This window comes from Desulfitobacterium sp. THU1 (assembly GCF_038181555.1).
Taxonomy (GTDB): domain Bacteria; phylum Bacillota; class Desulfitobacteriia; order Desulfitobacteriales; family Desulfitobacteriaceae; genus Desulfitobacterium.
Map to the genome: position 1 here is coordinate 230,687 of NZ_JBBWUA010000001.1, position 57,671 is coordinate 288,357.

The 57,671-nt window shown below is 46.8% G+C and carries 47 protein-coding genes (2 of these 47 running past the window's edge); 40 read left to right on the forward strand and 7 right to left on the reverse strand.

The genetic code is table 11. The features are described 5' to 3' along the window. The 6 genes from yqeB to AAC978_RS01105 all read left to right on the forward strand — a co-directional run. A protein-coding gene (gene yqeB, locus AAC978_RS01080; RefSeq protein ID WP_341546111.1) for a selenium-dependent molybdenum cofactor biosynthesis protein YqeB crosses the window boundary here: on the forward strand, positions 1-117 show its 3' portion. It extends 735 nt beyond the left edge of the window; 117 of the gene's 852 nt are visible here — the last part of the coding sequence; the start codon falls outside the window, past its left edge; its stop codon occupies positions 115-117. Position 118: 1 nt separating this feature from the next. Then, positions 119-967 carry an FAD binding domain-containing protein gene (locus AAC978_RS01085; RefSeq protein ID WP_341546112.1) on the forward strand — a complete coding sequence of 283 codons (849 nt, stop codon included), beginning with the start codon at positions 119-121 and terminating at the stop codon, positions 965-967. After that, complete coding sequence (locus AAC978_RS01090; RefSeq protein ID WP_341546113.1) at positions 952-1,401, forward strand: (2Fe-2S)-binding protein; 450 nt, start codon at positions 952-954, stop codon at positions 1,399-1,401. Before AAC978_RS01085 ends, AAC978_RS01090 begins: the two co-directional genes overlap by 16 nt. Further along, positions 1,402-3,678: a xanthine dehydrogenase family protein molybdopterin-binding subunit gene (locus tag AAC978_RS01095; protein ID WP_341546114.1), complete on the forward strand. Its 2,277-nt coding sequence runs from the start codon at positions 1,402-1,404 to the stop codon at positions 3,676-3,678. A 383-nt stretch (positions 3,679-4,061) separates the two neighbouring features. Continuing rightward, complete coding sequence (gene hcp, locus AAC978_RS01100; protein ID WP_341546115.1) at positions 4,062-5,711, forward strand: hydroxylamine reductase; 1,650 nt, start codon at positions 4,062-4,064, stop codon at positions 5,709-5,711. A 186-nt stretch (positions 5,712-5,897) separates the two neighbouring features. Beyond that, entirely contained in the window at positions 5,898-6,656 is a 759-nt protein-coding gene (locus AAC978_RS01105) for a transposase (protein WP_341546116.1), read from the forward strand. A 48-nt stretch (positions 6,657-6,704) separates the two neighbouring features. Here the strand turns inward: AAC978_RS01105 and AAC978_RS01110 are convergent, their stop codons facing one another. Both AAC978_RS01110 and AAC978_RS01115 read right to left on the reverse strand, forming a co-directional pair. Then, positions 6,705-7,490, reverse strand: coding sequence for an enoyl-CoA hydratase/isomerase family protein (locus AAC978_RS01110; protein ID WP_341546117.1), 786 nt, complete (start codon positions 7,488-7,490; stop codon positions 6,705-6,707). Between the two features lie 109 nt (positions 7,491-7,599). After that, positions 7,600-9,636 carry an oxidoreductase gene (locus tag AAC978_RS01115; protein WP_341546118.1) on the reverse strand — a complete coding sequence of 679 codons (2,037 nt, stop codon included), beginning with the start codon at positions 9,634-9,636 and terminating at the stop codon, positions 7,600-7,602. A gap of 215 nt (positions 9,637-9,851) precedes the next feature. On the opposite strand from AAC978_RS01115, the gene AAC978_RS01120 reads away from it, so the two are divergent. The 5 genes from AAC978_RS01120 (at position 9,852) to AAC978_RS01140 (ending at position 16,233) form a co-directional block, all read left to right on the forward strand. Next, positions 9,852-10,634 (forward strand): electron transfer flavoprotein subunit beta/FixA family protein, encoded by a 783-nt coding sequence (locus AAC978_RS01120; protein ID WP_341546119.1) that lies wholly within the window; start codon positions 9,852-9,854, stop codon positions 10,632-10,634. A 36-nt stretch (positions 10,635-10,670) separates the two neighbouring features. Continuing rightward, on the forward strand, positions 10,671-11,657 hold the full coding sequence (locus tag AAC978_RS01125) for an electron transfer flavoprotein subunit alpha/FixB family protein (protein ID WP_341546120.1): 987 nt from the start codon (positions 10,671-10,673) through the stop codon (positions 11,655-11,657). A gap of 75 nt (positions 11,658-11,732) precedes the next feature. Continuing rightward, the gene (locus AAC978_RS01130) at positions 11,733-12,338 is read left to right on the forward strand and encodes a TetR/AcrR family transcriptional regulator (RefSeq protein ID WP_341546121.1); all 606 of its coding nucleotides are present in this window, start codon (positions 11,733-11,735) and stop codon (positions 12,336-12,338) included. Positions 12,339-12,677: 339 nt separating this feature from the next. Continuing rightward, positions 12,678-15,065: a 3-hydroxyacyl-CoA dehydrogenase/enoyl-CoA hydratase family protein gene (locus tag AAC978_RS01135; protein ID WP_341546122.1), complete on the forward strand. Its 2,388-nt coding sequence runs from the start codon at positions 12,678-12,680 to the stop codon at positions 15,063-15,065. A 13-nt stretch (positions 15,066-15,078) separates the two neighbouring features. Continuing rightward, positions 15,079-16,233 (forward strand): thiolase family protein, encoded by a 1,155-nt coding sequence (locus AAC978_RS01140; RefSeq protein ID WP_341546123.1) that lies wholly within the window; start codon positions 15,079-15,081, stop codon positions 16,231-16,233. Between the two features lie 55 nt (positions 16,234-16,288). Here the strand turns inward: AAC978_RS01140 and AAC978_RS01145 are convergent, their stop codons facing one another. Then, the gene (locus AAC978_RS01145) at positions 16,289-16,450 is read right to left on the reverse strand and encodes a hypothetical protein (protein ID WP_341546124.1); all 162 of its coding nucleotides are present in this window, start codon (positions 16,448-16,450) and stop codon (positions 16,289-16,291) included. Between the two features lie 473 nt (positions 16,451-16,923). Here AAC978_RS01145 and AAC978_RS01150 point away from each other — a divergent pair, with 473 nt between their 5' ends. The 3 genes from AAC978_RS01150 to AAC978_RS01160 all read left to right on the forward strand — a co-directional run bounded on the left by AAC978_RS01150 (position 16,924) and on the right by AAC978_RS01160 (position 22,401). Then, positions 16,924-18,699, forward strand: coding sequence for an acyl-CoA dehydrogenase family protein (locus tag AAC978_RS01150; RefSeq protein WP_341546125.1), 1,776 nt, complete (start codon positions 16,924-16,926; stop codon positions 18,697-18,699). Positions 18,700-18,899: 200 nt separating this feature from the next. Beyond that, entirely contained in the window at positions 18,900-20,240 is a 1,341-nt protein-coding gene (locus tag AAC978_RS01155; RefSeq protein WP_341546126.1) for an acetyl-CoA hydrolase/transferase family protein, read from the forward strand. 52 nt (positions 20,241-20,292) lie between these two features. Further along, complete coding sequence (locus AAC978_RS01160; protein WP_341546127.1) at positions 20,293-22,401, forward strand: heterodisulfide reductase-related iron-sulfur binding cluster; 2,109 nt, start codon at positions 20,293-20,295, stop codon at positions 22,399-22,401. 72 nt (positions 22,402-22,473) lie between these two features. On the opposite strand, the gene AAC978_RS01165 is transcribed toward AAC978_RS01160, so the two are convergent. Then, on the reverse strand, positions 22,474-22,650 hold the full coding sequence (locus AAC978_RS01165) for a hypothetical protein (RefSeq protein ID WP_341546128.1): 177 nt from the start codon (positions 22,648-22,650) through the stop codon (positions 22,474-22,476). 244 nt (positions 22,651-22,894) lie between these two features. Here AAC978_RS01165 and AAC978_RS01170 point away from each other — a divergent pair, with 244 nt between their 5' ends. From AAC978_RS01170 to AAC978_RS01205, 8 genes are all read left to right on the forward strand, one after another. Then, complete coding sequence (locus tag AAC978_RS01170; protein ID WP_341546129.1) at positions 22,895-23,818, forward strand: MBL fold metallo-hydrolase; 924 nt, start codon at positions 22,895-22,897, stop codon at positions 23,816-23,818. 323 nt (positions 23,819-24,141) lie between these two features. Continuing rightward, a complete protein-coding gene (locus tag AAC978_RS01175; RefSeq protein ID WP_341546130.1) occupies positions 24,142-25,104 on the forward strand; it encodes an AAA family ATPase in 963 nt (320 codons plus the stop codon). A gap of 8 nt (positions 25,105-25,112) precedes the next feature. Continuing rightward, positions 25,113-27,602 (forward strand): S8 family peptidase, encoded by a 2,490-nt coding sequence (locus tag AAC978_RS01180; protein WP_341546131.1) that lies wholly within the window; start codon positions 25,113-25,115, stop codon positions 27,600-27,602. Positions 27,603-27,728: 126 nt separating this feature from the next. After that, positions 27,729-29,009, forward strand: coding sequence for a DUF445 domain-containing protein (locus AAC978_RS01185; RefSeq protein ID WP_341546132.1), 1,281 nt, complete (start codon positions 27,729-27,731; stop codon positions 29,007-29,009). A gap of 22 nt (positions 29,010-29,031) precedes the next feature. Continuing rightward, positions 29,032-30,324: a DUF445 domain-containing protein gene (locus AAC978_RS01190; RefSeq protein ID WP_341546133.1), complete on the forward strand. Its 1,293-nt coding sequence runs from the start codon at positions 29,032-29,034 to the stop codon at positions 30,322-30,324. A 363-nt stretch (positions 30,325-30,687) separates the two neighbouring features. After that, on the forward strand, positions 30,688-31,263 hold the full coding sequence (locus tag AAC978_RS01195; RefSeq protein ID WP_341546134.1) for a TetR/AcrR family transcriptional regulator: 576 nt from the start codon (positions 30,688-30,690) through the stop codon (positions 31,261-31,263). Between the two features lie 72 nt (positions 31,264-31,335). Then, positions 31,336-32,475: an efflux RND transporter periplasmic adaptor subunit gene (locus AAC978_RS01200; RefSeq protein WP_341546135.1), complete on the forward strand. Its 1,140-nt coding sequence runs from the start codon at positions 31,336-31,338 to the stop codon at positions 32,473-32,475. Then, positions 32,472-35,609: an efflux RND transporter permease subunit gene (locus tag AAC978_RS01205; RefSeq protein WP_341546136.1), complete on the forward strand. Its 3,138-nt coding sequence runs from the start codon at positions 32,472-32,474 to the stop codon at positions 35,607-35,609. Before AAC978_RS01200 ends, AAC978_RS01205 begins: the two co-directional genes overlap by 4 nt. A gap of 71 nt (positions 35,610-35,680) precedes the next feature. Here the strand turns inward: AAC978_RS01205 and AAC978_RS01210 are convergent, their stop codons facing one another. Then, positions 35,681-36,406, reverse strand: coding sequence for a FadR/GntR family transcriptional regulator (locus tag AAC978_RS01210; RefSeq protein ID WP_341546137.1), 726 nt, complete (start codon positions 36,404-36,406; stop codon positions 35,681-35,683). 339 nt (positions 36,407-36,745) lie between these two features. Here AAC978_RS01210 and AAC978_RS01215 point away from each other — a divergent pair, with 339 nt between their 5' ends. The 18 genes from AAC978_RS01215 to AAC978_RS01300 all read left to right on the forward strand — a co-directional run bounded on the left by AAC978_RS01215 (position 36,746) and on the right by AAC978_RS01300 (position 55,983). Further along, positions 36,746-38,134 (forward strand): FAD-binding oxidoreductase, encoded by a 1,389-nt coding sequence (locus tag AAC978_RS01215; RefSeq protein ID WP_341546138.1) that lies wholly within the window; start codon positions 36,746-36,748, stop codon positions 38,132-38,134. A gap of 1 nt (position 38,135) precedes the next feature. Continuing rightward, a complete protein-coding gene (locus AAC978_RS01220; protein ID WP_341546139.1) occupies positions 38,136-39,419 on the forward strand; it encodes a (Fe-S)-binding protein in 1,284 nt (427 codons plus the stop codon). A 3-nt stretch (positions 39,420-39,422) separates the two neighbouring features. Next, positions 39,423-39,590, forward strand: coding sequence for a hypothetical protein (locus tag AAC978_RS01225; RefSeq protein WP_341546140.1), 168 nt, complete (start codon positions 39,423-39,425; stop codon positions 39,588-39,590). A 100-nt stretch (positions 39,591-39,690) separates the two neighbouring features. After that, positions 39,691-40,548 (forward strand): sugar diacid recognition domain-containing protein, encoded by an 858-nt coding sequence (locus AAC978_RS01230; RefSeq protein ID WP_341546141.1) that lies wholly within the window; start codon positions 39,691-39,693, stop codon positions 40,546-40,548. A gap of 130 nt (positions 40,549-40,678) precedes the next feature. Next, positions 40,679-41,287, forward strand: coding sequence for an ATP-dependent Clp endopeptidase proteolytic subunit ClpP (gene clpP / locus AAC978_RS01235; protein WP_341546142.1), 609 nt, complete (start codon positions 40,679-40,681; stop codon positions 41,285-41,287). Between the two features lie 96 nt (positions 41,288-41,383). Continuing rightward, entirely contained in the window at positions 41,384-42,253 is an 870-nt protein-coding gene (gene galU / locus AAC978_RS01240) for a UTP--glucose-1-phosphate uridylyltransferase GalU (protein ID WP_341546143.1), read from the forward strand. Between the two features lie 344 nt (positions 42,254-42,597). After that, a complete protein-coding gene (locus AAC978_RS01245) occupies positions 42,598-43,323 on the forward strand; it encodes a hypothetical protein (RefSeq protein WP_341546144.1) in 726 nt (241 codons plus the stop codon). Between the two features lie 691 nt (positions 43,324-44,014). After that, a complete protein-coding gene (locus tag AAC978_RS01250) occupies positions 44,015-44,356 on the forward strand; it encodes an autorepressor SdpR family transcription factor (RefSeq protein ID WP_341546145.1) in 342 nt (113 codons plus the stop codon). Positions 44,357-44,431: 75 nt separating this feature from the next. Continuing rightward, a complete protein-coding gene (locus AAC978_RS01255; protein WP_341546343.1) occupies positions 44,432-45,100 on the forward strand; it encodes an SdpI family protein in 669 nt (222 codons plus the stop codon). A gap of 84 nt (positions 45,101-45,184) precedes the next feature. Then, positions 45,185-45,940 carry a hypothetical protein gene (locus tag AAC978_RS01260; protein WP_341546146.1) on the forward strand — a complete coding sequence of 252 codons (756 nt, stop codon included), beginning with the start codon at positions 45,185-45,187 and terminating at the stop codon, positions 45,938-45,940. Positions 45,941-46,075: 135 nt separating this feature from the next. Beyond that, positions 46,076-46,378 carry a nucleotidyltransferase family protein gene (locus AAC978_RS01265; RefSeq protein WP_341546147.1) on the forward strand — a complete coding sequence of 101 codons (303 nt, stop codon included), beginning with the start codon at positions 46,076-46,078 and terminating at the stop codon, positions 46,376-46,378. Next, positions 46,368-46,562 carry a hypothetical protein gene (locus AAC978_RS01270; protein ID WP_341546148.1) on the forward strand — a complete coding sequence of 65 codons (195 nt, stop codon included), beginning with the start codon at positions 46,368-46,370 and terminating at the stop codon, positions 46,560-46,562. Before AAC978_RS01265 ends, AAC978_RS01270 begins: the two co-directional genes overlap by 11 nt. Before the next feature lie 103 nt (positions 46,563-46,665). Then, on the forward strand, positions 46,666-48,453 hold the full coding sequence (locus AAC978_RS01275; protein WP_341546149.1) for a cell wall-binding repeat-containing protein: 1,788 nt from the start codon (positions 46,666-46,668) through the stop codon (positions 48,451-48,453). A 168-nt stretch (positions 48,454-48,621) separates the two neighbouring features. Continuing rightward, positions 48,622-50,484, forward strand: coding sequence for a polysaccharide biosynthesis protein (locus tag AAC978_RS01280; RefSeq protein ID WP_341546150.1), 1,863 nt, complete (start codon positions 48,622-48,624; stop codon positions 50,482-50,484). Positions 50,485-50,498: 14 nt separating this feature from the next. Next, positions 50,499-51,854 (forward strand): nucleotide sugar dehydrogenase, encoded by a 1,356-nt coding sequence (locus tag AAC978_RS01285; RefSeq protein WP_341546151.1) that lies wholly within the window; start codon positions 50,499-50,501, stop codon positions 51,852-51,854. 154 nt (positions 51,855-52,008) lie between these two features. Then, positions 52,009-53,052, forward strand: coding sequence for a Gfo/Idh/MocA family protein (locus AAC978_RS01290; RefSeq protein WP_341546152.1), 1,044 nt, complete (start codon positions 52,009-52,011; stop codon positions 53,050-53,052). Positions 53,053-53,364: 312 nt separating this feature from the next. After that, positions 53,365-54,285 (forward strand): N-acetyltransferase, encoded by a 921-nt coding sequence (locus AAC978_RS01295; protein WP_341546153.1) that lies wholly within the window; start codon positions 53,365-53,367, stop codon positions 54,283-54,285. A gap of 258 nt (positions 54,286-54,543) precedes the next feature. Continuing rightward, positions 54,544-55,983: an ATP-binding protein gene (locus AAC978_RS01300; protein WP_341546154.1), complete on the forward strand. Its 1,440-nt coding sequence runs from the start codon at positions 54,544-54,546 to the stop codon at positions 55,981-55,983. 52 nt (positions 55,984-56,035) lie between these two features. Here AAC978_RS01300 and AAC978_RS01305 read toward each other — a convergent pair whose 3' ends face one another. Both AAC978_RS01305 and AAC978_RS01310 read right to left on the reverse strand, forming a co-directional pair. After that, positions 56,036-57,445 (reverse strand): flippase, encoded by a 1,410-nt coding sequence (locus AAC978_RS01305; protein ID WP_341546155.1) that lies wholly within the window; start codon positions 57,443-57,445, stop codon positions 56,036-56,038. Next, positions 57,445-57,671, reverse strand: the end of a protein-coding gene (locus AAC978_RS01310) for a glycosyltransferase (RefSeq protein WP_341546156.1). 1,036 nt of this gene lie beyond the right edge of the window; the window shows 227 of its 1,263 coding nt (coding positions 1,037-1,263); its start codon lies beyond the right edge, outside the window; its stop codon occupies positions 57,445-57,447. Before AAC978_RS01310 ends, AAC978_RS01305 begins: the two co-directional genes overlap by 1 nt.

Below are 57,671 nucleotides of genomic sequence, written 5' to 3' on the forward strand. Positions count from 1 at the left end.
GGGGATATAGATCCCCGTTTTAAAGAAGAATATTGTTGGACAGTTTCTGATAAAGCTCGAACCCTAGGAACTTCTGTTTTACTGGGCATTATAGAGTGGATGAATGGGGGCAGATAAAGTGTTAACTATACGAGATATCGTTCAACCAGAGACCTTGACAGAAGCGTATCAAATACTTACTAAGCAAAGGACCAACACAGTCCTGGGTGGTTGCGCTTTTTTACGTCTGGGTTCCAAACGAATCGGGATCGGCATTGATTTAGCCAAATTAAACCTCGACCAAATCACGGAAGAAGATGACACTATTAAGCTAGGGGCCATGACGACCCTGCGTCAAATTGAAACCCATCCTTTATTGAATGAATCTTTCGGTGGTGTTTTGCCCAAAGCCGTGAGCAATATCATCGGCGTTCAGTTCCGCAATGGCGTGACCATCGGCGGCTCCGTGTATTCCAAGTATGGTTTTTCCGATCCGATCACTGCACTTTTAGCCTTGAATGCTAAAGTGGACTTAGTCAAAGCGGGACGATTGCCCCTAGGTGAATTTTTAGCCCGACCCCGCGAAAAGGATGTTTTAACTCATGTAATTATTCCTAAGGAAGAGCAAATCGCCTCTTATCAGAGCCTGCGTATTTCAGCCAGTGATTATCCAATACTCACGGCGGCCGTAGCTAAGAACGGCGAAGATTGGCGTATCGTCGTCGGCGCACGCCCCCAAGTGGCAGAGCTGGCGGGCAAAGCCTCCGAGCAGCTTGCTCAAGCCTATGCCCACGCAAAACTCGATTCCTTTATGGTTGCCGGAGAGAAGAATGAAGTTAACGAAGTTGTTGAGGGTATCCTTGAACAAATGAGCCAAGAATTAAGCTTTGGCTCCAATGCCCGTGGATCAGCAACCTACCGTCAAGGGATAGCCAAAGTACTAGTTAGACGCGGGATTCAGGAGGTGTTAGCATGGATATCGAAGTAACCCTTAATGGCAAGAAAACAACCCTGCAAGGAAAAAAGGACGAATTTCTCGCCGATACCCTGCGCGCCCATGGCCAACTGAGCATTCGCAAAGGCTGTAATACCACCTGTTGCGGATTATGCACGGTTTGGATTGACGGGAAACCTACGCTCTCTTGTGCTTACCTCACCTTCAGGGCCGAAGGAAAGAATATTACCACCATCGAGGGAGTAAAGGAAGAGGCGGAAGCTTTCGCTAAGGTCTTAGTGGCAGAAGGAGCGGAGCAATGTGGCTTCTGTAGCCCGGGCTTCATTATGACCGTCTTGGCTATGAAAAATGAACTTCAAAACCCCACCGAGGATGAAATTATCCACTACTTAACCGGGAATCTCTGCCGATGTACCGGCTATATGGGCCAATTGCGTGCCATCAAAAAATACTTGGGGGTGGCCTAAATGAAGATAGTAGGAAAGGATAGTCCCAAAATTGATGGTATGGCCATCGCCACAGGACGTCCCGTATATACAGAGGATTTGGCGCCTAAGGATGCCCTCGTGATTAAGATTCTCCGCAGCCCCCATGCCTTTGCCCGCATTAAGTCCATCGATACCAGCCGGGCGGTGGCCCTTGAAGGAGTGGAATGCGTTTTTACCTATCAAGATGTGCCCGGGATTCGTTTTACCTTAGCCGGTCAATCTTATCCGGAGCCCTCTCCTTATGATCGCTTGATTTTGGATGAAATCGTTCGTTACGTGGGGGATGAAGTGGCGATTGTGGCCGCTGTCGATGAAAGAACGGCCCTCAACGCCCTGAAGCGCATCAAGGTACAGTATGAAGTCTTGGAACCTGTGTTAGATTTGGAAACAGCCATCGATCATCCTTCGATTGTCCATCCCGAGGATAACCTGCACTTAAATTTTGATATCGGTATGGAAAAGGAACGCAACATTATCTCCTATCAAAAGGTTGAAGCAGGGGAAGAGATTGAAGAAGCCCTAAGGCAATGTGACGTGGTCGTTGAGGAAACGGTCTATACTCAGGCCCAATCTCAAGCCATGATGGAAACCTTTCGTGCCTTCAGTTACCTAGATCATGCCAATCGCCTAGTGATCACCTCCTCGACCCAAGTACCCTTTCATGTCCGCCGACAAATAGCACGGGCCTTTAACATTCCAGCCAGTCGCGTGCGGGTGATCAAACCCCGGATTGGCGGAGGCTTCGGAGCGAAACAAACCGGTTGTTGTGAAGTATTTTCAGCCCTTGTCACCCTGAAAACCGGCAAGCCCTCCATCATCATCTATGATCGCACCGAGACTTTTAACTCATCGACCAGTCGCCACGCCATGAAAATGAAAGTGCGCCTGGGTGCGGACAAGGAGGGTATGATTCGTGCTTATGATCTGGAGGTTCTCTCCGATGGCGGAGCTTATGGAGAGCACTCCTCAACCACCCTAGGGTGTGTGGGCGAAAAAACCATGTCTATGTACAACAAGACCAAGGCTGTTCGTTTCACCGGAACCGCGGTCTATACGAATAAACAACCGGGAGGAGCCTTCCGTGGCTATGGAGCAACCCAAGGGACCATGGCCTTGGAAACTGCGGTCAATAAGCTGGCCGCCGAGCTGCAGATGGATCCTACCGAAATCCGTTTAAAGAACTTGATAGAAGAGGGAGAAACCTCTCTCGTCTATAATGGCAAGGTTATCAAGAGCACGACCCTCAAGGATTGTATTCGTAAAGGGAAGGAACTTATCGGCTGGGATGAAAAATACCCGCGTCAAGTACTTAGCAATGGTAAAATCCGAGCTGTCGGTATGGCTGTAACTCAGCAAGGCTCCGGAATTGCGGGAATCGATACCGCTTCAGCAGAAATACGCCTAAATGACGAGGGAAGCTATAACCTACTTTTGGGTTCGACGGATATGGGAACAGGCAGCGATACTATCCTCAGTCAAATGGCAGCCGAGATCATGGAAACAACTGTGGATCAAATCGCTGTCTATGCCGGGGATACGGATACATCCCCCTATGACCCCGGTTCCTATGCTTCCAGTACCACCTATGTGACCGGCATGGCAGTGGTGCAAGCCGCCGAAGAATTAAAGGAAAAGATCCTCATCCAGGGTGCCCGGTATATGGATAGAAACCCCGACGAAGTGGAATTTAACGGTCAGTCAGTGGTCACCTTGGATGGCAAGACAAGCATTACCCTTGAGAAGATTGCCGAGCTCAATGTACTAGGCTCAGGCCGTCATCAGTTGGTGGGTAACACGACTTATGGCAGCCCCGTCTCGCCACCCCCCTATATGGTAGGGTTTGCGGAGGTAGAAGTGGATCCCCAGACAGGTAAAGTAGAACCCATTGATTTTGTCGCCGTCATTGACTGCGGTACGGTTATCAATCCTAAACTGGCTCGCATCCAAGCCGAAGGGGGCTTAGTTCAAGGTATCGGCATGGCCCTCTATGAAGAAGTCCGCTACGATGGCAAGGGAAGAATGCACACGAATGATTTTATGCAATATAAAATTCCCACCCGCAAAGACGTCGGTAATATTCGTGTTCACTTTATCGAAAGCTACGAACCCACCGGACCCTTCGGAGCCAAATCCATCGGTGAAGTCGTCGCCAACACCCCCGCCCCAGCCATCGCCCACGCTGTCTTTAATGCAACCGGCTTCAGAGTTACAGAACTACCCATCACCCCCGAAAAAGTATTTCTCGGACAGGGATAAAAAGCGCGAAATAGTGGCTTCTTTGTTGTTTGTGACGTCATCAGCTGTTAATAGCGCATGGCTACAAAGTTGCAACTAGCTTTATATTTTTAAGCTTGCGCAGCTCTATAGATACTTTATAGCTAATAAAAGCAACGATTTTAACGTATAAAAAGTACATCTCAATAGTTTGGAAAGCCAGACTTGAGATGTACTTTTATTTCTTTACGCGAAGCTTTTAGTGTGAGTTTTATCACAGTAAGAACTAGCTGAGGTCACAGCATAAGGGTTGTCTTTGCGATAAGATAATTTCAGATGGTGCACGGACAACAATCGCCGACACCAGACACTGATCGTCAACAACATAAATTTATTAAAAAATATGATAGGGAGGATTTCAAAGAATGAGTATGTTCTGTTTTCAATGTCAAGAAACCGCTAAAGGTACGGGCTGTACAATCAAAGGGGTATGTGGCAAGACTGCTGATGTTTCCAATTTACAAGACCTTTTAATTTATGTCTTAAGGGGAATTGCTATCCACAGCCTGCAAGCTCGTGAATTAGGAATTGTTCGTCAGGATGTAGACAAATTTGTTATGGAAAGCTTATTTGCTACGATCACCAATGCTAACTTTGATAACGCCAGTTTCGTAGCTCGGGTACGTGAAGGCCTAGCCCTTAGAGAAAGCCTAAAGCAAGATATTCTCCAAGCAGGTGGCGTACTGCCAAACAACCTTCATGATTCCGCTACTTGGACCGCTGATACTGCAGAAGAATTCGATCAAAAAGCTGCTCAAGTCGGGATTTTAGCCACTGAAAATGAAGATGTTCGTTCCCTCCGTGAATTGATCATCTACGGACTCAAAGGAATGGCAGCCTATGCTGAGCACGCTTTTGCTCTCGGTTATGATGATAACAGCATTTTTGCCTTTATGATGAAAGGCTTAGCAGCAACTACTGACGATACACTCTCAGCAGATCAATTGGTCGCTCTGGTCCTCGAAACAGGGAAATATGGGGTGGATGTCATGGCTCTTCTCGACAAAGCCAACACCACGACCTACGGTAACCCTGAACTTACCAAAGTCAATATCGGTGTCCGTAACAACCCGGCCATCCTCATCAGTGGTCACGATCTGAAAGACTTAGAAGATCTCTTAAAACAAACGGTCGGAACTGGCGTAGATGTTTACACTCACGGTGAAATGCTTCCAGCTCACTACTATCCCGCTTTCAAAAAGTACGATCACTTTGTAGGTAACTATGGTAACGCTTGGTGGAAACAAGATAAAGAATTCGATTCCTTCAACGGCGCTATCTTGCTCACCACTAACTGCTTAGTACCGCCTAAGGATTCCTATAAAAACCGTCTCTTCACCACCAGCGTTGTAGGTTACGAAGGTGTACAACACATCCCGGCTCGTGAAAAAGGAAAAGCTAAGGATTTCTCTGCTATCATCGAATTAGCAAAAACCTTACCAGCTCCTACAGAGATCGAAACTGGAGAAATCGTCGGTGGATTTGCTCATAACCAAGTCTTCGCAGTAGCAGACAAAGTAGTCGAAGCTGTTAAATCCGGAGCCATCAAACGCTTCTTCGTCATGGCAGGTTGTGACGGACGGATGAAGAGCCGTGATTATTACACAGAATTCGCTCAAGCTATTCCTAAAGACACTGTCATTATGACCGCAGGCTGCGCGAAATACAAATACAACAAACTCGACCTGGGAGACATCGGCGGTATTCCAAGAGTCTTGGATGCTGGACAATGTAACGACTCCTACTCCCTAGCAGTCATTGCTCTTAAGCTTAAGGAAGTCTTTGGTCTTGACGATGTTAACAAACTTCCTATCTCCTACAACATTGCTTGGTATGAGCAAAAGGCAGTTATCGTGCTCCTTGCTCTTCTCTACCTGGGTGTGAAAAACATCCACTTAGGACCTACATTGCCTGCATTCCTCTCTCCTAATGTAGCAAAAGTACTTGTGGAGAACTTTGGAATCGCTGGAATCAACACCGTAGAAGACGATATCAAACTCTTCATGGGTGCCTAATTTCCCTATCGTAACCTACCCTCACCCCATAAAAAAAGCAGGAAGCCTTGGCTTCCTGCTTTTTTGGGACAAGGGGACAGGTTCCCTGTCCCACTTTTCCACTCATCTCACTCATCTCACTCATCTCATATAATAGTATTGTCCGAGATTCGCCACAATGCTATAATTTTCCTGAGGTGACTACTTATGGCAAGAAGGCCGAGGGAACAAAGCCCAACGGGTATTTATCATGTCATAATGCGAGGCGTGAATCGTCAAAATGTTTTTAATGACAAAGAAGACCGCTGCAAATTTATTGAGAAACTTGCTCAATTCAGAGGGGTAAGTGGTTATAGAGTTTTTGCCTATTGTCTTATGAATAATCATATTCATATTTTAATACAAGAGCTCAACGAACCCCTAAGTGCTGCAATCAAACGTATCAGTTCAAGTTATGTTTTCTGGTTCAACAAGAAATATGAGCGGTGTGGGCACCTGTTTCAAGAGAGGTTCAGAAGTGAGGCGGTGGATTCAGATCGATACTTCTTAACTGTATTACGATATATTCATCAAAATCCGGTCAAGGCTAAAATTGTTGATGATATATCGGAGTTCCCTTGGAGTAGCTATAAAGAATTTTTTGCAACAGATCATTTGGTCGATAAAGAGTATGTTCTTAATATGTTTGGCGACACCCCAGAAAAGGCACTGAAGGTATTTGCTGAATTTCAAAAGAAACAAAATGAGGACATTTGCCTTGAAGTTGAGGAATTGAAAACGACAAGTGATGAGAGAATTAAAGAAATGGTTAGGAAGCAGTTTGGAATCGAATCGATAAGGATAGGGGAGGCCGAGAAGGCCTTACAAGACAGTATCCTAAAAACATTAAAGTCGCTAGAAGGCGTAAGTGTTCGGCAGATTTCGCGGGTAACGGGGTTATCTAAAACAAAAGTTTGGCGGCTATAAAATTAAATCATTGGGGAAGGGTGGGACAAAGGACCTGTCCCCCTGTCCCTATCGCCCGTGGAATTCGGGTTCGCGCTTTTCGAGAATTGAGGCTACGGCCTCTTTTTTGTCTTCAGTACCCATGCAGAAGATGGAGCCAGCTTCTTCGTACATCAGACCCACTTCTAGAGGGGCATCGACGGCTAGGTTAATAGCTTTTTTAGCAAAACGAATAGCATAGGGTGGCATGCCGGCGATTATTTCAGCCATCTTCATGGCTTCAGCCATTAAGTCCTCGGGAGTGGTGACGATATCTACAAGTCCAATGCGAGCAGCCTCTTGAGCATTGATTTTTTCAGCAGTAAAAATGAGACGTTTAGCCTGACTGGGTCCGACAGTCCGTGTCAAACGCTGAGTTCCCCCCATATCAGGGTTGAGGCCAATCCGCACTTCATTGATAGAAAAACTCGAGGAACTTGAAGCAATACGAATATCACCACATAAGGCGAGCTCTAGACCGCTACCCACAGTGATACCATTGAGAGCCATAATTACGGGTTTAATAAAACGATCCCAACGCGTGTTAATTCCTTGGTAACGGTAGATATCTCGAGAGATAAAGTAGGAGTCGAGTTTGGCAAGTAGAGCTAGGTCTGCACCGGCGCAGAAAAATTTATCCCCTGCTCCGGTAAAGATGACCACCCGCACATCCTCATCATAGTGCAGCTCTTCTTGGATTTTCTCCATCTCCTGATAAGTTGCCAAGGTCCAGGAGTTCCCCTTGTCCGGACGGTTTAAGGTGACTATGGCGATAGCCCCCTGTTTCTCGACTATAAAATCACTGTATGAACCCATATTAAACTACCCCCCATCTTATAATGACTCAAAATGCAAACTGGGGACAGGTCCCAATTTTCAATATTTTTGCAAACTGGGACCTGTCCCCAGTTTGCACAGTTTGCACTCATAGCTGCCGGGCGGCATCATAGGCAGATTGAACAGCATCCAGTACTTTAGCCGGCCTGATTGTATCGCCGATTGAATGCAATGCCACTTGGATAGGGAGCTTAGCTTGGAGCTCCTTCATAAGCTCTTGATTAGCGACCGACCCAATAGCGGGGACCACCGTATCCGCGGGGATCAGGCTTTCTCCTTCCGGTCCCTCGACCCGAACACCATCAGGACCAACGGCTTTTACCATCGTATGGGTCAATACCTTAACCTGATGCCGTTTCAGATCGGCCAGCATCGCCCAGCGGGTGCTCGAGCCTAGGTCGCGGCCGACGCCCTTGGTCATTTCCACTAAAGTGACCCGCTTTTTTCCTTGCCAAAGAAGCTTAGCCAGAGTATCTATGCTTTCCGCTTGGTTAACGATGAGAAAACGGAGGGTTTCCGCATCCAGGGTCCCTTGGTTGGCCAAGTAGAGAGCAGTTTCCACCCCTACCGAGCCACCGCCGACGATAACGATGTTGTGACCCGTCTCTTTTCCGGCCAGTACATCCCAAGCTTGAGTGATGACTACACCTTCCTCTACAGGGAAGGGAGGTTCCATAGGCAGAGCGCCGGTAGCGACAACAATGTCGGTCCAGCCTTCCTTCTCAAAACTCGCCAAAAGGTTCTCCGCAGTTGCTTCTTGGCCCGTAGAGATTTTGACATCTTGCATCTCGCAGACTTGAACCAGATAATCGGTAAAGCGATTGAAGTCCTGGCGATCTGGTGGTGCTGCGGCAAGATTGATCTGGCCTCCGGGCTGACTGGATTTTTCCCAAACAGTTACATCATGACCGCGTAGGCTGGCCACCCGAGCAAACTCTAATCCTGCAGGGCCACCCCCCACCACAAGGATTTTCTTAAGCACAGCACTGTCGGCCTGGGTTTTATTGTTTAGCCCAAGCTCCGCCTCTCGCCCGGCTTCTGCATTCACTAAGCAAGCCACCGGTGCTCCTCGGAACACATGATCCAAACAACCCTGATTGCAACCTACACAGGGGCGAATTGGGGAGGAATCTAACCCTTGGGCTTTTAAGGGTAAAAAGGGATCCGCTAACAGGGGCCTTGCCATTCCAACCAGATCCGCATCCCCTGAAGTAAGAATATCTCGAGCCAACTCAGGAGAGGTTATGCGATTGGAGGCAATAACCGGCACAGAAACAGCCTCTTTTATGCCCCGAGCCAAATAGCGGAAGGCCGCGGGAGGGACATTCATCGTGATCTGAGGAACCAATGTCTCATGCCAGCCCCCCGTCACGTTGATAGCGTTCACCCCAGCCTCTTCTAAGGCCTTAGCAAAAATTCGTGCCTCTGCGTTGGTGTGTCCACCCGGCACAAAGTCATGACCGGCGATCCGAGCGAGCAAAGGGAAGTCGGGTCCTACGGCCTTTCGAATTTCTGCCACAACTTCTAAGGCAAATCGCATGCGGTTCGGTAGATCACCACCGTATTCATCCGTTCTTTTGTTCGTCACGGGAGAGAGGAATTCAGAGATTAAGTAGCCAGTCCCAGCAAGAATCTCCACTCCATCAAAACCTGCTTGCTGGGTGCGGGCAGCAGCTTGGGCAAATTTTTGAATCATTTTTTTAATTTCTTCCCCGGTCAGTTCGTGAGGAATCTCTTGCGTTAATTTAGAAGGTAGAGGGGAAGGAGCAACGGGCTGGTTCCCGGTCAATTGTGAGGAGGCATATCTTCCTGCCTGATAGAGCTGGGTGATGGTCTTTGCTCCTTCACTATGGATGGCTGCCACAAGCTGTTGTAGCCTAGGAAGATAGCGATCCTCATCCAACTGAACCATACCAATGGTGTTGCCGACTCGATCAATTCCGCATCCACCAACGATAATTAAGCCTACCCCACCTCGAGCTCGCTTACGGTAGAACTCAATAAGCTGATCAGTAACTTCTCCAGTCGGACAGTAATTTAGATGCATGGCTGGCATCACTATGCGGTTTTTTAGCTCCATTGTTCCGATCCTGATCGGAGAGAAAAGCGGATCATCATTAAACATACTTAGCACCTCCGAGAAATGAATGACCATTCATTATGGAACAGCATATCATGAAACCAGCACCGGGGGAACAGATTTTAGTAAATAAATCAGATAATTTTTAATTTACAAAATATTTGTAAAAGGGTATTCCGTTTTGCCCGGCCATCTGATATCATAATAGAAAATGAAATGAATGAATATTCATTCAGAAAGATATAGAAAGGGGAATCGAGTTGAACATATTGGTTTGTCTAAAACAAACATTTGACACCGAAGCGAAGATTGTGATCAATTCGCAAGGAAAAATCGACTCTACAGGAGTGAATCTCATCATGAATCCCTATGATGAATTTGCGGTGGAAGAGGGGATTCGCCTTAAAGAAAAGTTCGGTGGAGAAGTCACGGTATTGAGCATGGGTGGTGCGAAGGTCAATGAAGTCTTGCGTACAGCTCTGGCTATGGGGGCAGACAAAGCGGTTGCTATTCAAGATCCTGCTTTAGAAGGTAGCGATGAATGGGTTACAGCCGCGGTACTCGCCAAAGCAGTTCAAGCTATTCCCTTTGATATTATCCTCTCTGGACGGATTGCCATCGATGATGGATCGAGTCAAGTACCCACTCGTCTTGCTGAGATATTGAGTATTCCATCCGTATCATCGGTTACCGAATTAAAGATTGAAGATAAAAATGCTACGGTTACTCGCGATATAGATGGAGGCAGTGAGATTATCGAAGTACCGCTTCCCGCGGTGATTACTGCTCAAAAAGGTTTAAATGAACCACGCTATCCATCGGTAGCAGGGATCATGAAAGCTAAGAAAAAAGAACTGAAAACCCTAAACCTCGCCGATCTTGGACTTTCCGCAGCCGACTCGGTGACTCAGGGAGCGAAGATGAAGGTCCTTCAGGTTAGTTTACCTCCGGCTCGTCAAGGGGGCCGCCTGATCCAAGGGGAGCCTGCCCAAGCCGTCGCTGATTTGGTCATGGCCTTAATGAAGGAAGCAAAAGTTATCTAATTATCAAGAAAGTAAGAAAAGAGAGGATTGGGAAGGATGCCTAAGGGAATTTTAGTTGTTCTTGAGCAGTATAATGGGGAGCTTCGCAAGGTTTCCTTGGAGCTTTTAAGCGAAGGAAGACGGTTAGCCGACGCGGCGGGGCTCACCCTCACGGGAGTCTTACTGGGCCAAGAAATTAAAAATTTAGCAGCTGTCGCAGCTTCCCAGGGAGCTGATCGAGTGATTGTGGTAGAAGATGCAGCCCTGAAGGATTATACCACGGGTGCTTACACCTCAGTACTCAACCGAATCATCCGCCAGGAGGATCCTGAAGTGGTCTTCATGGGCAATACAGGAATGGGGAGAGATTTAGCCCCACGCCTTGCCCAACGTTTAGGAGTTGGGAGTGCCTCAGATTGCGTTGCCGTCACAGTAGATTCAACATACAAGCTGCGCTTTAGACGTCCTATCTATGCCGGCAAAGCTTATGCAGAAGTTGCCACAGAGGCCCGCCCTATTCTAGCCACCATACGTCCTAATAGCTTCAGCATTACCCCACCAAACCCAGATCGTCAAGCAGAAGTGGTCGAGGCGACCGCAACCATTGATGCCAATGATCTTCAAGCCATTGTCAAAGAAGTGGTTCGTCAAGCTTCCAGCCGTCCGGAATTGACTGATGCCAACATTATTGTTTCTGGCGGACGTGCCATGAAGAATGCTGAGAATTTCCGACTGCTTGAAGAACTTGCTGATACCATCGGTGCCGCTATAGGAGCTTCTCGGGCTGCTGTAGACTCCGGATATCGTGAGTATAAATATCAAGTGGGTCAAACCGGCAAGACTGTCGCCCCAACTCTTTATATTGCTTGCGGCATTTCAGGGGCCATTCAACATTTAGCTGGAATGGGATCCTCCAAATTTATCGTAGCGATCAATAAGGATCCAGAAGCCAATATCTTTACCGTCGCCGATTATGGCATTGTCGGCGATCTTTACGAGATTGTCCCCTTGCTTACAGAAGAGTTTAAAAAGCAACTGGCCTAGGGCGGCGGAGCTAGCATTGACAACCTTGAGAAAAGGAGGTCTAATAGATTAAAAACTTGCAAAGGATGACGTAATATGGCTATTTCCCAAGAAGATAAATATGAAAAGATTTTAGATGCGGCAATCGAGGCATTTGCTGAGGTGGGCTATCATTCATGCCAAGTAGCGAAGATAGCTCGCATGGCGGGAGTAGCTGACGGGACGATCTACCTCTACTTTAAAAATAAAGAGGACATTCTAGTACGCCTGTTTACGGAAAGAATGGGGAGGTTTATTGAGCTCATTCGGAGCGAAATGGATTCCTGCCAGAATACACGCAGTCGCCTTAGAGCTATTGTGCATACGCATTTGACCTATATGGAGAATAACCGTGCTCTAGCGACTGTATCACAAATCGAGTTAAGACAGCCTAACTCAAGCTTATATAGTGCCATTGCCTTCCCGCTGAGAGATTATTTTCGTTTGATTGAAGAGGTGATCGAAGAAGGAATAAAACAAAAGGAAATCATTCCTTCACTCAATGTTCACGTAGCACGGCAGATGATCTTTGGCACCATCGATCGAGCGACTACCGATTGGTTTTTTGCAAGATCAGAACGATCCTTAAGCAAGGACACAGACTGCATGATAGAACTATTCGCAGGTGCCCTGGGATTGCCGAAGGAAGAAAATATAAAGTAATAAGACCGTAGGATTAGTAGTAAGCATAACTGTAGTAAGAATAGGAGTAGTAAGAATAGGAGTAGTAGGAATAACAGCAGCAGTAGGTGAAGCAGGAACGGTAAAAGCAGTAAAAGCAGATTACGGGTAGACAACGCAGATAAAAGAGTGAGACTTGACGAGTGATGATTGATTTGAAAGCCTGAGAGAAAGGGTTTTCTCCGCCTCTAAAAGACTGAATATTCTAAATATAAACAATAGACAGAAATAGACCTCCGTTATGAGATGAATTTTTGAGAGAAGGCTTAAGTTAAAAAAGTATAGAGAAAAACAGTACCTAATGAGAGAAGGAGGATGAATATGCCCATATACAAGGTGGCGGTTTTAGGCTCAGGAGTAATGGGAAGCACCATCGCAGCCCACCTCGCCAATGCCGGAATTCCCAGTCTACTACTGGACATCGTGCCTTCCAGTATACTGCCCGAGGAAGAGATAGCCGGGCTGACCTTAGAATCCCCCAAAGTAAGAAATCGTATTGCCGCAGCCAATAAAGCCAAGCTACTTAAGATGAGTCCTGCTCCTCTGTTTGTTCCGGAATTTGCTGATCGCATCGAGGTCGGGAACTTTGCGGATGATCTATCCCGCTTAAAGGAAGTGGACTGGGTTATCGAAGTCGTTGTGGAACGCTTAGACATTAAGATCGACCTCTTTAAGAAGGTAGCTCAAGCTGTCCGTCCCGGAACTATTGTAACCTCCAACACCTCCGGTATTTCCTTAAAAGCAATGGCGGAGGGACTTCCTGAAGAATTTACGAAGAATTTTTTAGGAACACACTTCTTTAACCCCCCGCGCTACATGAAGCTCTTCGAATTGATTCCGGGGCCCAACACCGATCCTGCAGTCATTGAGGAGATGGCTGAGTTTGCCGAGCGAGTACTGGGCAAAGGGGTCGTCTATGCCAAGGATACTCCTAACTTCATTGCCAACCGCATCGGCGTCTTCGGATTATCCGCAACCCTGAAAGAAATGCTACGCTCCGGCTTAACCATCGATGAAGTCGATGCCTTAACCGGTCCGGTCATGGGGCGACCGAAGTCCGCCTCCTTCCGCACCGTAGATATGGTGGGCTTAGATACCTTCGTCCATGTAGCCAATAACGTCGGGGATAATGTTCCCGAAGAGAAAGAATTCTTCGTCATGCCGGAATTCATTCACACTATGCTTAAGAACGGCTGGCTCGGCGATAAGACTAGGCAAGGCTTCTATAAGAAGGCCAAAACAACAGAAGGCAAAGAGATCTTGGTTCTTGACCCCCATACCATGGAGTATGTCCCTAAGAAAAGGGTTCAATTTGCTTGCTTGGATAAAGCCAAGAATGCAGGCAGTCTTAAAGATAAGCTGAGGACCATAGTCAACGGCAAAGATCCCGGTGCAGTTTTCGCCTGGCAAGTCCTAAAAGAAGTTCTCCTTTATGCGGCCCGCTTAGCTCCCCAAATTGCCGAGGATATCACCGCCATCGATGAGGGCATGAAGCTGGGCTTCAACTGGGAAATGGGTCCCTTTGAGACTTGGGATGCCTTAGGGGTAAAAGCAACGGCGGAGCGCATCCGTGCTGAAGGGGGCATCTTACCTGAGATTGTAGAAAAACTCCTGGCCGAAGGTAAAGATAGCTTCTATCAAAAGACCGAGAGCGGCGACACCCTCTACTATGCTGAGGGAGAGTATGCAGAGAGAGTGGCTAGCCCTTACGCCTTTTCTCTCAAACAAGCCCATAAGCAAGGCAAGAAAATCTTCGGCAACTCCGGTGCCAGCTTAGTTGATATGGGTGACGGAGTGGCCTGTCTAGAATTCCATTCCCCCAACAACTCCATCGGCGGCGATATCATGAATATGATCCACAAATCCCTAGCGGAAGTGGAGAAAAATTATTTGGGTATGGTGATCGGTAGCCAAGGCAAAAATTTTGCTGTCGGTGCTAATCTCATGCTGATTATGATGGAAGCAGAAGAAGGCAATTGGGATGACTTAGATCTTATGGTTGGCGAATTCCAAAGAGGCACTATGGCTCTGAAATACGCAAAAAAGCCTGTAGTTGCTGCACCCTATGGTATGACCCTCGGCGGTGGTGCTGAGGTTTGTCTCCATTCTCATGCCATCCAACCGGCTGCCGAAACCTACATGGGTCTCGTCGAGCTTGGCGTAGGGCTGATCCCCGGTGGCGGTGGAACTAAGGAAATGGCCCTGCGCGCTATGGAAGGAATTCTCCCCGGTGTTGTCGTGGCCCCCGACTATTTCTTCGCCAAACGCTTTGAAGTCGTAGCAATGGCCCAAGTGTCCACCAGTGCAGAAATGGCTAGAAAACTAGGCTTCTTAAGAGATAGCGATCGCTATAGTATGAATGCTGATCATGTCCTGCTTGATGCCAAAGCTCGTGTCATCGATTTAGCAAGAAACTTCCGCCCCAACCTTCCCCAGAAGGCCAAGGCAGCAGGGCCCGGAGTTCGCGCTTTCCTAGAGATGGCGCTGTACGGTATGCAGGAAGGACGTTTCATCTCTGAGTATGATGCACACTTAGGAAAGAAGCTCGCTTATGCCATGACCGGTGGCGATGTCCTTGCCGGAACCTTAGTGGATGAGCAATACCTCCTCGATCTCGAAAGAGAAACCTTCTTAAGCCTAGCCGGAGAACCCAAGACGCTGGATCGCATTCGGCATATGCTCACCAAAAACAAGCCATTAAGGAATTAGGAGGTGAAGGACAATGAAAGAAGCTTTGATTATTGAAGCCAAACGTACAGCCATCGGCAAATCCGGCAAGGGTTCCTTAGCCCATATGCGACCTGATGATCTAGGAGCGTTTGTCATCCAAGCTGTTTTAAAAAGTGCTCCCAACTTAAATCCTGTTAATATTGATGATTGTGTCATCGGCTGTTCCTTTCCTGAAGGAGAGCAAGGGATGAACATGGCTCGGGTTATGGCCCTGCGCGCAGGACTCCCCATTGATGTCTCAGGGCTCACCATCAATCGCTTTTGCTCCTCAGGACTCCAGGCCATCTCTTTAGCTGCAGACAGAATCCGTTTGGGAGAAGCCGAGGCAATGTTGGCCGGAGGTGCAGAAAGCATGTCGGCAGTACCCTTGGGTGGTAGCAAGCCTGCTCCCAATCCCTACATGATGCAGTATCATCCGGAAGTCTACCTTTCTATGGGACTAACCGCTGAAAATGTAGCCAAAAAATATGAGATCACCCGAGAGCAACAAGATGAGTTTGCTGTAGCCAGCCATCAAAAAGCTCACGCTGCTCAGGTTAGTGGACGTTTTGACGAAGAGATCGTTCCCGTCCTCATCTCCAGCGGTAAAAAAGGGGAGGTATGGTTCAGTAAAGACGAGGGAATCCGCCCAGAGGGCACTGTAGAATCCCTCGGCAAGCTGAAACCCGTCTTTAAAAACGGTGGCTGTGTCACGGCGGGGAACTCTTCCCAAACCAGTGACGGCGCTGCGATAACCCTGCTTATGTCCGAAAACAAAGTGAAGGAACTTGAACTCAAACCCCTAGCTCTCTGGCGAGGCTTCGCCGTCGCCGGTGTCGAGCCGGAACTCATGGGCATCGGACCGATCAAGGCCATCCCCAAAGTCCTCAAGCAGGTGGGTTTAACCCTCGACCAAATCGACCTCTTCGAGCTTAACGAAGCCTTCGCCGCCCAATCCCTCGCCATCATCAAGACACTTGGCATTGACCCCGCCAAAGTCAACCCCAACGGTGGAGCCATTGCCTTCGGCCACCCCCTCGGCTGCACTGGCGCCAAACTAACCGCCACCCTACTCCATGAAATGAAACGTCGCGGACTCAAATACGGCATGGTTACCATGTGTATCGGAGGCGGTATGGGTGCCGCTGGGGTCTTTGAGCTACTGTAACAGTTCTCCAGGATTTTGCTTGCCGCGTTCACTCTATAAGCTGCGCGTACCCGTTCTAATCGCTCAAGCTCTCCGCTCCATCGGGTTCCCCGCTAAATCGCCATCCATGGCTCTCTAGCGGGTTGGAAACGTCCTGTTTCCAACCCGACTCCGCTGAAAGCTTTTCGCGAAGAACGGGTAACTGCTCGCTTAGAAGCCGTTCTCTGCTGTCAAGCAAAATCCTTGGGCTTTCTTATAAGCTACGGATGGGAACATGTTACAGATTTCATGTCTAGCGTTCATGTAACGCACAGAATTCAAGATGTCATGATTTTTGCTGAGACAGGTGACTTGTCTCTTTGTCCCAACCCTCAAAGAAAAGCAATCATATAAAGTGCAGAATAAGCGTAGCTTTTCGCACAATAGTGAACGATTTTAGCGGAGGGGCGGTACATCGCATGAGGCTTCTTTGGGGATTGCGAAGCCACTGGTTCACTTGCAGTAAGCAGCGGGGTTTGGCGTAGCTCCCATAGAAGCGAATGGGATAGCCCTGGAGCTACTGAGTGAATGATGTGCGAAAAGCTACCTGACCCCAGTAAAGAAGTAGCGACCCAAGCAAAAAACTGCTACCCAGACAAAGAACACCTCAAACGCAAACCCAAAAGATAGAGCGACCCCAAATAATCTTAGATTGAGAGAGGAGAAATAACGATGGACTTAGACTTAGCCCTTAAAGGCGGCGGCTTCCTACTCGCCGAAATAACCCCTGACCAAGTATTCACTCCCGAGGAATTAAACGAGGATCATCTACAGCTCAAAAAAATGACCCGCAGCTTCGTGGAAAAAGAAATTGCCCCTAAGATCGAAGCCCTCGAGGAGCAAGAAGACGGACTTATCCGCAGTTTTATGGCCCAAGCGGGTGAGCTGGGACTTCTCGGCTTAGAGGTTCCTGAGGAATTTGGCGGCATGAGCATGGATAAATACTCCACTGTGGTGGTGGGTGAAGAAGTTCCCCGAGGAGCTTCCTTCGCCGTAGCCTTCGCTGCTCATACTGGAATCGGTACCCTTCCGATCGTTTACTTTGGCACACCGGAACAAAAGGCTAAATATCTTCCCGGCCTCGCCTCCGGAGAGACCATCGCAGCGTACTGCCTCACTGAGCCCGGCTCCGGTTCGGATGCTCTGGGTGCTAAGGCCACAGCCGTTCTTAATGCCGAAGGTACTCATTATATCCTCAATGGAACCAAGCAATTCATTACCAACGCAGGCTTTGCAGACATCTTTCTCGTCTATGCAAAAGTCGATGGCAAGCTCACCAATTTTATCGTAGAGCGGACTATGCCCGGTGTTTCCTTCGGTCCGGAAGAAAAGAAAATGGGCATTAAAGGTTCCTCCACCCGTCAAGTCATCCTTGAAGATGTGGCAGTGCCGGTTGAGAATGTCGTCGGAGAATTAGGACGCGGGCATGTGGTTGCCTTTAATATCTTGAATGTTGGACGCTTCAAACTGGCTGCCGCTGCTATCGGTAGTGCTCAGCTCGCTTTAGAAGTCACCCTTAAATACGCGGAAGAGCGTAAGCAATTTGGCGTTCCCCTAAACTCCTTCGGGGCGATTCAAACGAAATTTGCCGAAATTGCGACCCGAACCTATCTCGCTGAGAGTGTGGTCTACCGTACTGCCGGCCTAATGGAAGAAGCTTGCAAAGATTTGGATGTGACCGGAGATTGTCGTAAAGAAGCCGGTAAAGCTCTTGAAGAGCATGCTGTTGAGTGCTCCTTAAACAAAGTCATCGCTTCAGAGGTCTTAGATCTAGCTGTGGATGAAGGGGTGCAAGTTCATGGAGGATATGGCTTTATCGCCGAATATCCCATAGAGCGCATGTATCGGGATTCCCGCATCAACCGTCTCTTTGAGGGAACTAACGAGATCAATCGCTTACTGGTTCCGGGGACCTTGCTCAAACGAGCGATGAGTGGTGAACTGCCTCTCCTGGCTGCGGCAAAGAATGTCAGCAAAGACTTGATGTCTTCCGGCCTAGGATCAGAGGAAGAGGGATTAGCCGCCCTTCTGGATATGACCCAAAAAGCAAAGAAACTATGCTTGATGGCCTCGGGAATTGCTGCCCAAAACCTTGGGATGGAACTCAAAGACAACCAATATGTTCTTCTTGGTTTAGCTGAGATGGTTCTCCAAGTTTATGCTATGGAAAGTGGCGTTCTCCGCGCCTTGAAGGTTCAAGAGATGGATGTCACCGATGACCACAAGCTCTTTGTGGAAAAGGCGGCTACCCTAGGAGCCTATAGTGCAATGAACATGATCGAACAACATGCTAAAGAAGTCATTTGCGCCGCAGAACAAGGAGATTCTTTAAGCACTGTTTTGGCAGGAATTCGCAAGCTTGTTCGTCGCCCTAATGTTGATATGATTGGGCTTCGTCAAGAGATTGCCAAGCTTGTGGTCGAAAAGGGCAAGTACCCTATACGTTAAGCTTTTGAAAGCAGTTGAAAAGGAATATCTTGATTAGATAGCTATGCTCATGAATAAATGTAGGAATAGTCAAGACTTCCTTTACAAAATGTTTTCCTAAGTATATTTTCCTAAGTATAATTTATTTTTAGATAAAAATGAGTTCGGATGGAATAAGGATTCATAGTGGGGAGGATAAAAAATAGTGGGGAGGACTTATTATGTCCACATGGGTTAAAGAATACGGTAAAAAGCTGTGCACTCCGGATCAAGCTGTCAGAGCAATCAAGAGTGGGGATTGGATCATTTACTCCTATGCTGCTAATACCTTACCTGTACTCGATATGGCATTAGCCAAGCGGACACCTGAACTCAAAGATATTCAACTCTTAGCCGGAGTGAGCATGCGGCCTCATGCCGTGGTTAAAGCAGATCCTCGCGGCGAGCATTTTACCTGGGATTGTGTGCACTTTAGCGCCATTGACCGCAAATACTATGAAATGGGTCGAGCTTTCTATGTTCCCTTAAGGTACTCAGAAGTACCACGCTATATTTTAGAAAATCTCAGCCACGTCGACGTTCTTATGGTTCAAGTAAGCCCTATGGATCAGCATGGGAACTTTAACCTGGGCCCCACGATTTCCCACTATCGGGCATCCGCAGATCGAGCTAAGACAGTGATCGTCGAAATCAACGAAGATATGCCCATTGCCCATGGCGGGTATGGCAACTACCTTCATGTTTCCGAAGTCGATTACATCGTCGAAGGTGGCCATACTGGGATGCCACAAATCCCCTCAACTCCCGTTTCAAGTGTCGATCGTAAAATAGCCCAATATGTTCTCGAGGATCTTCGCGATGGGGATTGCATCCAATTAGGAATCGGGGCTATGCCCAATGCGCTGGGTCAGATGATTGCTGAGTCCGACTTAAAGGATCTTGGGGTGCACACGGAAATGCTGGTCGATAGCTATGTAGATATGTGGAATGCCGGGCGTATCTCCTGTCGCAAAAAACAAATCGACCGGGGGAGAATGGTTTATACCTTCGCCGGCGGGACCCAAAAGCTCTATGATTTCATCGATAACAACCCTCAAGTAGCAGGCTATCCCGTGGACTATACCAACGACCGCTATATTGCCAGCCGTAACGACAATTTAGTCTCGATTAATAATGCTTTAGAAATCGACCTCTCCGGGCAAGTGTGCTCAGAAACCATCGGACCGCGCATGATCAGCGGCGCCGGGGGACAATTAGATTTTGTCGATGCAGCCTATAACTCCAAAGGTGGGCGCAGCTTTATTTGTATGGAATCCACCTTTACTTGTGCAGAAGGGAAACAACACTCGCGGATCCGTCCTCTCTTGACGGAAGGTGCAGTCGTCACCGATACCCGCCCCATGGTGCAATATGTGGCGACCGAATACGGTAAAGCTAACTTAAAAGGGGCCACCACCTGGCAACGAGCAGAGCGACTCATCAACCTGGCTCACCCCGATTTCCGGGAGGAGCTCATTAAAGAAGCTGAAAAGCTACAGATTTGGAGAAGATCCAATAAATAATTAGCGAGATAAAAAAGTATCAAGTTAAGCTGGCAAAAGGAGGAAGGGAAAGATGACCCCTACTCGGGAGATTTATTGGAATATTGATGGACATCTCATCATGTATTTCTTTGCAGCAATCATGCTAGGGATTTTTGCTTTTGGGATTGTCCGACGGTACCGCCTTTGGAAAGTCGGGCAGCCTGAGAACCGCTGGAGTGCTGGCTGGCAAGGGGTAAAAGACATTTTTATATATGGCTTTGGCCACAAGCGGATTCTGAAGGATTTTACCCCGGGGGTTATGCATCTGGCGCTCCTCGTAGGGTTTATTTTCCTCTTCTTTGCCACAGCGATGATTACCTTACAAGCAGATTTCGGGATTAATATTTTCCAAGGAGCTTTGTATATCTTTATAAAGATAACCACCAACCTCTTTGGGCTGCTGGCCATGATCGGGGTCCTCTATCTCTTCTACCGACGTTATAGCAAACGTCCCGCTAAACTCGATAACCAAAAAGACGATCTCCTAGCCTTGACCTTGATTTTAATGATCTTAGTCACAGGTTTCTTTCTCCAAGGATTCCGAATGGCCAGTGAGCACGATCCTTGGGCCACCTATGGATTTGCAGGCTACTGGATGATTGAACCCCTCCAAGCCATATTTAGCCAAGAGCAGTTGCTGGCTATGCATAAATACACCTGGTGGTTTCACATGCTAATAGCCTTTGCCTTCATCGCCTATCTGCCCTACTCCAAACTTTTTCACATCGTCTTGGGGCCGATCAACCAATTTCTCCGTCAGCGGGGCCCCGTCGGTGTTCCGGAGCTTATCGATTTTGAAGATGAATCCCAAGAGACCTTCGGCTTAAGTGAATTCAAGCAACTCTCTTGGAAAGCCATCTTCAACTCAGATGTCTGTATTCGTTGCGGACGTTGTCAAGAAGACTGTCCTGCCTATGTCAGTGGTAAGCATCTCAACCCGAAGCAGACCATCCAAGATATCAAAGGTCGAGCGGCAGAAGAGTATCACGCGGTTTGCCAAGCGAAAAAGGAAGCCAAACACTCTGCCAAGCAAGAAGGAGTAGTGGCTTCCGGTGAAGCAGCAGCTACTGTTGATGGAACAGCTGCCTTGGAAATTCCACCTGGACGCGCATTGATAGGTGACGTCATCGCCGAACAAGATATTTGGGATTGCACTACCTGCCGCTCTTGCGAACAGCAATGTCCCGTTTTTGTCGAGCATGTCGATAAAACCGTGGAAATGAGAAGAAATCTTGTGCTTATGGAATCCCGTTTCCCCAGTGAAGCCCAGCTTGCCTTCCGCAACATGGAGAACAATGGCAACCCTTGGGGTATCGGTTGGAATAAACGGGAAGAATTCCTGAAGGGATTGGAGGTCCCGACACTTGTGGAGAACCCTGAGGCGGAAATTCTCTACTGGCCAGGTTGCTCCGGGGCCTTCGATGCTCGCAATCAAAAGGTTTCGGCTGCTTTGGTCAAATTGCTTCGAGCAGCTAAGGTGAACTTTGCTATTCTAGGCAATGAGGAAAAATGCTGCGGAGACTCTGCCCGCAAGCTAGGTAACGAATTTCTCTACCAGACCTTAGCCGCTGAAAACATAGAAGTCATGAAGGGATACGGCGTGAAAAAAGTCATTACGCAATGTCCTCACTGCTTTCAAACTCTCAGCCATGATTACCCACAATTAGGTGGAAAGTTTGAGGTTGTTCATCATACAACCTACCTCAAAGAACTTATAGATAGCGGCAGACTTAGGCTTAGTGACGGGGAGAATCTTAATGACGGGGAAAGTAGGGGAGAAGAACTCCAGCTCCGGATGACCTATCATGACTCTTGCTACTTAGGACGCTATAATAAGATCTACAGCGAACCGCGGGAAATCCTTAAAAAGGCCGGCTTAAAGGTCATCGAAATGAAAAGAACTAAGGAGAAGAGCTTCTGCTGCGGTGCCGGTGGCGGTCGCATGTGGCTGGAAGAGCATGAAGGCGAGCGCATCAATGAGCTACGCACGGAGGAAGCATTAGCTACGGGAGCTGAGATCGTCGGCACGGCCTGCCCCTTCTGTCTAACCATGTTCAATGACGGCCTCAATGCCAAGGAAGAAGCCGCCGCAAAGACCAAAGCCTTGGATATAGCCGAAATCCTTGCCCAAAAGATCTAGGTAAGTGAATGTAAGGAATGGTCATGTGTAGTAAGAAAAAAGAGACGGTCATGGATTCATGACCGTCTCCTCTTAAAGTCCTTCGCACTGATCACAGGTTATAAAGTGAACTTCCCCGCCCTTGCCAGAAAAGATGATGGTTCTGTGGCACTCAGAGCAGACCACTTGAAAAGAATGGTTTACTTTTAGATCATCCTTAAGCTGATCTTCTTTAAGCTGGTCAGATTGGTGTAAAGCGTCCAAAGTCATTGAAGAAAGGCCTCCTTAGAAAATTAGGATATATATTTTTATAGGTTGATAGGTTGATTTTACTACAGGTTGGAAGTTGGCACAAATAGACAGATTACTGAAGAAAGTTTATGATATAGATAGTTTGGAATATTGCCAGTAAGATAGCTCGCAAAGATAGTTAGTAGATGGCTCCTAAAGTAGTGGTAAGATGGTCCATCTTTGTTTGAAGAGATATTAAGTAGTGAAATTAGAGGGGATAGACATGGTATTAAGAGAAATTGCTCCTGAAATCTTTTGCCTCGAGGTTTCAGTGAAGCTAAATATCAACAAGGTGAATCTCTATATTTTCCGTGGTAAGGTGCCCACCATGATTGATACGGGTACTAATGATCCCGAGGTATACCAAGCGATTCAAGAAGCGCTTAAGGAATTAGGCATCCCACGCCTCGAACAAGTTCTCCTGACCCATTGGCATGTGGACCATGCCGGGGGAGCAGAAAGCTTAAGAAAAGATGGGACGCGCATTCTCATCGGTAAACGGGATTATGAAGAATGGGTCGACTTTAGTAGCGGTAAGAGCTTTAAGATCTATGAAAATTACGCTGCAAAGGCCTGGGGGGTGCCCCAAGAGCAGTTGACGATGATCTTAAAATCCAATAAGAGGCTAAGCTTTTTTTCAACCCTGCCAGAGGGAGTGGAAAAGATCGACGTCGGTGCTGTCATTCAGGCCGGTAATTACACCCTGAAAACTATACTGACACCGGGTCATACCGCAGGCCATCTTTCCTACTATGAAGAAGACCTGGGATTGCTCTTTTCCGGAGATTCACTACTGCCCGATGTGGTCCCCTATCCGGGAACCTGGCTGGAGAATGGTGAATTAGTCAGTGGCTTGCCCAGTTATCTTCGCGCTTTGGAACGGATAGAAGCTCTCGGGGCAAAAGCCTACTTGCCAGCCCATGGCCTGACTCGGAGATCCCCGGAATCCCGTTGCCAAGAGATTCGCAACCAAATCCTCAGACAGGTCGAAGCTTATATCCCCGATGAATCCATCTTTGCAAAAGCCGTCAGCTTAAGCAAAGGTAAGTTTGACCCCATGGTTGCCTTTATCCATATGCATTATATGTATGGCTGGGAAACCTTAAAGAACAAGGGAAACCCCAATCCATTATACTCTATCAGGTAATCTTTCATAAATGAAAAATGAAATGTTATGGAGTAAGCCCTCGGAGCCCTTGATTGTGAAAAAGAAGGGATTTGGGGGCTCATTCATCTTTAAAGATACTTAAAAAAGGAAAAGCTACAAGGGAAAGTACTTTTAGTGTATCTCGGCAGTTTGTTTTGACATATATATTAATATGCTTTCTATAAAAATTTTAAAGGATTTTCCAAATGAATAGTAGAATATTCTATGCAAACATGCGTTCTGACGATTCTTATAAGGTGATTATTGTTGTTTATATAGTTCAGTTATAAAATACGACTGACTATTGCAAAGGGGTGAACAGTATGGCAACGATCGAGCAAGTGAAGGCCTTGTTACGAGCGAACTTTGAAAATGATCAAGAAAAGTTTAAAACGATTGCGCTTCAAATAGGTGCCCACGAGGCGAAAATAGGACATACTGCCAGTGCAAGAGAGATTAGGGAAATTGTACAAAATCCCAAATATAGTTCTAAGAATAAAATAGCTAAACTTAATAATAAGAATAGTATCTTGGAACCAAAATCCAGTGAAGCTGTTTTTAGCGATCTGGTTTTGACGGAAGATTTGCAAGCTAAGATAAAGAGGATCATTCATGAGTATAAGAAGAAGGAACTACTTCGAAAAAATGGCCTTAAAAACCGCAGCAAGTTGTTGATTACTGGAGAGCCCGGAACAGGAAAGACGATGACAGCATCCGTATTGGCGACGGAGTTAGATTTACCGTTGTATGTTATACAAATAGACAAACTTGTTACAAAATATATGGGTGAAACAAGCATAAGATTAAGGCAGGTTTTTGATCAGATTTATGAAGTTCAAGGAATATATTTATTTGACGAATTTGATGCTATTGGTTCTGACAGAAGCCTAGATAATGATGTGGGGGAAATGAGAAGAATCCTTAATTCTTTTTTGCAGTATCTGGAAAATGATGATTCATACAGCATCATTATTGCAGCCACGAATAACCCTACAATATTAGATAAGGCCTTGTTTAGAAGATTTGATGATATTCTAGAGTATAGCTTACCGGATATAGCACAGATAGAAAAATTATTTAAGATGAAGTTAAAAGGATTCGCCTCAAATGATACTTTCATAGATGAGGTTTACCTTGCAGCTAGTGGATTGAATCATGCGGATATCGTAAAGATTTGTGAAGATGCTATTAAGTTTTCTATCCTCGATGTAAAAGATATTTCCAAAGAGCTTGTACTAACTTATATTCAAGATAGGAAAAACCTATACAGATATAAGGGGGCCTAATTGATTAAATGGCGAGAAATTTAAGAAATATTTATATTGAAGAGAAGGGGCAGGGGTTGAAATATACACCTGCTTCTGTGGGTCGCGGTGGGGGAAATTATCCCATTAGAAAGAGCAGAATCAGCCATGGAGAATTCATTCAGGAACAGTTTAATGCGGCGTGGGAAAGAGCTGAGCGCGAATATGCAGATAGAACTGTTGTTTCTGCTACTGGAAGGGAAGGCGTGTATCTAGAGATAAGAGGTAAAGAGGGATATGATTTACTGACGAAAAGTCTGGAAGATGTTAGACAAAAGGTAAGGTTGCTAAACGTCCGGACTGAAGAAACCGGTACAGTATGTGCAACTGTTTTTGTTCCAAATGCCAAGAAAAGTTTTTTCCTTGATAAGGTTAATAAGTATAAAGAGACGGAAAAAGAGGCTCAAGTAATTGGGACAATAGAAAGTATAAATAATGCGTTTGTGGAAGCTTTGTGGGTAGGAAATAAAAACTCTATCCCAACAGATGAAGCCGTATGGTGTGAAGTCTGGTTACGGTGTGGAGTAGAAGAAAATCCTGATACGATTGTAGAGGATTTTTTTAATATATGCGGTGAAAATGGAATACCGCACAAAGAACAAAGAATTGTATTTCCGGAAAGAGTTGTTGTCGGAATATATGTCAATACCAGTCATCTGTCTTTATTACTGCTGGCCAGTCCGAGAATTGCAGAGATACGGAAGATGCAATCTCCGGTTAGTTTTTTTGTAGATTTACATGCAAGTGAACAGAGAGAATGGATTCAAGAATTTGTCAACAGAATAGACCTTTCCGGTCAGTCAGATACATCAGTTTGTATATTAGATACGGGTGTTAATAATGGGCATCCGCTTTTATCGTCAGTCCTTAGTGATAATGACATGCATACAGTCGAACCAGAGCGAGGAAAAGATGATAGAGACGGACATGGGACGAATATAGCCGGAATCGCTGCCTACTTTAATTTGGAAAAGCTGCTGGATGGTAGTGATACAATTAATATTCACCATTTCCTTGAGTCTGTAAAAATTATGAACAAACCTACAGATAATGATAAAGAGTTATATGGCGATATTACTGCCAGAGCAATTAATCTTGCAGAAATAGAAAAACCAAATACGAATCGATCCATATGTATGGCTATAACCTCAGATTCAGATTTGCTGAAAGATGGTAGACCTACTTCTTGGTCAGGAGCACTCGATTCAATAATCTCTGGGGCCACCGAGAAAAATATTAGTAGATTGATGTATGTTTCAGCAGGTAATACTGAAATTGGAGAAATTGCTGAGGCAGGAGACTTTGAAGTTGCCGTTATGAACCACTCGGTTGAAGATCCGGGACAAGCATGGAACGCGATTACTGTGGGGGCGTACACGGAAAAGATATCGATTGACGATCCTCTGTATGAGGGATTTTCTCCATTAGCTAATTGCGGTGATTTTTCTCCATTCACTTCATCATCGATTACATGGGATAAGAAATGGCCAATTAAGCCAGATATAGTACTGGAAGGCGGGAATCTAGCCTTTCATGAACAAGAAGGTCTGAGCGAGGCAGCAGATTTTCAACTACTAACGACAAATCGTAATTTCTTGTTAGGCAAACCTCTCGATACAATCAGTATGACCAGTTCGGCGACAGCCCAAGCGGCTTGGATGTCCGCTCAGATCCAGCATTATTATCCGGATCTTTGGCCAGAGACGATACGGGCTTTGATGATTCATTCAGCAGATTGGACTCCAGCAATGAAGAAGAGGATTTTGAGAAAAGATAAGCCAACCAAGAATGATTACCGCAATCTACTGCGAATATGTGGATATGGGGTTCCTAGTCTGGAAAAAGCGGTTTGGAGTGCTAGCAACAGTGTGAATCTGATAATCGAAGATGAGCTGCAGCCATTTATCAAAAAACAAACAGGCATTACATCCAATGAAATGCACATCCATGAATTACCATGGCCGAACGATTTATTGCTTGATCTAGGGAATATCCCTGTGCGAATGAGAGTAACATTGTCTTATTTTATTGAACCGGGACCTGGGGAGATAGGCTGGAAGGATAAATATCGATATCCATCGTGTGGCTTACTATTTGATGTAAATAACCCCACAGAGAATCGTGAAGATTTTCTTAAAAGAATTAGCAAAGCTATGCGAGAGGATGAAAATGATAAAGGTGATGTAAAAAATGATAGTAGCCGTTGGACGCTAGGAGTAAACAATAGGAACGTGGGATCTATTCATTCTGATATTTGGGAAGGGGATGCAGGTCAACTTAGTCAAAGCAACCTTATTATTATCTATCCTATTGGTGGTTGGTGGAAAACAAGAACTAATTTAAGAAAGTATCATACAAAAATAAGGTATTCTTTAGTTGTAACTGTTGAAACGCCGAGGAATGAAACTGACTTATATACGGCTATCGCTACAAAGGTTAAGAATAAGGTTATGATTAAGACGGAAATTTCTGCTTTATAATAATACCACTTTAGGACCTTTTCCGGTGGAAAGGGTCTTTTTTATACTCTTAAAAAAACATGGTATACTAAAGAATGCTCACTAGATAAGGTAGAGTCTACAAATATAATAAGGTGAAAACAAAGTATGAATGAAGTGCCAACAACCATTACCCAGACAAAGAAAATCCGTGGCAAAACTTATCGCAAAGCCAATATCACCCTTGGCCTCTCCGCCTTGGGCTTAGCTATTGTGTACCCTTTTCAAGGCTCCTTTTGGGGAGGACTTCTCACCAGTGGCTGCACGGCAGCTTTAGTGGGAGGACTTGCGGATTGGTTTGCCGTCAAAGCTCTCTTTCGGCGCCCCTTAGGAATCCGACCGGGAAAAGTTTTCCGAACCGAGATTATCCCTAGGAATCGGGAGCGGATCTTTCAAGCCTTGACTGATATGGTGGAAAATGAACTTCTTTCGCGAGAAGCCCTACAGAAGAAGCTGGAAACCTATGATTTTGCAGCACCGTCCTTAAAAGCCTGGGATGCCTTGGGGCGGGACCGTGTAAGACCCATTTTGAATCAGTTTTTATTGCAGCTTCAGGGGCCACTCTGGCAAAGCTTAGAAGACTTAAAACTAGAGAATGAAGCGTTTTTTCAGCAAGAAACCTTAAAGGAAAAGCTTAATCCCATTGTGGGACATGTCCTTTTTCACCTATGGGAAAGCGCAGAGGGCAAGAAGCTAATTGCAACGGGGGCCATATCTCTTGGTCAGTGGGTACAAGAAGCAGAGGTACATCTTTGGTTAACTCATTGGTTGGAGCATGCCATCGAACGCTACATCAGTGAGAACCCCTCTCGGCGCTTCCTCGTCATGTTTCTGCCCAAGTCCTCGGACTTAGCCCAAAAGCTCCAGAAGCAAATCTCAGATTATCTTGGCGAAGAAACAACCCAAGCAGAAGTTTGCCAATGGCTCAAGCAACAGACGCAGAACCAAGCATACCGTTTAACCGCAGGAGAGGAACCCGACGCCCCCAGCCAAGAGACAAGCTACTGGGCCACGACTACCGTGATGAAGTTATTGCAAGAGCTCACCAAGGGTTCACTGGAAAAGCTCGACCCCACGGCAACGACTGCAAAACTGGAGGAACGTCTTTTCGATGGCCTAGAGAGTAGGATGGCTTCCCTCAAGGGAAATCCCGAAAAACAGGGTGCTTTTAATACCTATATCCAAGCGAAAATCATCCCCCTCATTAATTCGAAGCACCAGAAAATTGGTCAACTGGTCCACGAAGGCTTAGAGAAATACTCTAACGAAATGCTTGTAGAGCTGATCGAATCAAAAGCCGGAGACGACCTCCAAATGATCAGAATCAACGGCTCGGTGGTCGGCGGCCTCGCTGGCATGCTCATCTATATAATAAGCAGCTTTCTTTAAGTGAAACACACGGAGGACAAGTATGAATTACCAACGCAAAGCTAATCTAGTTTTAGGCAGCGTTTTTTTGATATTTCTATTGGCCCTATGGCTAAGATACCAATGGCCGACTGCTCAAGGGGTGCGCTTTTTTCTCTTTATCAGTGAAGCCGCTCTGGTAGGCGGACTTGCCGACTGGTTTGCTGTGACTGCTCTCTTTCGCAAACCCTTAGGCTGGTCCTATCACACGGCGCTTATCCCTCGTAATCGGGAGAAGATGACAGAAGCCATCGTGGCTATGGTCCAAAATGAACTGCTCAGTGAAAACCTCATGCGTCAAAAAATCCAAGGCTTCCAGCTAAGCACTTGGTTTATGAATACCATCGAGAAGTCAGGCGGAGCACCGTGGCTAGCTGAACGGTTGAGCCAAGAGCTTGTTCATTGGTGCAAAAAGGCTGATATCCCTCAACTAAGTAACAAAATCGAAGCTCTGCTTAAGGAAAAGATGCTGACGGCAGGTCTAGCCAAACCCATGCTCGCCCAAGGGAGACTCTTGCTGGAGAAGCAAGAGTTTGACCAGCTGCTGGATCAAGGAATCGAAAAAGTTCTCGATATGGCCACCCAGCCCCAAGCCCGAGAAATTCTCGTCCAAGTTCTTGGGCAAATCCAAGAGCAGCAAGTGGGCAACGGTGGAAAGCTGCAGAAAACCATTCTGGGTCTTTTCCAGGTAACAGATGGTATCAACCTAGAAGAAGCGGCCGAGGCCCTGCAAATAGAATTAATTCTTCATTTAAGAGAACTACAAATGCCCCGCCATGCTGTCCGCGGTCAGCTTAAGGAGATTTTGGCGGGCAAGCTCGGGGCACTTGAGACAGACGTTGATGCCTTAAATACTCTCGAAAACTGGAAGAACACCTTTTTCACTGAGACCAAGCTGGAAGCCCCCTTGAGGATACTCTTAGAGCAAATCTTCGAGTCCTTACGGGAAGGTAAGCTCCCGACGGGTCAAGAACTCACACCCTTCCTGCAACCGACCCTTGAGAAGTGGTGGTCAGAGTTTAGAGAGGATTCAGCACTGCAGCATAACTTAGATCAGTTCGTTCAAGATATGCTGATCCAAGCGTTACAAAGTGAGCATGCTGTCATCGGGCAAATCGTTCGCGAAACGCTTCAGAGCCTCAACGAAGAGGAGCTCAATCGTTTTATCGAAGATAAGGCGGGGAACGATCTCCAATGGATTCGCATCAATGGCTCCTTAGTCGGAGGAATAGTCGGCGCGGCTCTTTTTGTGGTTTTGAATTACGGGTATAGTCCTTTGTTAAAGATTTTCCACTAAACTAATCCGCCTAAGAACCCCGCCTATATAGTGGTTGAGCGCTATAGGCGGTTATGTCCTCTAAGGACTTGGCAATGACCAAGTCCTTCTTTACGTATTGATGCCTTCTCGTTAATAAAAAATTTATTTGACCAGCTTAGTTAGGAATGATATATATGATAGTGGACCGACCGAACGGTCGGTTCTGAAAAAAGTGATAATACATATGATTTAATTAGTTCATTTGTGCAAAATTTCATGACTCACAATTTACCCGATAATGAGGAGGAAGATGTTTTAGAAGAAAACAGTCACCACTGATAGTATGCCTCAGCAAACATAAACATTATTGACTATTAAGACTCGAAAATGGAGGGCCCCTAAGTGGCAAAAGAAGAAAAACGATTAGAAATCCTCAGGGCTGCCCTTAAAGTCATCTCGGAAATGGGCTTTGAAGGGGCCAAAATGGAGGATATTGCAAAAGGAGCAGGAGTAGGCAAAGGCACGATTTATGAGTATTTTGAGAGCAAGAACACTTTATTTACAGAGATGCTCCATAATTGCACAAAGCTATTCCTAGATGGATTGGCTAGCACTTTGGCTGATGGACAAAACCTAGAAGAGAAAATTCGCAATTTATCCGCCCATAATGCACATTTTATTGCCTCTCATGCCATACTCATGAATGCGCCCGCGGCCCATCAATCCCTGCCGGAGGAAACCAAGGAACAGATCAAGAAGGATTGGAATACTATTTTTGCGACCGTCGAGGAAGAAGTTGGCAAAGCTATACAATCCCAAGAGATTCGCTCGGACCTTGATCCAGAGATGGCTACATCCATAATTATGGGTGGCTTGAATCAGTATATTATGAAGAAACTTTTGGGAGATCATTTAGCCCCTGAGGAGGTCGACCATGCCGGTATTGCTCACTTGTTGATTTCAGGGCTTAAACGGTAGGATCAAAGCTAACCCCGATTAGACAAAAACTAAAACAATGAGGGCTTGGCCCAAATGGAGGATTATAACTATATGAAGCTAAGGTTTCGCGTATTATCTTATGTACTAGTACTTGGTTTAACCCTTACGAGTGCGGGGTGTAGCCCCCAAGCGGCCGCCACAGTGACGGAAGAGGAATCCTATGTACCTGTTGGAATCCAATCTGCAGCAACGAAAACCCTAGTAGAGAGCGCCGTCTTCAGCGGCAAAGTGACCTCCGACCAAGAAGTATCCATCATCCCTAAAATGCCCGGTGAAGTATCAAGCATCAGTGTCAAAGTAGGGGACCAAGTTAAAGCCGGTCAAGCGCTTTTCGCAATGGATACCAGTGACTTGCAATCATCCGTAGATTCTGCATCCATTGGAGTGCGTAGTGCCGAGATCAATTACAAGATGACTAAGGATTCTGTAGACACCGCCAAAGCGAATTTGGAACGTCAGAAGGCTCTCTATGAAGCAGGCGCAATTTCCAAGGTCCAAATGGAAGGGGCAGAAAGCCAAGCCTCAGCCGCTGAAAATTCCTTGGCATTAGTCGAGGTCCAGCTGCAACAAGCTAAGAACGGCTTAGCTCAAGCTCAAAAGGCCATCAACGATATGGCGGTGACTGCCCCAGTGGCCGGCACCGTCTCGGCTGTCAATGTGGTTGTCGGACAAATGGCTTCGCAGGCTATGGCCGCCGTGACCATCACCCAGCTGGATGCCCTTTACGTATCCTTGAGCGTTCCTGAGAATATCGTCAATACCCTCAAAGTTGGGCAAGAATCCACCATCATCATTAATTCAGCGGGGGAAAAAGAGCTCAAAGGAACCTTGACCAGCCTTGCCCCCGCCGCCAATCCCCAGACCAATCTTTACCCGGTTGAAGTGACCATTGACAACCCCGCCAACCTAGTTAAGCCGGGCATGTTTGCTAAAGTCGAGATTCCCATTGAGACCAAAGAGAATGTCCTCGCTGTTCAAAGTGAAGCAGTCGTTTTGAAAAACGGCGAATCGGTTGTCTTTGTGGTTGAAGAAGAGCGTGCTGTCGCTAAAAAAGTAACCCCCGGCCTAGATACAGGAGCTGAGGTCGAAATCCTCGACGGACTGCAAGCCGGCGAACAAGTCATTATTAAAGGGCAAACCTTGGTTGAGCACGGAAGCAAAGTCAAGGTGGTAGGGGGTAATGAATCTTGAAACTAGCGGAAACCTCCGTCAGACGCCCTGTCACCATTATTATGACCGTTCTCATTGTCATTCTTTTGGGAACCGTTTCCTTGTCACGTCTTCCCATTGACCTTTTCCCGGAGTTTGAGCTGCCCATGGCCATTGTCATGACGGATTACTCGGGAGTTGGCCCCCAAGAGATTGAAAAGCTTATTACCAATCCTATTGAAGGAGTCGTCTCCTCTGTGGAAAACATTGACTCGGTAACCTCTACCACCACGGAAGGATCCTCCATCATTATGGTCAACTTTAAAACAGGAACCGATATGAACTTCGCCACCCTGCAGATGCGCGAAAAGATCGATATGATTAAGGCTGCCCTGCCGGAAGGGGCCAGCTCACCCATGGTTCTCAAAATCGACATCTCCATGATGCCGATTATGCAGCTGACTATGGCCTCAGAGAGTGCGGATCTGGCGCAGCTGCAAGCCTTAGCTGAAGATGACGTCAAACCGCGTATTGAACGGGTTAAGGGGGTTGCCTCTGTCTCGATCAGCGGCGGTTACCAAAATGAAGTGAAAATATCAACCCACCAAGAGAAAATGCAGGGCTATGGGCTCAGCATCAGCACCTTAGCCGGTATCCTTGGGGCGGAGAACCTTAATTCTCCGGCAGGGGAAGTCCAAAAAGGAAATCAGGATCTCACTATCCGTACCACGGGAGAATTCCAATCCCTTGAAGAGATTGAAAATCTCCTTATCCCCCTGAACACAGGAGGACAGATTCGCCTGAAGGATATTGCTGATGTAGAACTCGGACATACCGAATTAGCTGGTATTACTCGTACCAATGGGGTACAAAGCGTGAGCATTTCCATTCAGAAGCAATCCGGTACGAATACCGTCGCCGTAGCTGATGATATTACTCAAGCTATTAATGAATTAAAGGGCGAATACCCAGATCTGACCTTGGATGTAGTCTACGATGAATCGGTGTATATTCAACAAACCATTGACACCGTAGCTCGTGAAGCCCTTCTTGGCGGTCTTTTAGCCATCGTCATTCTCTTTATCTTTTTCCACAACCTTCGTACCACTTTTATCACCGCCACCGCCATTCCTATCGCCGTCATGGCAACCTTTGCTTGCCTCTACTTCTTGGATGTCACCATTAATATGATGACCTTAGGTGGACTAAGCTTAGCTATGGGGCGTCTGGTCGATGATAATATCGTGGCCCTCGAGAACATTTACCGCTTCCGACAAGCGGGACACTCCAAAGCTGAAGCTGCCATCAAAGGGGTCTCGGAGGTTGGCATGGCGATCACCGCCTCGACCCTCACCACAGTTGCGGTATTTTTACCTATCGTCTTCGTGGAAGGATTGACAGCAACCCTCTTCCGGGATCTGGCCCTCACCGTGGGCGTTTCCTTAGGAGCATCGCTACTTGTTTCCCTAACCTTGGTTCCCGCTTTATCCGCCCAGATTATGAAGGTTGGCGAGCTTCCGGAAGGCCGCAAGGGGCTCAAAGGGCTCTTTGATCGATTTGGCAAAGGTTTTGACAACGGATTCAGCAGAGTGGAACAAAGCTATCGACGCTTTCTGCATTATGCCCTCGGCCATCGTAAAACCATTGTCATCGGCTCGGTTTTGATTTTTATCCTCTCCGGAGCCACAACCTTTTTCGTCGGAGCAGAATTTATGCCCGCTTCTGACGCCAGACAGCTTACAGTCAATGTTAAGCTCCCCGACGGAGCCCAACTGAAAGATACGGATGCCGTCATTGCCGAAGTGGAAAAGCAGTTGGAAGGAATCAGTGAGGTTCAAACCGCCTTCACTCAAGTCGGCTCGGGCGGACTCAATACCTTTGGTAATGCATCAGGAAATTCAGGATCCGTTATGATTCAGTTAATTCCCCTTGCCGAACGAAATCGCAGCGTTACGGATGTAGCTGAGGAACTGCGGACCTTGACGAAGGATATTCCCGGTGCCGAGATTGAAGTCACCATCACCGATATGATGTCCATGGGAACGACCTCTCCCATTAGTATCTCTATCAAAGGAGATGAGCTTGATCAACTGGAAGTGATAGCCACAGATATTCAGGCCATGGTCGCTTCTGTGGAGGGCACGCGGGAAGTCAAGACCAGTATGGGCGAAGGGATTCCCGAGGTTCAAGTCGCCATTGACCGAGAAAGAGCTTCCAAGTATGGTCTTACAGCATATCAAATCGCCAACGGACTGAAAGGGACCCTTTCGGGAACCACAGCTACCCAATATCGCTATGAAGGTAAAGAGATTAACGTCGTCATCTCAGGTGATGAGACCTTCAAACAGTCTATTGCGAACTTAGAGCAAACTCCTATTACAACCCCTTTGGGTATCAGCATACCCTTAAGCCAGATTGCTGAAGTCAGCATCGAGCGCGGACCCACGGCTATTGAGCGGGCAGACCAAGCTCGTGTCGTGCGGGTCACCAGTGATATTGTAGGTAGTGATTTGGCGGGGATTACCAGTCAGATTCAAACTAAGCTGGATGGCTACCAACTACCCAATGGCTACGTCTATGAAATGGGCGGAGAAAACGAAGAGATGATGCAATCCTTCGGAGATCTGGGCATGGCATTAGTCTTAGCTATCGTCCTCGTCTACATGATTCTAGCCGCACAGTTTGAGTCCCTGATCCATCCCTTTACGATTATTTTCTCCCTACCCATGGGCTTCTCAGGAGGAATGCTGGGACTCTTTATTACCGGCAGCTCCATCAGTGTTCCAGCCTTTATCGGGCTCATTCTACTCACAGGTATCGTGGTCAGTAATGCCATCGTCTTGGTTGACTATATCAACAAACGCCTCGAGATGGGGGATGCTCGTGAAGAAGCCATTGAAAACGCCGGTCCCGTTCGTTTGCGCCCCATCATCATGACCTCACTGACCACAGCCCTAGGTCTTATCCCCATGGCCCTAGGCATGGGCGAGGGCTCAGAAACCATGGCCCCCATGGCCGTCGTGGTAGTCTTCGGTCTAACCTTATCCACGGTCTCGACACTCATTCTCGTCCCCGTAATCTACACCATGAACGACGACTTCAAAAACTTCTTAAAGCGCAAAGGCAAGCGCAAAGCAAAAGTCGTGCCCGCTGTATCGGCGGAGGTTCAAGCGTAAATCATATAACCGATACGAAAATGGCCTAGAACAACGGTCTCCAAACCGCTATTCTAGGCCATTTTTCCATTCTACTCTTCTTCCTCCTCATGCTTATACTTACTAAACTCCAGCTCGACCTTCCGCAGGTGCTCATAGGTCAAGCGGCGAGCTAGATCAGCATTCTGATCACGAATCGTCTCGTAGATGCTGCGGTGATCCTCAAAGAGACGGGCGGTGGTTCCCGCTGTAGCCGACATCCACAGAGCACGCGTCACCTGCAACGTTTGTCCCATAATTTCCTGAACAGTATTCATCATCCGATCGAGAAGGGGATTATCGGTGGCCTTGGCTAAAGTCAGATGGAACTTAAGATCAAGAGCTTCACTGTTTTTAGCCTCAGGTAGGTCTGCCTCCATTTGCTCAATAAGATCCTTGAGAATGGCTAGGTCCTCTTCCTTGCGGCGCTGAGCAGCTAAGCCGGCAGCTTCCACCTCTAAAGCCTTACGAACCTCGAGAATGTTCTGCAGTTTATCTTTTTCCAAAAGGAGAATAAAAGTCAACGGTTCAATAATGGCGTTAGAAGCATTAGCCTTCACAAAAATGCCCCCGCCTTGGCGAATCTCTAGGATACCAGTTAAGCTAAGAGCTGCTAATGCTTCGCGTACTGAGGTGCGTGAAACTTGGAAACGCTCAGCAAGCTCGTTTTCAGTAAGAAGCCTATCTCCGGCACAAAGGTCCCCCTTCACAATGAGGCCCTTGATTTGCTCTAAAATGATTTCCGTGGTGCGTTTACTCTTAATGGGTCGAATATCCATCTTTACTACCTCACAAATTCAAAAAAGTGCGTCGTATTTTCATGAGTGCATTATGTCATAGTGTACGTATTTGCGTATTTGCTTCATAATAATGTTTATGTCGAAGGTTATCTCTTTTTTGTATAATTCTTACTTATCTTAAAATTATACCACAAAAGGTAAAGAAGTAGCTAGTGAAAACATGAACATAGTGAAATCTGAAAGTTTTCTCTAGTCGAAAAGTTCTTTTTTTCCCAAAGTAGGAATCTATCTAAATAGCACGAATAAATTAAAGTAATTAGTTAACCTATCATAGGATGGTCAGACCAGTAAGTTCATTTTTAAGGAGGATTTAATGCTATGTTAAAAGCGGAAGCTTTGAACGAACTCATCCAAGTTTTGGGAAAAGAACATGTCATCACGGAACATGAAGAACTTTTGACATATTCCTACGACGCTACTGCAGCAATGCCCCGTCAAACTCCGGATGTATTCATCACCCCCCAGACTACCGAGCAAGTCTCGGAAGTTATGAAGATCGCCACGAAATACGATCTGCCTGTTTATCCCCGTGGGTCAGCCACGAACCTCAGCGGTGGCACTATTCCCATCGAAAAGGGCATCGTCATGTCCATGCTGCATATGAACAAAATCTTAGAAGTGGATGAGGAGAACCTCACTGCATCCGTACAACCAGGTGTCATTATCGCTGACCTAAACAATGCTGCCATGGAACATGGACTTTTCTATCCTCCCGATCCCGGCACAGTAAACACCGCAACCATGGGTGGCTCTGTTTCGGAATCCTCCGGTGGCTTACGTGGACTGAAATATGGTGTGACTAAGCACTATGTCATGGGTATGAAGCTGGTCCGTGCCAACGGAGATATCATTAAATGGGGCGGCAAAACCGTGAAGAATGTGACCGGTTATGATCTGACCGCCTTATTCACAGGTGCTGAAGGCACCCTAGGTATTATTACAGAAATTCTTGTTAAGCTGAATCCGGTGCCTGAAGCGAAGAAAAGCCTCCTCGGTGTCTTCGATGATATCGATAAAGCCGGTAATGCTATTTCAGCGATTATTCGCAATAAGGTTATTCCGGCAACTCTGGAAATCATGGACAATATCACCATTCGCACCGTAGAAAACTTCACCCATGCCGGGCTTCCCGTCGATGCTGAAGCGATTCTGCTCTGTGAAGTGGATGGTTATATAGAAGCCGTAGAGCGTGAGGCTGCCCTAGTAGAGAGGATTCTCAAAGAGCAAGGTGCTGTAGAGGTCAATATTGCCAAGACCGACGAAGAGCGGGATAAGATCTGGTTCGCTCGTCGCCAAGCCCTACCGGCACTCGCCCAACGCCGACCCACCACCGTATTAGAAGATGCTACCGTACCGCGCAGTAAGATTCCTGACATGATCAAGGCCATTCGGAAAATCGCTGACAAATACAACCTCTTGATCGGAACCTTCGGCCACGCCGGGGACGGCAACCTGCATCCCACCATTTTAACCGATGAAAACGACAAGGAAGAAATGGAACGTGTGGAAAAGGCAGTCGAAGAAATTTTTGAAGTGGCTGTATCCTTCGGTGGTACCCTTTCCGGAGAGCACGGTATCGGCATGGCCAAAGCTAAGTTTTTACCCTTAGAGTTTGGGGAAGCCGGCGTAAAACTCCTTCGGGATATCAAAGAAGCCTGTGACCCGGACTATCGTATCAACCCCGGCAAAATGGTGAGGAGGGACTAAGGTGAGTATATTCAGTTCACTTGACTCCATCCAAGACGAATTAAGTAAATGTATGAAATGCGGAAACTGTCAAGAGGTTTGCCCCATCTATAAAGAAAACCGCCGCGAAGTCTCGGTGGCCCGGGGTAAGATCAGCTTGATTCAGATGGTCATGAGTGGTGAAGTTGATCTCACAGAAGGAATCGCTGATCGTTTATCCCTCTGTACCACCTGTATGGCGTGCAATAAGATTTGTCCTTGTGGAGTCCGATTTGATAAAATTATTTTGGCCGCTCGGGCTGAAGCCGTGCGTAAAAAAGGATTACATCCCATTAAGAAGATAGCTTTTAATACGATTAAAGCTTATCGACTCTTTGACTTTGGCATGAAAGTCGGCAGCACCTTCCAAGGGCTAGTTATGAAACGTGTCCATGGCAGTGATAAAGGTGCCCGTTTGCGCATCAATATCGGTCTAGGTAAAGATAATATCTTACCGAATCTGGCTGCTCGCCCCTTAAAAGACGAATTGCCTGAAGTCACTAAAGTCGACAACCCCAAAATGAGAGTTGGTTATTATATTGGCTGCATGACCAACTATTTCTATACCGATATGGGTAATGCGGTTGTCTCTGTCTTAAAAGAAAACGACTGTGAAATCGTCGTCCCTAAGGATCAAGGCTGCTGCGGAACTCCCGCTGCCGTCAATGGCGATGTGGAGTCAGCTAGGGAATGCGGACGACGCAACCTCCGGGCCTTCGAGAAACTGAATCCTGACGTCATCGTCTCCAATTGTTCCTCCTGCGGTGAAGCTTGGAAGCACACCTTCCCACAGCTCTTCGACGATGAGCCGGAGATGAAAGCTTTAGCCGACAAATGGGCAGCTCGGACCTATGATATCGCTGAATTCCTCATTCATAAGGTTCCCTTCAAAAAAGAAGGTCTAGGACCTGTGAAGCGTAAAGTAACCTATCACGATCCTTGCCATTTAAACCGTGGCCAAGGAATCAACAAAGAACCCCGGGAAATCCTCAGATCCATCCCTGAACTCGAGTTTATTGAAATGAAGAAACCAGACCGTTGCTGTGGAATGGCCGGATCCTTCTACCTGGTCCATCCGGATCTGTCCGGTCAGATCGGCGAAAAGAAAACTGCGGATATTGCGCAAACTCATGCCGATACCGTCGTCACCGGTTGCCCCGCTTGCCGCTTGCAGTTGACCAGTGGGGTTATGAACGCAGGCATAACTGAAAATGTCATGCATACTGTACAAATCCTTGCTGAATCCTATGAAGCAGGAAAAAGGTAAAGTGTGAATTGGGGTCAGGCTCCTCTTTTCACCAATTGGACAGAAGGAAGCAAGGAAGTTGCCAGACAACCCTTAGCACAAGAAGAGCAGTGTGAACGTGAGTTTGCACTGCTCTACCTTTATAACTCTTTCCTAAATTCCACATATAACAAAATCAATCTTGCCATTTAAGAGGAAAACTCTTTTTTTTGTAGAAATAAAGTAAGCATGTTTTTAGGAGTTGGTTGCAATTTAATTTTACATACTGGCAATACTATAGAGGAGTGAAAACATGGATTTAACAGCGGCTATCGCTAATGAAATTGTTGACTTTATTTATGAGCAATGTGGGTATCATAGTATCGTCTGTGATAAATCGGCGCGGATCATTGGTGATTCGGCAAAGACACGAATTGGTGTACTGCACGGCGGGAGTCAAAAGATTCTCTCCAGCAACCAAGAAACTGCTGTCATTACTGCTGAAGATGCAGAGAGATCCGGAGGATCTTTGAAGGAAGGTTACAGCATTGCCATTAAGCTCAATGGAGAGAAGATAGGTAGTTTTGGAATTGCCGGCCCCTTAGCCATAATTACGCCCATTGCTAAGGTTGCCGCAGGAATGGTCATTAAGACGCTCAGAGAAGATGAAGTCAAAAAGACCCTGCGCGATCAAGTCCATAGCCTCACAGCTGCCCTGGGTCAAGCTGCGACAGCTATTGAGGAAATGGTCGCCTCTTCACAGGAAGTGGCCTCCATCAGCCAAGCAGTCTCCTCGAAAGCTCAGCAGGGATATGAGCAGGTTAAAGCAACGGAAGAAATCCTAGACTTTATCCGTCGCGTATCTAAGCAGACGAACCTTCTCGGCTTGAATGCGGCCATCGAAGCTTCCCGAGCAGGAGAACACGGACGGGGCTTCCAGGTCGTAGCGGGAGAGGTCCGCAAGTTGGCCGAAGACAGCAACCGTTCAGCTAATGATATCCAGATGATGCTTCAAAACTTCCAAGATACCATCGAATCAGTCACCGAGGGCGTGACCGAGAGCGGTAAAATTAACCTCGAGCAAGCTAAGCATACCCAAGACATTTCGGAAATGGTCGAAGGAGTTAAAAAGGTAGGTTATCAATTGACACAGCTTGCTGATGCACTATAATTCCATTATGATTAATAATTTGTCGGTATTTTTTATTTGACCTTTTTTGACCTTTGTACTAAAATAAGAATATCAGGACAGGATAGACTGAGACAAAAAATTAGGATAAAGAATACAAGGGGGATTCATAATGAGCTATTTGGTGCCTATGGTTATTGAACAAACTAATCGTGGAGAGCGTTCCTACGATATTTATTCCCGGCTGCTTAAGGATCGGATCATCTTTTTGGGTGGACCGGTCAGCGATGATGTGGCCAATGTGATTGTAGCTCAACTGCTGTTCTTAGAAGCTGAAGATCCAGAAAAGGATATTTTCTTATACATCAATAGTCCTGGTGGCTCCATCTCTGCCGGCATGGCTATTTATGATACTATGCAATATATTCGCCCGGATGTGCATACCATCTGCGTCGGTTTAGCAGCAAGCATGGGAGCCTTCCTTTTAACCGCCGGAGCAAAAGGGAAACGGACAGCACTTCCCAATGCGGAAATTCTCATCCACCAACCCTTGATTGGCGGCGGCGGTATTTCCGGTCAAGCCACCGAAATCGAAATCCATGCTAAGCATTTACTCCGTATCAAAGAACGGATGAATCGCATTTTGGCTGAACGTACCGGCCAAACCATGGAGCGCATCGAAGCCGATACAGACCGTGATCGCTACATGACAGCCGAAGAAGCCAAGGCTTATGGTCTTATCGACGAAGTCTTGGAAAAACCGCTGCAAGCAAAAAAATAAAAAAATGGGGACTGGTTTTCAACGAGAAAGTCGTTAAAGAAACCGGTCCCTTCTGTTAGAGAACTTCGATTTAGGAAGGATCAAAGGGGATAGAGTATGCGAAAAATCAAAAAGGCCATCATCCCAGCAGCAGGCCTTGGCACACGTTTTTTGCCGGCAACGAAAGCCCAACCCAAAGAAATGCTGCCGATCGTGGATAAACCAACTATTCAATACATCGTTGAAGAAGCTGTTAATTCAGGAATCGAAGATATCATTATCGTCACCGGGCGCAATAAGCGGGCCATTGAAGATCATTTTGATCGTTCCATTGAGCTCGAAACCTTTTTGCAAAAGAGCGATAAAAATGAGCTTTTGGATATGGTCCAAGATATCGCGCGACTGGTGGATATCTACTATGTACGTCAAAAAGAAGCCCTGGGCCTTGGCCATGCAATCTACAGTGCTAGGAAATTCATCGGGGATGAACCCTTCGCAGTGCTTTTGGGTGATGATATCATCCATTCGGAAGTGCCCTGTCTGAAACAAATGATCCAAGTATACGAACGACATGGTGCCAGCATTGTGGGGGTGCAGCAAGTCCCCCTTGAAGACGCCTCGAAATACGGAATTGTTGACGGCGTGCTTTTTGATGAGAGTATTTATCGAGCTCAGGATTTAGTGGAAAAACCCCGCCCAGAAGATGCCCCGAGCTCCCGCTTAGCTATTATGGGCCGCTACATTCTTAACCCTGAAATTTTTGACATCCTCGAAAACCTCCCTCCCGGCAAAGGGGGAGAGATTCAACTGACCGATGGACTAAAGGAGCTGGCCAAGTCCCAAGAAATCCTTGCTTATCAATTTGATGGTCAGCGCTATGATGTGGGAGACAAGCTAGGCTTCGTCCAAGCCACCATCGAATATGCCCTCCGTCGGGAGGACCTCTCCGAGCCCCTCATGAACTACCTAAAACACCTCATCAAGTAAAGAAGTGAATCAAGTGTGTGAGTCAAGGGGACAGGTTCCTGTTTTCATCAGAAAACGGGTATCTGTCTTTTTGCTTTTATCTCACTTATTTTGCCTCTTTGAATCTATCCCCTTGACCCAATTATTTCCCTAGTTTTTAAAAAGTGGGACCAGACCCAGCTTTTCATCTGGAATTTGCTGTTACTATTTCGCGAAAGCTTGTACCCTTGGGTAAACTACTGACAAATCGGACAGGCTGAGGGCGGAAAAAGGGTAGAGGCGTGCAGGAAAAGCGACAGGTTTTCCTCCTAAAAATTGGTAATATATTAGAGAGCTATTGATTACTTAATAAAGGAGGGAGATTCATGGAGTTCGACAAAAAGAAGGTCCTATCTCTGGCGGGAACCCTCGTATTGGCCGGTGCGGTGGTTGTCGGCGGGATCTATGGACCGAGTGCCTGGAAGGTCTTTATGAATAAGGCAGCGCCTGAGAAAGACTCTGTCGTAATTCAGGCACCACCTGTTGAAGGCGCGAACCCTCAGGATCCCAGTACAGCTGAGAGTCCACCTGGGCAAACCTCTGGAGTAAGCCCTGCTGTAACTGTGACTGATCCACCGGGAATTAATGCTACTCCACAGGGAGATGTCTCAGGGCCAAAGAAATATAAAGAGCCCGACACCAAAGACATCAACTTAGCCCCATCTGTCGCCGGCTTTTTTGGCGAAAACGGTTTGAGTCAAGATGCTCAGAATCTTGTGTTTGGTGCGGCGTGGAATATCCATCAATATGTGGATGGATATTTATACGGACCGAATTCCGGTCCGCAGATGAACGAAGAAGACATTAAACGCTACATTGTTTTCCACAAATCACTGTGGGATCAACGACTAAAGAACGAACCGAATCAAGCGGCACAATTTAAGGAATACGTAAGTGCCTTATTGAATCGTGGCGCTGATGCGTTTAATGCGAAAGACAAAGTTCGCATCGAGCAATTCCATCAAGAGCTTCATGATTTGGACGCTCATCTCTTGCGTGACGATCAGAGTGCGAAGATTTACGGGGCCACCCCATTTGCCACGAAACGGTAGAGGATTCAACTTTTTATAACAATTACAGGAACGATATACAATTTAGCTAAAGCAAGGATTTCGGTAGCTATCGTGGCTGAGTTTCCACGAAGGTTTGAATGCAAAACCGTGGCGGGCAGAGGACCGTTCGATTCACTGGAGAGCAATTATGCATGAGATAGAGATAAAATTATGGGGTAGACTGACAACTGAATATGGCTTGAGGAGTACGGAAAACGTATGAAGAGAACCCTATATGGGTTACGGTCCTCAGATTAATTCTGATTAAATTGATGCTGAGGCTATTCTAAAGTGACGATCTACGCACCAGCCGGCGTAAATAATAGGCGAAATATTTCTTGTCGAGAATCTATGGCATTGAGTGAGAGCGGCTTTAAGCGCTTAAGGCCGAGAGGCTCAAAACGACAGAGAGGTTGAAGCGGTGAAGTAGATTCGCTTCAGGTGAAACTATGATAAATGCGCGCTTTAATGAAGAAGATCTGACCATCGGGGGCCAGATCTTCTTCGTTTAGTTTTCAGCAGAGTTTTACTTCTGGTTAGATAGGAGCATGGGGCCCAAGTTTTACCGCCATATTTTGGAACTGTCTTCCGATTGACTTATATGAAGGGTTAAGGTAAAATGAATACAAGATATTTAGATTATTTTCTAAATATCTAACTAGTCCAGAAGCATAGTTAAAGGGGGGATTTCATGTCTCCGCTCAACGAGACCTTTAAGGCACTCTCCGATAAGACGCGACGTCAGATTCTCAAGCTTTTGCATGCCGGAGATTTGAACGCTGGAGAAATAGCCGATCATTTTGAGATGACCAAGCCCAGTATATCTCATCATTTGAATTTGTTGAAGCAAGCAGATCTTATCAGTGACCGAAGACAAGGCCAAACGATTATCTACACCTTGAATACCTCAGTATTTGAAGAGATCATGGGCTGGTTTTTAGAATTTACAGGGAAGCATCCCGATGAGTTGGATTTTAATCAAGGTGAGGAAGCCTTTGAGGAAGCACCACCAAAGACGGATAAAAGCAAATAATCAGGCTAAGAATTAATATGGACTTCGTAAATTACTAAAACCTTATTATACCGAGGGGGAAGACCTATGGAAAATATGGAAAATGCCAATAACCAAAACCGCAACGGTCGAATTGCAAAAATATTATCCGGTCTATTTGTTCTCATCAACATTATCGTTGGGGTGTGGGCCTATCCCAAGCTACCGGATCGAGTCCCCTCCCATTGGAACATCCAAGGGCAGGTGGATGGATATACAAACGCTTTTCGGGGTGCCTATCTTTTTCCGTTACTGATTTTAGGGGTCTATCTCCTGTTCTGGGCACTTCCCAAAATTGATCCGAAGCGGGCTAATTACCAGATGATGGGTCGTGTTTTTTGGATTGTCGGACTGACCTTGGTTGTGTTCCTATCATTCATGTACTGGGGAACCATCGCTATAGCCTTGGGTTACCTCGAAACCCTACCGCGCTGGTATTTCTCCGGCATTGGCATTCTCTTTATCCTGTTGGGGAATTATTTCGGAAAGATCAAGTATAACTATACCTTTGGCATACGTACCCCCTGGACTCTAGCTAACGAAGAAGTCTGGTTAAAAACCCACCGTTTTGCAGGACCTCTCTGGATTGTAGGTGGAATCCTCATGTGTCTGACAGGATTTCTTCCGCCAACCTGGACGGCTATCCTCTTCGGACTCGTTATGGTTCTCATCGCCGTTGTACCCATGGCCTATTCCTATGTCATCCACAATAGAATTGCAGGCTAACAAAAAAATATTATGTGCTTGTGTCTAAAATCTCTTTTCCCTGGTCAAGCTATGAGTAGAATCCAGGAAAAGGAGATTTTATTTATGCGTAAGATGTATGTATTGATTGGTTCAATAGCACTTGGAGTCGGTTTAGTGATCGTGGTAGTAGGCTACGCACTGGCGACGACACCGGCTGATGGCAATCCGCGACTTGCTTTCTGGGAGAATAAAGATTCTGTACCCACCTCTGGAGTGGACAGTAATTTTGACCAGAGCAACAGCCTCACCAATCCTTCAGAGCTAGGGATCTACCCTGTCGACCCCAATGACTCGGCTACGACGGGCGGGATGCTTTCGGTTAATCCCGAACAAGAGAACCTCGACTCAGCGGAAGGTATTGACCCCCACGACCCCAACATCCTCAACACCCCAGACACATCCGGAACTTCTAAGAATATACCAGCTGAATTGACAGAACTAATTATTTCTGATTATAAGCTCAATCTGGGCAGCTTGTTTGATGCATGGAAATCCACCGATATGGTAAGCTTCCGTGCTCAACTCAGTGAGGCCTACACCGGCGAGCTTTTTGAAAAACATGCCCGCCAAGCGGAACGATTTATTGCCCAAGGGGTAGGAATTGAAGTGAGCGATATCCGTTTTGACAGTGTCACTGTCGAGGCAGCAACTGCGACCTCAGCCACCCTTACCGCATACTACCATTACATTGCCAAGGACTATGATATCGCTAATGAAATAGCTATGGGTGGGAACACGGAGCATCAAGTCAAGGTTCGCGTCAATATGGTCAAGGATAATGGTCGTTGGTTAACGGCTGGAGAAACACTGCTTCCCTAAAGACTCCTAAAGGACATCACTTCAAAATTATGGAGGGATGTCCTTTGCCTTATTATCGATTATGATTAAATCTGTGGTATACTATTTCCATAGAATGGTTTTTGTAAGTAAGAGATTAGGAAGGATGATCGAACTGTGTTAGCACAATGTTATACGATTGATGAAATCAAGGCGATTGTATCTGATGTAGCTGAACGCTACGGTGTCGAACGGGTTGTCCTTTTTGGCTCTTACGCCAGAGGGGATGCTAAACCCAATAGTGATATTGATTTGCGAATCGATAAGGGTAAAATCAGGGGGCTATTTGAATTATCTGGATTTAAGTTGGACCTTGAAGAACGGTTGGATCTTTCTGTCGATGTGATGGAAACGGATGGATTGAGCGAAAGGTTTCTGAAAAGAATCGGTGAGGAGGAAATCCTGTTATATGAGCAATAAGGAGAGAAACATCGATATCTTAGAACGGATAAGCAAGTTTTGTTCTGAAGTAGAAAATACACAATCTTACTTTGGAAACTCCTTTGAAGTGTTTAGTAAAAATTCTATTTATCAAAATGCAATTGCCTTATGTCTTTTGCAGATTGGCGAATTATCGGGTCACCTTTCAGATTATGGAGGGTGATTTTTAATTTAATATTATTCTCTATTCTGAGGTCTCGAAGGAAGGAAACACAGGGGAATATGTTGAAATAAGTACGAATCGACACGAATTAGGAGGAGATAACGTGATCCGTCGTCATGTATTATCGTGCGTAATGATTTGTGCCTTATTAACAGCTTCAACCCTTGGGCAACCGGCCTTACTTCAGGCTTCTACGGTCAATCAAGGAACTAGTACCCAAGTTGTAGCGAATACTTATGTGAATCCATCCTATGATGAGATTAACCAATTGTTTGAAGAGGTTGCCAAGGAAAAAGCAATCCCCAGTGTTATTCTGAAGGCCATCGCCTTTAAGGAAAGTTCATGGCGTCAATTTGATAAGCTGGGAAACCCTATAGTATCCAGACCGGATCACCCCGCTATCGGGATTATGCAGGTGGCTACCTACAACGATAATGATCTGGAAACCATCGAGAAGCTCAGGACCGATATAGGCTTTAATATTCGCCGCGGTGCCGATCTACTCAACGAGAAGTGGAAATTCACCCCGACCATCGGGGATGGGGATCGCAATAAGTTGGAAAACTGGTATTTTGCCCTTTGGGCTTATAATATCTGGACCGATAAAAACAACCCCAATGTCTGCGGCCCTACAACCCTGACTTATCAAGAGAAGGTCTTCAACCTTATCGCACATCCCGAGGGTTTTTTGGTCCAGTATATTAAGCCTGTTGAGATCACCCGAATTCCCGCAGAGTCCTTGCCGGCTACGGGGCTTCCTCTCAAAACCGTTGCTTGGGCGACTCCCGAGCCCATTAACTACGGAGACTTAGCCGAGGGTGAAAGCCCTCTGACCCCGATAGTCCCCGACGTAGCCACAGCCCCTGTAACAACACCGAGTCGGGGCGGACAGCCTCAAACCATAGAATTCTTACGCCTTGAAACTGCAGTACAGCAAGCCCTAGAGGGCTGGCCCACCGGAGCGGAGACCGTGATCCTCGCGCGCGCCGACCGTTTTCCCGATGCCTTGGCCGGTGTCCCCTTGGCGGCACGCTATGATGCGCCCATTCTCCTCACTTCTGGCGAAGTCTTAAATACTGAAGTGGAAGCGGCTTTAAAGACTTTAAACCCGGATCGAGTCCTTTTGCTGGGAGGGGAAGGGGCAATAGGACCTAAGGTAGCTGCCAAGCTCGAGAGCTTAGGCTGGAGTGGCGAAGGATTACAACGGATCAACGGCTTGAATCGCTATGAGACAGCGGCCGCTATCGCTCTAGAGACCGCAGGGCTTTCTCGAGATATATTAACCCACAGTACCGGAAGTGCTGGTCTATCCTCGGAAATCAACCTAAATCACTCGGAGGAGGCTGTAGCCATTGTTACAGGTCTCAACTTTCCTGATGCTTTGAGTATTGCCTCTATTGCCGGTATTAAGCAGATGCCGATTCTTTTGACGGAGTGGAAAACGCTGCCTCAAGAAACTTGGACCGCCTTAAAGGCTTTAAATCCTCGGAAAATCTATCTAATCGGCGGTGAAGGAGTCATATCATCGACCGTGGCTGCCGACCTCCAAGAAGAGCTCAAGCTAGCAAGCCCGGTGATTGAGCGCTTATCCGGGGCCTCACGGTACGATACCATGGCCGCTGTGGCAGTAGCCTTTGCTGGGGAAGGTCAGAGCTTAGCCTTTGCTACGGGGCAGGATTTCCCTGATGCCTTAACCGGAGCCGCTTTAGCCGTTCGCCTTAACTCCAAGGTTATCCTCATTCCTCAAGGCCCCCTCGATGCTTACCCAAGGCTCAAGGAGACTATTGCCCGACATCCCTACAATCCCGAAGTCAAGCAGTACATCTTTGGTGGAACAGGAGCAATATCTAGTGAAAGGGTCCAAGAGTTAAAAGTACTTCTGGGGACTTAAAGAATAGAGATTACATTTCAGTACTTGCAGCTTAGTCCTCGGTCAGTATGTTAGGTTGTAAATTGGCAGAAACTATAGTAAACTGAAGAACGGTGCAAATATCTGCAAAAAATAAATAAAGGGATTTTACCCATCTCCCTGAACAGCTAAGGAAGGGATAATTTTACCATGCTATGGCGTAGAAGGACTCTGTTACATATGGCTATCGACGCTGTGTTGGTGAATCTCGCAGCGTTTTTAAGCTTTTATATTCGTTTTGGCTTTGAGGGCAATGGCAAGATACCGGAAGAGTATTTTTTAACACTGACTCATTCTGCTTGGACAGCCACCCTCGTCTATTTGGCGGTGTTCTATGTTTTTGGTCTATACAACAAGCTCTGGCAGTATGCCAGTACCGGCGAGCTCGTCTCGATTATCTTTGCCGTGACGGTGGGAACGGCCGGAACCGTGACTCTGGTGTATTTCCTTGCACCCCTGCGTTTTCCCCACTCGGTATCGGCACTGCTCTGGTTTACTACCCTCTTTTTAGTCGGAGGCTCCCGATTCATTTGGAGGATTCTCCAGGATAATATCTTTACCCCCCATGTGCCGGGCTCTCAGAACCAGGTTCTGATCATCGGCGCCGGGGATGCGGGAGTCATGGCAGCTCGCGAACTAAAAAACAAAAACTACCGAGAAGGTCGTCCGGTGGGCTATATTGATGATGCAGTCAGAAAGCAACGACTACAACTCATGGGAATCCCGGTCTTAGGAACTCGTAAGGATATTCCCCGAGTGGTCAAAAATCATAATATCGATAAGATCATTATTGCTATGCCTTCAGCCTCCGGGGAGGTTATCCGGGAAATCGTGGGCATCTGTGAAAAAACCGGGGTGGATCTCAAAATCATGCCCGGGGTTTTCGATATGGTCAGCGGTCAATTAGATACCAATGAAATTCGCGAAGTTCAAGTCGAAGACTTACTGGGTCGGGAACCCGTCAGTGTGAATCTTGAAGATGTGGCCGGCTATCTGACCGGAGAGGTGGTCCTCATCACCGGCGGTGGCGGCTCCATCGGCTCTGAGCTTTGCCGTCAAGTCGCCCGCTTTAACCCCTCCAAGCTGGTGGTGGTTGGACATGGTGAGAACAGCGTCTTTGATATTGAGCAAGAGCTGCGGGTGGATAACCCCACTCTGGACGTAGCTACCGAGATTTTGGATATTAAGGATCGTGACAAGGTTCATATCGTCTTCCAGTGTTACAAGCCCGGTGTGGTCTTCCACGCGGCAGCCCATAAGCATGTCCCGCTGATGGAAAAGAACCCGGAAGAAGCCTTGAAGAACAATGTGATGGGTACCAGCAACCTTGCAGAGGCTGCTGATGAAGTGAAGGTCAAGTCCTTTGTTCTGATTTCCACGGATAAGGCAGTCAACCCTACAAGCGTCATGGGAACGACCAAACGGGTGGCCGAGATGGTCATTCAGAGCATGGACAAGCGTTCCCAGACCAAATTTGTTGCGGTACGCTTTGGCAATGTGCTGGGCAGCCGTGGCAGTGTAATTCCTACCTTTAAGCGCCAGATTGCCAAAGGGGGCCCGGTCACCGTGACCCACCCCGACATGGTACGTTTTTTTATGACCATACCTGAAGCTTCCCAGCTGGTCATCCAAGCCGGCTCAATGGCCGAGGGGGGCGAGATATTTATTCTCGATATGGGTCAGCCCGTGAAGATTTTAGATCTTGCCCGCGACCTAATCAGCCTTTCGGGCTTCGAACCCGATGTGGATATTAAAATCAAGTTTACTGGGATGCGCCCCGGTGAGAAGCTCTATGAAGAACTCCTAACCGCTGAAGAAGGAACTTCCGCGACGAAACATAAACGCATTTTTGTAGCCAAACCCAACAATATTAATGTTTCACAGCTGGAGGAGCTCATTCATCTCATCCGGGAGCGGGGCTCTTACCTGACACGGGAGGAAGTTATCGCCCAGTTACAATCCGTGGTGCCTACATTTAGAAAGCAAGCTTCCAAAACAGCTGCCAATCAATAAGGGGGAAATATTCCATGTTACGTTTGAAAGAAGTCATTACCAGCGAAGACGTTTTAGCACAAAGCCTTAAAAAGAAAATCCTCGACCATACAGCGACGGTGGGTGTCATCGGTCTTGGTTATGTGGGACTCCCCTTAGCAGTAGAGAAGGGCAAAGTGGGCTTTCCGGTCATCGGGTTCGATATTAACGCTGCGCGGGTAACCAAAGTCAATGCCGGCGATAATTATATCGGCGACGTTAAGGATGAAGAACTCCAAGCCTTAACCCAAAAGGGTACGATTACGGCCACTACGGATTATGCCAGACTGACCGAGTGTGATGTGGTTGTCATCTGCGTGCCGACCCCCTTGACGATTACTCGGGATCCGGATATTTCTTATATCCAAGCCAGTTCCGAACAAATCGCTAAGTATCTGAAACCGGGACAGCTGGTCACTCTAGAAAGCACCACCTACCCAGGAACCACTGAAGAAGTGATTCTACCTATGTTGGAACAAAGCGGTTTAAAAGTAGGCAAGGACTTTTTCTTAGCCTTTTCACCGGAACGGGTTGACCCAGGAAACAAACGCTTCACCACCAATAATACCTCCAAGGTTGTGGGGGGTATGACTCCGGTTTGTCTGGAAGTAGCCTATACCTTTTACGCTCAAACTATCGTCAACGTGGTACCTGTCTCCAGCCCGGCTGCGGCAGAGCTAACCAAAGTTTTTGAAAATACTTATCGGGCTGTCAATATTGCCTTAGTCAATGAACTGATGATGCTCTGCGATCGCATGGGTATCGATATCTGGGAAGTAGTTGAAGCAGCAGGAACCAAACCCTTCGGCATCCAAACCTTCTGGCCCGGCCCCGGCGTCGGCGGTCACTGCATTCCCATCGATCCCTTCTATCTGACCTGGAAAGCTCGCGAATACGACTACCATACCCGCTTCATCGAGCTGGCGGGAGAGGTCAACGTCGAAGTTTCCTATTATGTCATCAATAAAGTGATCAGCGCGCTGAACAACGAAAATAAAAGCTTAAAGGATGCCAAGGTCCTCATCCTTGGTGTAGCTTATAAGAAAGATATCGATGATGTCCGGGAATCCCCGGCCCTCAAAATCATGGAGCTTCTGCGCAAGAACGGTGCCAATATCAGTTACCACGACCCCTATATTCCGGTTATCGAACCCCACGGCGGCTCTACTGTACACTTAGACAGCATCGAGCTCACCGACGCAGCTCTTAGCGAGGCCGACTGCGTTCTCATCCTCACAGACCATAGCGCTGTGGACTACGATCGCGTCGTCGCCAAAGCCAGCCTCGTGGTCGATACCCGCAACGCCACCAAAAACGTCGAAGCCAACCGCGATAAAATCATCAAATTATAAGACTGAATCAAGGGGACAAGTACCGGTTTTTAGTTTCATTTCGAAGATGGAAACCGGGGACAGGTCCCTGTTTTCAAGAAATTGTTCAATAGTATAGGACTGAAGTTTGAGACAAGGAACCCTGTTCCCTTGTCCTAAGATAAGGAGTGGAATCATGGATAAGCAAAAGAAGATGCGCTTTGCCATCATTGGCTGTGGACGCATTGCACCTAAACATGCCGAATCAATCCTCGCTCTCGAAGAAGCAGAGCTGGTAGCCGTTTGTGATGTTGTTCCGGAAAAGGCCCAAGCCTTTGCGGATAAATATGGAGCCAAACCCTACCTTTTTTACGAAGAAATGCTGGAAAAGGAAGAGATCGATGTGGTGACTATCGCTACAGAATCAGATCTTCATGCCCCTATCGGTATCACTTGTGCCAAAGCCGGAAAACACGTTATGGTCGAGAAGCCCATGGCCATGACCTTAGAGAGTGCTGATGAGCTCATTCGCACCTGTCACGAAGCTGGTGTCAAGCTCTCAGTGATTCACCAAAACCGCTACAATAAATCCATTAAGCTTATGCGCCAAGCCCTAGAAGAGGGACGTTTTGGCAAGCTCACCCATGGCCAAGCCTCTGTGCGCTGGAACCGCAATGATGCCTACTATTCCCAAGCCCCTTGGCGCGGTACTAAGCTCCAAGATGGTGGAGTCCTGATGAATCAGTCGATCCACAATATCGACCTCCTTCAATGGACCTTTGGACCCGTGGAGTCGGTCTTTGGTTATACCCGCACAGCTCTGCGCAAGATTGAGATGGAGGATGTGGGTGTTGCCGTCATTAAGTTTAAGAATGGAGCCCTCGGGGTAATCGAGGCAGCTTCAACTATTTATCCAAAAAATATTGAAGAAACCCTCAACATCTTCGGTGAAACCGGTTCCGTCATGATCGGCGGCATTGCCGTCAACCGTGTCGAGACTTGGGAGTTCCCGGATAGTGATGAGGAAAAACAGGCCATCTTTGCCGCTCAGGAAAATGATCCCCCCAATGTCTATGGATTTGGTCATCGGGAAGTGATCAAGGATATGATTGATGCAGTCCGCGAGGACCGTACACCATCTATCCCCGGAGAAGAAGGACGGAAGGCTTTAGAGATTATCCTAGCCATTTACAAGTGCCAGGAGACGAAGGAGCCGGTGGTGTTCCCGGTCGTTAAGTAGCTCTTGAACAGCCTTTAGCTCGGGTCGTGTAGCTTTTCGCACAACACTCACTCAGTAGCTACGGGGCTGGCGAACTCGCTTCAGCAGCAGGATTTGCCAAACCTCAGGGTAATACCTGATGTGAACCGGTGGCAATCCTATGCTGTTGAAGCATCATTCGCCTGACCGCCCCTCCGCTTAAAGAAAGCTTGGCTTGTGGTGAGGGAAGCGAAGCAGAAGCCTTAGCTGCCTTATACACAGTGAAAATCGTTCGTTCTTGTGCGAAAAGCTACTCTTATGAGCATTAAAAGATTTTAAAGTGAGGTCATATATATGCCTGATCCACGAACCACATCTATCTATATCGACCCCACGGCAACCGTCCCCGTCAGCGTAACCATCTCACCCTTCTGTGTGATTCAGGGCAAGGTTAGCCTCGGCGAAAATGTGACCCTAGGTGTGGGTTGTGTCATCGAAGAAGGAGCAACCATCGGTGCAGGCTCTACTCTAGGCCATCATGTGACGATTGCTGCGGGTGCCACCGTCGGGGACGGGTGTCAACTGTCCGCCCATGTGAGCATAGGCTCTGGGGCTCGCATCGGGGCGCGGACGCGGGTGGGTGAGCATACAGCCGTCTATCCGCTAACGGAGCTCGGTGAGGATGGCTTTATTGGCAGCAGCGCCTCTGTAGGGCGTTTTCCTAAGGCGGCCGCTACCAGCACGGTGAAAGCCCAGGCGGATTTACCGCCGCTGAAAATGGGGAAGGGATACACCATAGGCTGTTCTTCTGTTCTATATGCAGGAACCACATACGGCGATCAGGTCTTCCTAGGGGATGGCGCCTTGGTACGTGAACGCTGCACCATCGGTAAGAATGTGGTCATCGGTAGCGGGGTAGCTGTCGAAAATGATACCAGCATCGGCGCCTACACTAAGATTCAGACCGGATCTTACATCACAGCCTATATGGAGATTGAGGAACGGGTCTTTATCGCTCCTATGGTCACCACCACGAATGATAATTACATGGGTAGGACTGAAAAGCGCTTTAAGTCACTCAGGGGAGCTAAGATCTGCCGTGGAGCTCGAGTGGGTGGGGGTTCTATTCTTCTGCCGGGTGTCTGCGTTGCACAGGAGACCTTTGTCGCCGCTGGGGCGCTAGTCACCAAAGACACGGTAGAGAAGCGCGTGGTCAAAGGATTCCCTGCCCAGGATTTGCGGGAAGTACCCGAGGAAGAATTGTTGCAAGAGTAGCACTTCTGTCAGTGGATTGTACTTTCTAGGAATGCACATAAAAATGGGTAATAACTAAAAAGGTCAAGTGGTTATCTTGCACGCAAGCAAACCACTTGACCTTTTTATGCTTATGTCATTCTGAGCGAGCGTAGGATCTGGTTCTTCTAGGTATCCCTTCTATGGATGAACAACCATAGAGTTGATCAGAACAATACATAGTATACTATAAAATAATCTGTGATATAATTATAGTATAAAGAATAAGGAGTGAATTTTATGGCCTTGGTATCTGAAGAACAAGTCATTAAAGTCTTACAACAATATAACCAGTGGTGGAAAGAACCTGAGAAAATCCAAGCACTAACTAAACCTCAGAAAAGAGTTGCCTATAATGAAGCAATGAAGTACTTAACCCATCCCTCAATTCGAAGATTTGTGGTATTGTCCGGCGCCAGACGAGTAGGTAAAACGACAATTATGTATCAAATGATCGAGGATCTTTTAATACAAGGTGTTGCGCCGAGGAATATTCTCTATATAACTTTTGATAATCCATTAGTTAAGCTTATTAGCATTGATGAAGTATTAAACATATATGAATCGCTCTATCCAATTGAGGGGAAGAAATATTTGTTTTTCGATGAGGTTCAATATACAAATAACTGGGAGCTATGGATGAAAGTATTATATGATTCCCGCCCAGATATTTGTTTAACAGCAACTGGATCTGCTAGCCCGATTATTCAAAAGGGAGCAGCAGACAGTGGTGCGGGAAGATGGACGATGCTTAAAATTCCAACGTTATCCTTTTATGAATACTGTGAATTACTTCAGTTGAAGGAACGTCCAGCCCTTAATAGTAATATTCAGCTGTCAGAATTGGCAACTCTAGCAAGAGGTGAATTTGCCGAGCTCGCAAATGCTTTTTCACCATTAGTCCAGCACTTTAATCGCTATTTACTAATTGGTGGTTTTCCGGAGCTTGTACTATCTGATGATGACACCTATGCTCAAAGATTACTCCGTGAAGATGTGGTGGATAAGGTTATTAAAAGAGATGTTCTGACCCTATTCAACGTAAGGAACCCACTACTGATGGAAAAGTTATTTTTATATCTGTGTATAAATTCATCTGGAATCTTTAATGCTCAAACTGCAACTAAGGAATTGGGCAATATAAGTGTTACAACGTTGGAAAACTATCTTGAATTTCTCGAGAAATCAAATCTCATTTACCGTTCGAATCCCATCGATGTTGGGAGCAAAGGTGCTTTAAAAGGCCGACCCAAAATCTATGTGGCAGACCCAGCGATACGCAATGCAGTTCTCATGATTGACAACGTCCAGACCAATGAAAAAGAAATGGGCATTATGGTAGAAACTGCTGTCTATAAACACTTCGTTTCCTTCTATGAAGGAAAGACTGCCAAAATAGGGTATTTCAGAAAGCTAAAGAATAATCAAAAAGAGGTAGATGTTGTTATTGATCAACCCTCAGGGAAAGTACTCTGTGAAGTAAAATACCGGAATGACTCATCCGTGCTTGCCTCAGATGCCGTAGTTGCTTTAGCCTCAGATCCAAACTCTCAGGTTACAAATGCCTTTATCGCAACAAAAAAGCTTACTGACTATGGTGTCAGTAAGCATAATTCACAAGTGCCCATCGTGAGAATTCCGGCATTAATCCTCTTATATCTTTTAGGTAAAGCAGTTTGAGCAGATATTCTCCCACAAAACACAAGAAGTGCAAGGACTTTTTGTGTTCTCGCTATCTTCTCAGCACCCGTCTTACCACATAAGCACTAATTTTGCGGAAATCCTTATCAATCGCAACGATAACTAAGCAGAATACCACGCCCGCCACGGAAGCGGAGAGGAGAGGGTGGAGGTCGATCAGTAGCCAAGCTACCCCCGCCATGCAAAGTGCCGAGATAATCGTACTAGGCAGCTGCCGCCACAAGCGAATCTTATAGACATTCTTGCGAATTAACACATAGTAGGCTAAGAAGATGAAGATCTCCACGATGATGATACCGTAGGCGGCGCTGTATAATCCCAGCCAGGGCTTTAAGCCAAAGATCAAGCCTGCTAAAAGAGCTAGAGAAAGCCCCTGCACAATCGTTCTTTGCATTTGCCGACCGGTGGTAGTCAGGATATCCCCTAAAGAAAAACTCATACATTCCAGAGCTAAAAACCAACAGACAATCATCAGGATAGGGATGGAGGCGTTGAACTTCCCATCATAAAGCCATTCTGTCAGCGGACCGGCTAAGACGAAGAACAAGGTACTGCCGGCGATACCCACTGCCGAGAGGGCCTTAAACACTTTTTCGATCACCCCTTGATGCTGGTTGCGGTCGGAATCTCCCAGCTGATAAAGGACAGGATAAAGAGCACTGGTCATCATACTAGGGATAAAGACCAGAATCAGGATCAACTTGTAGGCTGCCGAGAAAATCCCCACTTCCTCACTGGTGGCAGACCAAGAGAGGGCTAAGATGCTGAACTGAGTAAAAACGTTGTAAAATATCCGATGAATCCCAAAGGGCAGACCGTGGATCACCATGTTAGGCATGGTCGGCAACTCCACCCTAGGCTTAATTTCCTTTCTTAAAGCCAAATAAAGCAGGACTGTAGTTATCACATAAGCGAGCAAATGAGTAAAGGTGATGGAGACTACCCCTAAACCGGCCACCAGCACAAAAATAGTAAAGATGGCAATCAACAGAGTCGTCAGGAACTGATAAAAGGCAGCGACATAAATTTTCTGCACGGCTTGATAGTAATTATAGATGGATTGGTTGATAGCATTAAAGCACACGGCGACCCCAACAACTATCACCATAGCTTTCACCGTTGCATTATAGGGGAACATAAAAAGTAGCATGACAAGGTAACATAACGCGCACAAAAGGGTCTTCACGAAGAGGGTATTGCCAAAATATTGGGGCAGTACCTTCGCGTTTTTAGAGCCTTCCTGAACCATCAGTTGGCTAATGCCCAGCTCGGCAAAAATGATAATGGTACCCACATAAGCATAGGCTGTCGAGTAATCCCCAAAAGGCCCCGGACCTAAGTAGCGGGTCACAAAAATCCCCAGCACTGCTGCGATGGATTTGGCAAGGAGGCTGGAGACCCCCAAGGCTGTCGCATTTTTTGCAATAAGACGCGTATCCATTAAACTAGCTCAGCTCCTAACCCTTGGTTCCCTTCGGCTAAGACCTCATGATATAAAGCGATGGTCTGGTGGGCATTATGAGACCAAGTAAAGTTCTCCCGGACCAAAATTTGTCCTTTTTTGCCCATCTCTTGGGTCAAGTCAGGATTGCCTAATAGTTTCTCAATGGCAAAGCGAATATCCTCAGCGTTGCGGGGACGGACAGTCAAGCCAACCTCTTCCCGAT

Coding starts and splice junctions, on each gene's coding strand:
- AAC978_RS01095 (WP_341546114.1), top strand. CDS start 1,402: ATGAAGATAGTAGGAAAGGATAGTCCCAAAATTGATGGTATGGCCATC.
- AAC978_RS01245 (WP_341546144.1), top strand. CDS start 42,598: ATGGAGTTCGACAAAAAGAAGGTCCTATCTCTGGCGGGAACCCTCGTA.
- AAC978_RS01210 (WP_341546137.1), bottom strand. CDS start 36,406: ATGGATATTCGACCCATTAAGAGTAAACGCACCACGGAAATCATTTTA.
- AAC978_RS01295 (WP_341546153.1), top strand. CDS start 53,365: ATGCCTGATCCACGAACCACATCTATCTATATCGACCCCACGGCAACC.
- AAC978_RS01305 (WP_341546155.1), bottom strand. CDS start 57,445: ATGGATACGCGTCTTATTGCAAAAAATGCGACAGCCTTGGGGGTCTCC.
- AAC978_RS01215 (WP_341546138.1), top strand. CDS start 36,746: ATGTTAAAAGCGGAAGCTTTGAACGAACTCATCCAAGTTTTGGGAAAA.
- AAC978_RS01260 (WP_341546146.1), top strand. CDS start 45,185: ATGCGTAAGATGTATGTATTGATTGGTTCAATAGCACTTGGAGTCGGT.
- AAC978_RS01090 (WP_341546113.1), top strand. CDS start 952: ATGGATATCGAAGTAACCCTTAATGGCAAGAAAACAACCCTGCAAGGA.
- AAC978_RS01125 (WP_341546120.1), top strand. CDS start 10,671: ATGCCTAAGGGAATTTTAGTTGTTCTTGAGCAGTATAATGGGGAGCTT.
- AAC978_RS01190 (WP_341546133.1), top strand. CDS start 29,032: ATGAATTACCAACGCAAAGCTAATCTAGTTTTAGGCAGCGTTTTTTTG.
- AAC978_RS01230 (WP_341546141.1), top strand. CDS start 39,691: ATGGATTTAACAGCGGCTATCGCTAATGAAATTGTTGACTTTATTTAT.
- AAC978_RS01170 (WP_341546129.1), top strand. CDS start 22,895: ATGGTATTAAGAGAAATTGCTCCTGAAATCTTTTGCCTCGAGGTTTCA.
- AAC978_RS01285 (WP_341546151.1), top strand. CDS start 50,499: ATGTTACGTTTGAAAGAAGTCATTACCAGCGAAGACGTTTTAGCACAA.
- AAC978_RS01155 (WP_341546126.1), top strand. CDS start 18,900: ATGTCCACATGGGTTAAAGAATACGGTAAAAAGCTGTGCACTCCGGAT.
- AAC978_RS01150 (WP_341546125.1), top strand. CDS start 16,924: ATGGACTTAGACTTAGCCCTTAAAGGCGGCGGCTTCCTACTCGCCGAA.
- AAC978_RS01135 (WP_341546122.1), top strand. CDS start 12,678: ATGCCCATATACAAGGTGGCGGTTTTAGGCTCAGGAGTAATGGGAAGC.
- AAC978_RS01185 (WP_341546132.1), top strand. CDS start 27,729: ATGAATGAAGTGCCAACAACCATTACCCAGACAAAGAAAATCCGTGGC.
- AAC978_RS01270 (WP_341546148.1), top strand. CDS start 46,368: ATGAGCAATAAGGAGAGAAACATCGATATCTTAGAACGGATAAGCAAG.
- AAC978_RS01180 (WP_341546131.1), top strand. CDS start 25,113: ATGGCGAGAAATTTAAGAAATATTTATATTGAAGAGAAGGGGCAGGGG.
- AAC978_RS01130 (WP_341546121.1), top strand. CDS start 11,733: ATGGCTATTTCCCAAGAAGATAAATATGAAAAGATTTTAGATGCGGCA.
- AAC978_RS01105 (WP_341546116.1), top strand. CDS start 5,898: ATGGCAAGAAGGCCGAGGGAACAAAGCCCAACGGGTATTTATCATGTC.
- AAC978_RS01110 (WP_341546117.1), bottom strand. CDS start 7,490: ATGGGTTCATACAGTGATTTTATAGTCGAGAAACAGGGGGCTATCGCC.
- AAC978_RS01140 (WP_341546123.1), top strand. CDS start 15,079: ATGAAAGAAGCTTTGATTATTGAAGCCAAACGTACAGCCATCGGCAAA.
- AAC978_RS01290 (WP_341546152.1), top strand. CDS start 52,009: ATGGATAAGCAAAAGAAGATGCGCTTTGCCATCATTGGCTGTGGACGC.
- AAC978_RS01280 (WP_341546150.1), top strand. CDS start 48,622: ATGCTATGGCGTAGAAGGACTCTGTTACATATGGCTATCGACGCTGTG.
- AAC978_RS01175 (WP_341546130.1), top strand. CDS start 24,142: ATGGCAACGATCGAGCAAGTGAAGGCCTTGTTACGAGCGAACTTTGAA.
- AAC978_RS01300 (WP_341546154.1), top strand. CDS start 54,544: ATGGCCTTGGTATCTGAAGAACAAGTCATTAAAGTCTTACAACAATAT.
- AAC978_RS01160 (WP_341546127.1), top strand. CDS start 20,293: ATGACCCCTACTCGGGAGATTTATTGGAATATTGATGGACATCTCATC.
- AAC978_RS01255 (WP_341546343.1), top strand. CDS start 44,432: ATGGAAAATGCCAATAACCAAAACCGCAACGGTCGAATTGCAAAAATA.
- galU (WP_341546143.1), top strand. CDS start 41,384: ATGCGAAAAATCAAAAAGGCCATCATCCCAGCAGCAGGCCTTGGCACA.
- AAC978_RS01250 (WP_341546145.1), top strand. CDS start 44,015: ATGTCTCCGCTCAACGAGACCTTTAAGGCACTCTCCGATAAGACGCGA.
- clpP (WP_341546142.1), top strand. CDS start 40,679: ATGAGCTATTTGGTGCCTATGGTTATTGAACAAACTAATCGTGGAGAG.
- AAC978_RS01200 (WP_341546135.1), top strand. CDS start 31,336: ATGAAGCTAAGGTTTCGCGTATTATCTTATGTACTAGTACTTGGTTTA.
- hcp (WP_341546115.1), top strand. CDS start 4,062: ATGAGTATGTTCTGTTTTCAATGTCAAGAAACCGCTAAAGGTACGGGC.
- AAC978_RS01115 (WP_341546118.1), bottom strand. CDS start 9,636: ATGTTTAATGATGATCCGCTTTTCTCTCCGATCAGGATCGGAACAATG.
- AAC978_RS01165 (WP_341546128.1), bottom strand. CDS start 22,650: ATGACTTTGGACGCTTTACACCAATCTGACCAGCTTAAAGAAGATCAG.